47 protein-coding genes (2 of these 47 cut by a window edge) are annotated in these 57,671 nt (G+C 52.4%); 24 read left to right on the top strand and 23 right to left on the bottom strand.

Annotated features, from left to right (window positions below; genetic code table 11):
- Both kefC and kefF read right to left on the bottom strand, forming a co-directional pair.
- Positions 1-1,348 carry the 5' portion of a glutathione-regulated potassium-efflux system protein KefC gene (gene kefC, locus HA49_RS11600; protein ID WP_038017513.1) on the bottom strand. The gene continues 503 nt to the left of window position 1, outside the view, so the window shows 1,348 of its 1,851 coding nt (coding positions 1-1,348); it begins with the start codon at positions 1,346-1,348; its stop codon lies beyond the left edge, outside the window.
- Positions 1,341-1,871 carry a glutathione-regulated potassium-efflux system oxidoreductase KefF gene (gene kefF / locus HA49_RS11605; protein ID WP_038019237.1) on the bottom strand — a complete coding sequence of 177 codons (531 nt, stop codon included), beginning with the start codon at positions 1,869-1,871 and terminating at the stop codon, positions 1,341-1,343. Before kefF ends, kefC begins: the two co-directional genes overlap by 8 nt.
- A 600-nt stretch (positions 1,872-2,471) precedes the next feature.
- Between kefF and HA49_RS11610 the strand changes: the two genes are divergently transcribed.
- A complete protein-coding gene (locus HA49_RS11610) occupies positions 2,472-3,017 on the top strand; it encodes a C40 family peptidase (RefSeq protein ID WP_038017515.1) in 546 nt (181 codons plus the stop codon).
- A gap of 49 nt (positions 3,018-3,066) precedes the next feature.
- On the opposite strand, the gene HA49_RS11615 is transcribed toward HA49_RS11610, so the two are convergent.
- The gene (locus HA49_RS11615) at positions 3,067-4,428 is read right to left on the bottom strand and encodes a formimidoylglutamate deiminase (protein ID WP_038017518.1); all 1,362 of its coding nucleotides are present in this window, start codon (positions 4,426-4,428) and stop codon (positions 3,067-3,069) included.
- 100 nt (positions 4,429-4,528) lie between these two features.
- Here HA49_RS11615 and hutC point away from each other — a divergent pair, with 100 nt between their 5' ends.
- Both hutC and HA49_RS11625 read left to right on the top strand, forming a co-directional pair.
- Positions 4,529-5,290: a histidine utilization transcriptional repressor HutC gene (hutC, locus tag HA49_RS11620; protein WP_038017521.1), complete on the top strand. Its 762-nt coding sequence runs from the start codon at positions 4,529-4,531 to the stop codon at positions 5,288-5,290.
- The gene (locus tag HA49_RS11625) at positions 5,287-5,859 is read left to right on the top strand and encodes a HutD/Ves family protein (RefSeq protein ID WP_038017525.1); all 573 of its coding nucleotides are present in this window, start codon (positions 5,287-5,289) and stop codon (positions 5,857-5,859) included. Before hutC ends, HA49_RS11625 begins: the two co-directional genes overlap by 4 nt.
- 7 nt (positions 5,860-5,866) lie before the next feature.
- Here HA49_RS11625 and HA49_RS11630 read toward each other — a convergent pair whose 3' ends face one another.
- From HA49_RS11630 to HA49_RS11650, 5 genes are read right to left on the bottom strand one after another with little or no spacing between them, the layout of a single operon-like run.
- Complete coding sequence (locus HA49_RS11630) at positions 5,867-7,396, bottom strand: HAL/PAL/TAL family ammonia-lyase (protein ID WP_038017528.1); 1,530 nt, start codon at positions 7,394-7,396, stop codon at positions 5,867-5,869.
- 12 nt (positions 7,397-7,408) lie between these two features.
- The gene (locus HA49_RS11635) at positions 7,409-8,284 is read right to left on the bottom strand and encodes an ABC transporter substrate-binding protein (RefSeq protein ID WP_038017532.1); all 876 of its coding nucleotides are present in this window, start codon (positions 8,282-8,284) and stop codon (positions 7,409-7,411) included.
- A gap of 28 nt (positions 8,285-8,312) precedes the next feature.
- Complete coding sequence (locus HA49_RS11640) at positions 8,313-8,993, bottom strand: ABC transporter permease (RefSeq protein WP_038017535.1); 681 nt, start codon at positions 8,991-8,993, stop codon at positions 8,313-8,315.
- A 2-nt stretch (positions 8,994-8,995) separates the two neighbouring features.
- Positions 8,996-9,640, bottom strand: coding sequence for an ABC transporter permease (locus tag HA49_RS11645; RefSeq protein ID WP_038017538.1), 645 nt, complete (start codon positions 9,638-9,640; stop codon positions 8,996-8,998).
- On the bottom strand, positions 9,637-10,734 hold the full coding sequence (locus HA49_RS11650) for an ABC transporter ATP-binding protein (protein WP_038017542.1): 1,098 nt from the start codon (positions 10,732-10,734) through the stop codon (positions 9,637-9,639). Before HA49_RS11650 ends, HA49_RS11645 begins: the two co-directional genes overlap by 4 nt.
- Positions 10,735-11,231: 497 nt before the next feature.
- Between HA49_RS11650 and hutU the strand changes: the two genes are divergently transcribed.
- The 6 genes from hutU (at position 11,232) to HA49_RS11680 (ending at position 19,256) form a co-directional block, all read left to right on the top strand.
- Entirely contained in the window at positions 11,232-12,908 is a 1,677-nt protein-coding gene (gene hutU / locus HA49_RS11655) for a urocanate hydratase (RefSeq protein WP_038017545.1), read from the top strand.
- 84 nt (positions 12,909-12,992) lie between these two features.
- Positions 12,993-14,360 carry a purine-cytosine permease family protein gene (locus tag HA49_RS11660; RefSeq protein WP_038017548.1) on the top strand — a complete coding sequence of 456 codons (1,368 nt, stop codon included), beginning with the start codon at positions 12,993-12,995 and terminating at the stop codon, positions 14,358-14,360.
- Positions 14,361-14,371: 11 nt separating this feature from the next.
- Entirely contained in the window at positions 14,372-15,580 is a 1,209-nt protein-coding gene (hutI, locus tag HA49_RS11665) for an imidazolonepropionase (RefSeq protein WP_038017550.1), read from the top strand.
- Complete coding sequence (hutG, locus tag HA49_RS11670) at positions 15,573-16,385, top strand: N-formylglutamate deformylase (protein WP_038017552.1); 813 nt, start codon at positions 15,573-15,575, stop codon at positions 16,383-16,385. The genes hutI and hutG overlap by 8 nt, the downstream gene beginning before the upstream one ends.
- A 379-nt stretch (positions 16,386-16,764) precedes the next feature.
- Positions 16,765-17,796, top strand: coding sequence for an L-idonate 5-dehydrogenase (gene idnD / locus HA49_RS11675; protein ID WP_038017555.1), 1,032 nt, complete (start codon positions 16,765-16,767; stop codon positions 17,794-17,796).
- A gap of 140 nt (positions 17,797-17,936) precedes the next feature.
- Entirely contained in the window at positions 17,937-19,256 is a 1,320-nt protein-coding gene (locus tag HA49_RS11680; protein ID WP_038019239.1) for a gluconate:H+ symporter, read from the top strand.
- Between the two features lie 97 nt (positions 19,257-19,353).
- Here HA49_RS11680 and HA49_RS11685 read toward each other — a convergent pair whose 3' ends face one another.
- Entirely contained in the window at positions 19,354-20,448 is a 1,095-nt protein-coding gene (locus HA49_RS11685) for a lactonase family protein (protein WP_038017558.1), read from the bottom strand.
- A gap of 537 nt (positions 20,449-20,985) precedes the next feature.
- On the opposite strand from HA49_RS11685, the gene HA49_RS11690 reads away from it, so the two are divergent.
- Together HA49_RS11690 and HA49_RS11695 are read left to right on the top strand one after the other, a co-directional pair.
- Positions 20,986-22,113 (top strand): lipase family protein, encoded by a 1,128-nt coding sequence (locus HA49_RS11690; protein ID WP_038017561.1) that lies wholly within the window; start codon positions 20,986-20,988, stop codon positions 22,111-22,113.
- A gap of 54 nt (positions 22,114-22,167) precedes the next feature.
- A complete protein-coding gene (locus HA49_RS11695; protein WP_038017563.1) occupies positions 22,168-22,458 on the top strand; it encodes a chorismate mutase in 291 nt (96 codons plus the stop codon).
- Between the two features lie 118 nt (positions 22,459-22,576).
- Here HA49_RS11695 and HA49_RS11700 read toward each other — a convergent pair whose 3' ends face one another.
- On the bottom strand, positions 22,577-22,978 hold the full coding sequence (locus tag HA49_RS11700) for a (R)-mandelonitrile lyase (RefSeq protein WP_211259073.1): 402 nt from the start codon (positions 22,976-22,978) through the stop codon (positions 22,577-22,579).
- Positions 22,979-23,293: 315 nt separating this feature from the next.
- On the bottom strand, positions 23,294-24,205 hold the full coding sequence (locus HA49_RS11705) for a LysR family transcriptional regulator (protein WP_038017565.1): 912 nt from the start codon (positions 24,203-24,205) through the stop codon (positions 23,294-23,296).
- A gap of 99 nt (positions 24,206-24,304) precedes the next feature.
- Between HA49_RS11705 and ilvD the strand changes: the two genes are divergently transcribed.
- Positions 24,305-26,137 (top strand): dihydroxy-acid dehydratase, encoded by a 1,833-nt coding sequence (gene ilvD, locus HA49_RS11710; RefSeq protein ID WP_038017567.1) that lies wholly within the window; start codon positions 24,305-24,307, stop codon positions 26,135-26,137.
- Positions 26,138-26,185: 48 nt separating this feature from the next.
- Here ilvD and HA49_RS11715 read toward each other — a convergent pair whose 3' ends face one another.
- From HA49_RS11715 to HA49_RS11745, 7 genes are all read right to left on the bottom strand, one after another.
- Positions 26,186-27,196, bottom strand: a complete 1,011-nt coding sequence (locus HA49_RS11715) for an Ldh family oxidoreductase (RefSeq protein WP_038017568.1) — start codon at positions 27,194-27,196, stop codon at positions 26,186-26,188.
- Positions 27,197-27,210: 14 nt separating this feature from the next.
- Positions 27,211-28,785 (bottom strand): aldehyde dehydrogenase (NADP(+)), encoded by a 1,575-nt coding sequence (locus HA49_RS11720; protein ID WP_038017570.1) that lies wholly within the window; start codon positions 28,783-28,785, stop codon positions 27,211-27,213.
- Between the two features lie 17 nt (positions 28,786-28,802).
- Complete coding sequence (locus tag HA49_RS11725) at positions 28,803-30,071, bottom strand: NAD(P)/FAD-dependent oxidoreductase (RefSeq protein WP_038017572.1); 1,269 nt, start codon at positions 30,069-30,071, stop codon at positions 28,803-28,805.
- On the bottom strand, positions 30,064-30,300 hold the full coding sequence (locus HA49_RS11730) for a 2Fe-2S iron-sulfur cluster-binding protein (protein ID WP_038017574.1): 237 nt from the start codon (positions 30,298-30,300) through the stop codon (positions 30,064-30,066). Before HA49_RS11730 ends, HA49_RS11725 begins: the two co-directional genes overlap by 8 nt.
- Complete coding sequence (locus tag HA49_RS11735; protein WP_038017576.1) at positions 30,281-31,405, bottom strand: NAD(P)/FAD-dependent oxidoreductase; 1,125 nt, start codon at positions 31,403-31,405, stop codon at positions 30,281-30,283. Before HA49_RS11735 ends, HA49_RS11730 begins: the two co-directional genes overlap by 20 nt.
- Entirely contained in the window at positions 31,405-32,334 is a 930-nt protein-coding gene (locus HA49_RS11740) for a 4-hydroxyproline epimerase (RefSeq protein WP_038017578.1), read from the bottom strand. Before HA49_RS11740 ends, HA49_RS11735 begins: the two co-directional genes overlap by 1 nt.
- Positions 32,335-32,411: 77 nt before the next feature.
- A complete protein-coding gene (locus HA49_RS11745) occupies positions 32,412-34,043 on the bottom strand; it encodes an APC family permease (protein ID WP_038017579.1) in 1,632 nt (543 codons plus the stop codon).
- Positions 34,044-34,716: 673 nt separating this feature from the next.
- Here HA49_RS11745 and HA49_RS11750 point away from each other — a divergent pair.
- The 5 genes from HA49_RS11750 (at position 34,717) to HA49_RS11770 (ending at position 40,371) form a co-directional block, all read left to right on the top strand.
- Positions 34,717-34,989, top strand: a complete 273-nt coding sequence (locus tag HA49_RS11750; protein ID WP_038019243.1) for a YtcA family lipoprotein — start codon at positions 34,717-34,719, stop codon at positions 34,987-34,989.
- 4 nt (positions 34,990-34,993) lie between these two features.
- Entirely contained in the window at positions 34,994-36,040 is a 1,047-nt protein-coding gene (gene mdtN, locus HA49_RS11755) for a multidrug transporter subunit MdtN (protein ID WP_038017581.1), read from the top strand.
- A gap of 10 nt (positions 36,041-36,050) precedes the next feature.
- The gene (locus tag HA49_RS11760; protein WP_038017582.1) at positions 36,051-38,021 is read left to right on the top strand and encodes an FUSC family protein; all 1,971 of its coding nucleotides are present in this window, start codon (positions 36,051-36,053) and stop codon (positions 38,019-38,021) included.
- Complete coding sequence (locus HA49_RS11765) at positions 38,018-39,493, top strand: MdtP family multidrug efflux transporter outer membrane subunit (protein WP_038017583.1); 1,476 nt, start codon at positions 38,018-38,020, stop codon at positions 39,491-39,493. The genes HA49_RS11760 and HA49_RS11765 overlap by 4 nt, the downstream gene beginning before the upstream one ends.
- A gap of 206 nt (positions 39,494-39,699) precedes the next feature.
- Positions 39,700-40,371, top strand: coding sequence for a YecA/YgfB family protein (locus HA49_RS11770; protein WP_038017584.1), 672 nt, complete (start codon positions 39,700-39,702; stop codon positions 40,369-40,371).
- A 37-nt stretch (positions 40,372-40,408) separates the two neighbouring features.
- On the opposite strand, the gene malM is transcribed toward HA49_RS11770, so the two are convergent.
- From malM to malK, 3 genes are all read right to left on the bottom strand, one after another.
- Positions 40,409-41,308: a maltose operon protein MalM gene (gene malM / locus HA49_RS11775; protein ID WP_038017585.1), complete on the bottom strand. Its 900-nt coding sequence runs from the start codon at positions 41,306-41,308 to the stop codon at positions 40,409-40,411.
- Between the two features lie 121 nt (positions 41,309-41,429).
- Positions 41,430-42,725, bottom strand: a complete 1,296-nt coding sequence (locus HA49_RS11780; RefSeq protein WP_038017587.1) for a maltoporin — start codon at positions 42,723-42,725, stop codon at positions 41,430-41,432.
- 29 nt (positions 42,726-42,754) lie between these two features.
- Complete coding sequence (gene malK, locus HA49_RS11785) at positions 42,755-43,864, bottom strand: maltose/maltodextrin ABC transporter ATP-binding protein MalK (RefSeq protein WP_038017589.1); 1,110 nt, start codon at positions 43,862-43,864, stop codon at positions 42,755-42,757.
- Between the two features lie 387 nt (positions 43,865-44,251).
- On the opposite strand from malK, the gene malE reads away from it, so the two are divergent.
- The 5 genes from malE to HA49_RS21455 all read left to right on the top strand — a co-directional run bounded on the left by malE (position 44,252) and on the right by HA49_RS21455 (position 49,029).
- Positions 44,252-45,448, top strand: coding sequence for a maltose/maltodextrin ABC transporter substrate-binding protein MalE (malE, locus tag HA49_RS11795; protein WP_038017594.1), 1,197 nt, complete (start codon positions 44,252-44,254; stop codon positions 45,446-45,448).
- An 85-nt stretch (positions 45,449-45,533) separates the two neighbouring features.
- Complete coding sequence (malF, locus tag HA49_RS11800) at positions 45,534-47,078, top strand: maltose ABC transporter permease MalF (RefSeq protein WP_038017597.1); 1,545 nt, start codon at positions 45,534-45,536, stop codon at positions 47,076-47,078.
- Positions 47,079-47,091: 13 nt separating this feature from the next.
- On the top strand, positions 47,092-47,982 hold the full coding sequence (malG, locus tag HA49_RS11805; protein ID WP_046791802.1) for a maltose ABC transporter permease MalG: 891 nt from the start codon (positions 47,092-47,094) through the stop codon (positions 47,980-47,982).
- Positions 47,983-48,401: 419 nt separating this feature from the next.
- Positions 48,402-48,899, top strand: coding sequence for a hypothetical protein (locus HA49_RS11810; RefSeq protein ID WP_038017600.1), 498 nt, complete (start codon positions 48,402-48,404; stop codon positions 48,897-48,899).
- On the top strand, positions 48,883-49,029 hold the full coding sequence (locus tag HA49_RS21455; RefSeq protein WP_156994635.1) for a hypothetical protein: 147 nt from the start codon (positions 48,883-48,885) through the stop codon (positions 49,027-49,029). Before HA49_RS11810 ends, HA49_RS21455 begins: the two co-directional genes overlap by 17 nt.
- Before the next feature lie 327 nt (positions 49,030-49,356).
- Here HA49_RS21455 and malQ read toward each other — a convergent pair whose 3' ends face one another.
- The gene (malQ, locus tag HA49_RS11820) at positions 49,357-51,444 is read right to left on the bottom strand and encodes a 4-alpha-glucanotransferase (protein WP_038017606.1); all 2,088 of its coding nucleotides are present in this window, start codon (positions 51,442-51,444) and stop codon (positions 49,357-49,359) included.
- Between the two features lie 9 nt (positions 51,445-51,453).
- Positions 51,454-53,871: a maltodextrin phosphorylase gene (gene malP, locus HA49_RS11825; protein ID WP_046791803.1), complete on the bottom strand. Its 2,418-nt coding sequence runs from the start codon at positions 53,869-53,871 to the stop codon at positions 51,454-51,456.
- A 295-nt stretch (positions 53,872-54,166) separates the two neighbouring features.
- Here malP and malT point away from each other — a divergent pair, with 295 nt between their 5' ends.
- Positions 54,167-56,893 carry an HTH-type transcriptional regulator MalT gene (malT, locus tag HA49_RS11830; protein WP_038017609.1) on the top strand — a complete coding sequence of 909 codons (2,727 nt, stop codon included), beginning with the start codon at positions 54,167-54,169 and terminating at the stop codon, positions 56,891-56,893.
- Positions 56,894-57,270: 377 nt separating this feature from the next.
- A protein-coding gene (locus HA49_RS11835) for a hypothetical protein (RefSeq protein WP_052752485.1) crosses the window boundary here: on the top strand, positions 57,271-57,671 show its 5' portion. It continues 40 nt past the right edge of the window; only the first 401 of its 441 coding nucleotides appear in the window; its start codon is at positions 57,271-57,273; the stop codon falls past the right edge of the window.

Here is a 57,671-nt window from a genome sequence, read left to right on the forward strand (position 1 = left end):
CATCACCGTAGTAAACCCGCATCCCCAGTTTGCGTAGTGTTTCGATATGGTCCGGGTCATGATCCAGAACCACGACATTGATTTTGGCTGCCAGCAGCATACGTCCCGCAATCTGACCGAAACGACCGAAGCCTGCAATAATTACCGCCGGATTTTCGTCTTCTATAGTATCAGCCGGCAGGTCATTACCCTGACCCCCTTTCTCTGTACGGGATACCAGCACCAGCAGCAATGGAGTCACCGCCATCGATAAGGCGGCCGCAAGGATCAGCGCCTTAGACCAGTTATCGTCCAGCACCTGTGCGCTGTGAGCGGCACCGAATACTACAAAGGCAAACTCACTGCCTTGTCCCAGCAGTACCACATACCAGCGCCGTTGTAACCGTGAAATGCGGGTGATTTTTGCCACAATCCATAGGGAAACCATCTTAAATACCAGAAAACCGACCAGCAGGATGATAATCCGCAGGGGATCGTGGATCAGGGTACCAAAGTCGATCGACATTCCAACGCCAATAAAGAACAGGCCCAGTAATAAGCCTTTGAACGGCTGAATATCGCTTTCCAGCGCATGGCGGTATTCGGAACTGGCCAGCAAAACCCCGGCGAGAAACGCGCCCATCGCCATCGACAGCCCGGCGTGTTCCAGCAGGATGCCAAATCCGAAGACTAAAAACAGAGCGATGGCACTGAACACTTCCCGCAATCCGGAACGGGCGACAAAGCGCAGTAACGGACGGGTGACATAACGGCCCAACAGCACGACGATCACCAGCGTGATAATCACTTTGACGGTGGAGATCAGCACGGAGTGCAGATCCATTGCACCGCCACCTCCGGCCAGTAACGGGATCATGGCGACTAACGGAATAGCGGCAATGTCCTGGAACAGTAATACCGAAAATGCAGAGCGGCCCACCGGGGAGATAGTCAGGTTACGTTCTGCCATGGCGGCCATAGCAATGGCGGTGGAGGAGAGCGCCAGCGTCAGCCCGACCAGAATGGCCACCGGCCAGCCCAGCCCTAACAGATGACACAACACCGCCAGGAACCCCCCGCAGATCACCATCTGCAGGCTGCCACTACCGAACACCTGGCGGCGGATACTCCATAGCCGTTTCGGGTCCATCTCCAGACCGATAATAAACAGCATCAGAACCACACCGATTTCAGCGAAGTTAAGGATGCTTTCCACATCAGAGACCAGCCGCAGCCCCCAGGGGCCGATAATACAGCCGGCAATCAGATAACCCAGTACCGAACCCAGCCCGAGCCGTACGGCTATTGGCACAATTAATGCCGCGGATCCCAGATAAATCAGGACCTCCAGCATATTCTGACTATCCATGATTCTGCTCCTTCCACGCTTCCAGACGATTCCGGTACTGTACTGCCTGCTGTTTCAAATCGTTATCATCACTGATAAACGCATTGTGCATGGTAAAGGGTGGGAGCCATTTCATACCGCAGTACAGAGCGGTGGCTTGTATTGGTTGTGCCAGTACCCCGAAACCCGGGTGATCCCCGAGACTAAAATGGTTGAGATTTCCTCCGGTGGTCACTGCCCACATCAGCGATTTTCCCTGTAACTGACGGCCGTTATGACCATAAGCCCAGCCATGAGTCAGCACTTTATCCAGCCATAATTTCAGCAGTGGTGGCATGCTGTACCACTGCATCGGATGTTGCAGAATCACCAGGCTGGCTTCAGATAACAGCTGTTGTTCGCGGGTAATATCAATCGCGAAATCCGGGTAGTTATCGTACAACGAATGAATCTTTACGTAGGGCAGATCTTTGACCTGTTCCAGCATAAAGCGGTTCGCGTGCGAGTAGCCCGGATAAGGATGTGCATAGATAATCAGAATCACAAAAATCCCCATTGGAAAAAAGATATCAAAAAGAAAACCAGTAACTTTTACTACAATATAGCCAGATTTAACTTCAGCGGTGACTAAAATTCAGGGTGACGGAAAATATTGCCGTTACTGCGTCACAGCCCGTTGCAAGGACAGGAAAGCGGACACCATCAGGACAGGGACTGAAGCCCTGCACGGACAGCCACAGAAGATGATGTCCGTGTTCAATGACAGACGAAATTGCCAGGATAATTAATTATTCTCAGCCAGATGATTCATTTCAGAGGTGATAATAACTCATGAGATTTCCGGGCAGCTCCGGGCGGGATCGGATAATCAGATAAAGGTTATTTTCTGACAGTCACATCCCTCTGCCATCACTGTAACATTCACTGGCAGTGATATACACCCGAATAACAGAACAGGTATATTTCATCCTGGGCAATGATTTTCGTGCGAAATAGTTTGCATACCGGCCGGAAAAAGTCGCTTCTACTGTAAATTAATGTAAATTACGCGGAGATATTAAGAATTCGTTAATTTGCTATTCATTTTTCTTAGGTATTTACGCTATAAATTTCTTATCCCCGTTGACTCCCGAGAAATCTGCCGATGATCAATTCTGCGCCCGTTAAAATTATCGCCTGTCTGTTGTTTTGTGCTCTGGCAGGTTGTTCATCGAAACCCCGGCAAACCGTCACTGTGGCGGCCAACACTCAAAACGGTCAGCAGCCGGATCTTATCCCCGTGATAGCCGCGTTACATGACCAGATGCATTCGTGGGAGGGCACCAAATATCAGTGGGGCGGAACACAACTGACTGGCGTGGATTGTTCCGGCTTTGTCTGGCGTACCCTGAAAGACCGTTTTAATATCCCGATGGAACGTGTCACTACCAAAGAATTAATCAATATGGGTAAACCTGTCGCCCAGGCCAATTTATTACCCGGGGATCTGGTCTTTTTCCGGATTAAAAATGAATTACATGTGGGCTTCTATGATACCGACAGACATTTCCTTCATGCCTCCGTCAGCCGGGGCGTTGTTCGTTCCTCACTGAATAATCCTTACTGGAAATCAGTCTATCTTGAAGCTCGCCGTCTGCCTCGCGAATACAATTCTCAAATCAGTTTTAATTACGGGAATAAAATGGGCTGATATTGCCACCGGCAGAAAATAACTGCCGGCAGCGAGATATTGTTACGAATCAACCGGCCAGTTGCTGCATAATCCGGATAAATTCCTGTTTCAGGAATTCGTCATCCTGATGACGGCCTTCCTGAATCACCCAGCGTCCTCCGGTCATCACATGCCGGACCGGATTGGTCGCACAGGCAAAAATCCAACGGTTCAGCAGCATGTTGTCTTCCGCTGTGGCAATAAAAGGATCTTCGTGGTTTAGTACCAGTAAGTCAGCACGATAACCGACTTCAATCCGGCCAGTTTGTTGACCAAGAGCCTGTGATCCGCCCTGCAATGCCCCTTGGTAAAGCACATTGCCGATGAAGGGCTGTTGTGGAGTGGCCAGTCGGTTGCGCCGCTGGTGCTGTAATCGTTGTCCATATTCAAACCAGCGTAAATCTTCGCTGACACTAACACTGATATGGCTGTCCGAACCAATGCCCCACACACCGTCCCGTGCAATGTATCTCTGGCCCGGGAAAATGCCATCTCCCAGATTGGCTTCTGTTGTCAGGCACAGTCCGGCCACCGCTCGTGAATCTGCGATGGTATCGGTTTCACGGTCCGTCAGATGGGTTGCGTGGATCAGGCACCAGTGCTTATCAACCTGAAAATGGTTATACAGCCATTCCACCGGGCGCTGGCCACTCCAGCTCAGGCAGTCATCAACCTCTTTTTGTTGCTCAGCAATATGAATATGAATCGGTTGAGGGTGAGAAGTGGCGGCCAGTACTTCCGTAATTTGTTCCGGGGTTACTGCCCGAAGTGAATGGAAGCAGATGCCGGTACGCTGCATCGGAATCGCGGCTAATTTTTGACTCAGCTTGTCATGAAGTGACAGGTAGCTTTCGGTATCATGAATAAAACGTTTCTGGCCCGGTGATGCTGTCTGGCCGCCGAATCCGGCATAACTGTAAAGAACCGGCAGCAGTGTCAGGCCAATTCCTGCCTGACGAGCGGCTTCAGAAATACGCAGAGCCATCTCTTCATGACGTGGATACCGGTTACCCAGAAGATCGTGATGCAGATAATGGAACTCGGCCACGGACGTATAACCCGCTTTGAGCATTTCGGTATACAAATAACGGGCAATAATTTCGGTTTGTTGAGGAGTAATCTTTGCCACCAGACGGTACATGAGATCACGCCAACTCCAGAAACTATCGGCAGGGTCTGCGGCGACTTCGGTCAGTCCCGCCATTGCACGCTGGAAAGCATGAGAATGCAGGTTAGGCATGCCTGGCACCACTACCTCACCCAACGGATTTCCTTCCGGCTGCGCATCCGGGGTGACAGAGGCGATATCACCATTATCATAAACCGTAATCCGGACGTTTTTTGCCCAGCCCTCGGGAAGTAATGCTTTTTTTGCAAACCAGACAGCCATCTTCTGTCCCTTCGGATTAATTTGTATATACATGTACTTATATATACATCTAATTAGGCATGGAGTAAACTGCGTTTGTTACTACATTGAGGATTGATAAATGGAACAGTCAGATCAGGAAAAAATTCTCCTTATGGGCGAACCGCCGGGCATTCCTGCTCCGTTTTATGAGCGGGTTAAGGCGATGATCAAGACTAAAATTCATAGCGGTACATGGCCGGTCAATTTTCGGGTTCCTTCTGAGAGTGAACTGGTCAATTTATTTGGCTACAGCCGGATGACCATCAACCGGGCACTGCGTGAACTCACTTCTGAAGGGCTGCTGGTCCGGATGCAGGGAGTAGGGACATTTGTAGCCGAAATCCGTGGCCAGTCGGCTCTGCTGGAAATTAATAATATTGCCGATGAGATTACCAGCAGAGGTCATCGTCATCATTCCAGAGTCTTCCGTCTGACAGAAATCGCGGCTGATGCCCAGCAGGCGTTGAGTTTTGAAATGCAAAAAGGAAGCCGCCTGTACCATTCTCTGATCTGTCACTATGAAAATGGCGTTCCGGTGATGTTGGAAGACCGGTTGGTCAACAGCCAGGTGGTTCCTGACTATTTACAGCAGGACTTTACCCGAATTACCCCGAATGCCTATCTTTCCTCAATTGCCCCTATTGTTGAGGGTGAACATGTTATCGAAGCGATTAATGTCAGTCGTACCGAGAGCACTTATCTTGAGATAGACGAAATTACTCCTTGTCTGCTGGTGAACCGTCGTACCTGGACCGGGCATCAGGAGAAAAAAATCGTGACCAGCGTCAGGTTGGTATATCCGGGGCCACGTTACCGACTGGAAGGGAGCATGCGTAAATGATCCGCGTACTGCGCTTTCAGGATGTGACTGTGATGCCATGGAAAAATGGCCAGGGAGAAACCCGGGAAATCTGTAAGTCCGGAGAACCGCAAGGAGAATATGATTGGCGAATTTCTGTGGCTACGATCAGCCAGTCCGGACCGTTTTCCCGCTTCGACGGCTATCTGCGTAATATCAGTGTGCTGGAAGGCGGAGGAATGCATCTGGACATTGACGGTCAGCCCGGGGCGCTTATCCGGCCATTTTGTGCCACCGATTTTTCAGGAACATCGCAGGTTTATTGCCGGGTGATTGACGGGCCTTTGCTGGATTTTAATGTGATTTACCGCGCAGACAGATTTCGGGCAACCGTTAACTGGAGCGATCTGGCTGAATGGCACTATGAAGGCGGAACCCGGTTATTGCTGAATGCCGGTGCCAGCCTGAAGGTACACTGCGGCGGAGAGCAGTTTTTACTGCAGCGCTATGACTGTCTGTTGAGCGACGATGAAGAGGTATTGACGGTCAGCGATTTCCCCGGCACATCCTTTGCCAGGGTTACGCTGTCTGAAATCAGCCACAGTCAGTAAAAATCAGTTACTGGCTGCTCAGATCCGTGAGTAGCCGGGCCAGTGTTCCTTCACGAATAAGACCACGGACAGCCCGCATGTCCGGATAAACCGCGGTGTCCTGTTGCCGGAAAGGAACCTGTTTCCGGACCAGTGCCAGAGTGGCCTCACTGCCAACCGATGCTTTAAGTGGGCGGTGGAACTCCAGAGCCTGACAACCACAAAGTAACTCGATTCCAATAATATCCTCCGCATTCTCAACCGCTTTTAATGCTTTCCTCGCGGCAGATACTCCCATGCTGATATGGTCTTCCTGACCGGCACAGGTAGAAACGGTATGAATGCTGGCAGGACCTGCGAGACTGCGATTATCCCCGGCCAGCGCCGCTGCGACATAGGGTGGGATCATCATGCCTGAAATCCCACTGCCCGGAGGCACCAGAAAGGCAGGTAATCCACTGAGCTGCGTATTAGTTATCCTGTCTGAACGTGCCTGAGAGGCGGTGCTGAGCTGGGCGATAGCAATAGCCAGAGCATCGAGAGCCAAAGCGACAGGTGCTCCGTGCCCGTTACCGCCAGGCAGGGTAATCAACTGCTGATCTTCAATCACAAATAACGGATTATCTGTCACACTGTTCAGTTCCCGGGTCAGTACCTGCGCACAGTTTTCCAGCTGATCGCGAACTGCACCGTGAATCTGCGGTATGCAGCGCAGGCTAAGAGCGTCCTGCACACGATGATTTTTCCAGGTTTCAAGAATCTCACTGTCGCGCAGTAAAGACCGCATAATTCGGGCGGTTTCCTGCTGACCCGGGTGCGGGCGTAACTGATGAAGCCTGGCATCATAGCCCCGGGTGTTACCACACAGGGCTTCCAGACAGATCCCGCCCGCCATATCGGCTACCGGCAATAATCGCCGGAAATCGGCTATCACCAGACAACCGAGCGCGGTGATTTCGTAGGTACCGCCAATCAGCGCATGTCCTTCACGGGGACCTGGCTTAACGACAGACATCCCTGCCTGCTGTAATGCTTGCGCAGAGGGCAGTAACTGCCCCTGATACCAGCATTTTCCTTCTCCAAAAACCGACAGCCCAATGTGGGCGGTGGCAATCAGATAGCCAACAGATCCCCCTGAAGGTGACCAGGGGATAACCTGACGGTTAAGCATTTCGGCCAGCCTGATTGCCAGTGAAGAGCTGACCCCGCTGTACCCTTGCAGTAACGATTTCAGCGTGACCGCCATCATAGCCCGGGTTTCACGAATCGAAAGGTCCGCTCCGGTACCGCAAGCATGGCTGCGTAGCATATTGATCTGCGACCCGGCGATTTGATCGGCCGTGAGACGGGTACTTACCAGAGAACCGACTCCGGTCGTCAGCCCGTAAATCACTTGTCCCTGATCGATAGCGTTACGAACATAGTGATGAACCCTGTCCATGTTTTGCAGGGCATCGGCAGCCAGGCTGACAGAAGCCCCGTCAGCGATTTGTACAATTTCATCAATCGATGACTGCCGGGTTCCCAGAGTGATCGTCGTTGCAGAAGAGATACTCATGAGGATTCGCCTTTATTTGCTCATGCCATGTTTTACCAGCCACTGGTGGGCGACATCATCAATACTGGTGAACTCTGCCAGCTGTTCATTCATATCAATCAGGTCGTCGGTGGTCAGTTTGGCGGAAACTTCATTCAGAGTGGCTTCAGTCGTACTGTCAACGGCAGAGGTTGCCACAATTGGCACCACGTTCTGGGCCGCAAACAGATGATTAGGATCTTCAAGCACCACTAAATGGTTCTTTTTAATATCCGGTGAGGTGGAGAGAATATCAGCCGCCTGAATCTGATTATTTTTCAGGGCGGTCAGGGTCAGAGGACCACCGACATCCAGCACTTTAAAATCTTTGAATTTAAGCTGATAAACTTGCTGCAGGCCAGGAAGCCCTTCATGACGGGTTTTCCATTCTGCCGGTCCGCCGAGAATCAGCTGTCCGGCAATCGGTTTTAAGTCACTGATAGATTTCAGATGATATTTCTCAGCGGTTTTCTGAGTGACCGCCAATACATCCCGGTCTTCTGCCGGTGAAATATTGAGCATTTTTAAGCCGGCAGGCAGTTTTGCGGCCAGGGCTTTTGCCACTTCATCACTGCTGTGGGCATTATTTTTCGCATCCAGATAGCTCAGCAGTGCACCGCTGTATTCCGGAATAACATTAATCGAGCCATCCCGCAGCGCAGGAATGTAGACTTCGCGACTGCCGATATTCAGTTTAGTGTCGACCGGAATATTTTTGGCTTTTAAGGCCCCGGCGTAAATGGTTCCGAGTAACTGACTTTCCGGAAAGTCAGCAGAACCAATGATCACTTTAGAAGCCGCCCATGCCCCGCTGGTGGCCGATAGCAGCAGAGCAGAAAGGAGCGTCAGGGCACTGTTTTTCATCTTCATCTTGATATCCTTGGCGCACTATGCGCGGTTATTGGGTTTTCAAACGGCGGGTAATACCGGGAGACACCACATACTTTTCTCCCAGAGCAAATAACACATCGATAATCAAAGCCAGCAGGGCTATTAATATCGCCCCGGCTACCATCTGGTTAAAATCATTGGCGGCGCGACCATCAATAATTAGACGGCCCAATCCCCCTAACGAGACATAGGCTGCAATCGTGGCAGTAGAGATAATTTGCAGAGTAGCGCTGCGAATACCAGACAGGATCAGTGGCAGTGCACAGGGTAGTTCAACCTGCAGCAGTATCTGGCGTGGGGTGAGACCAATACCAATGGCTGCATCTCTGACACTGGGTTCGACAGCACGGATTCCGGCATGAACACCCAGCGCCACCGGAGGCAGGGCCAGTACCACAAGAACCAGAATACAAGGCACGACAAATGCCATGTCTGATTCAAAAGATCCTGACAGTAATATCACCAGCAGAATAATCAGCCCGAAAGAAGGCAGCGAACGCAGTGCATTGGTTGAGCCGATCAGTAAGGCTTCACCTTTACCGGTATGGCCGGTATAGCATCCCACCGGAAAGGCGATGAGCACCGCTATCAGCAGCGAGACGGCACTGTAGCCAATATGCTGAGCCAGCAGTGGCAGAATACCGTCGTCCCCGATCCAGTGGGCAGGATTAAAAAACCAGTCAATCATGATTATCCTCTCAGGGGTTGCCAGTGGCTGAGCCGGCGGGTGGTCAGCACCACCAGTCGATCCAAAATCAATGCCAGTAATATGCTCAGTACAATGCCGGCAATAATGGGGGTGAGGAACTGCAACTGGAATCCCTGGGTAAACAGTGAGCCCAGTTGCGGGGTACCGATTAATGCAGCGACAGAAACGATGCTGACGTTAGAAACAATAGCGACCCGCATACCGGCACCGATGACCGGTACTGCCAGTGGCAGGTTGACATGGAAAAACTGCTGTACCGGTGTGAAACCGATCGCCGAGGCGGCCTGTCGGGTATCCGGCGATACCGAATCCAGCCCGTCACTGACAATTCTGACCAGTAACGCAAAGCTATAAATGGTCAGAGCGACCAGTACGTTGACAGGATCAAGAATCCTGGTGCCAAGCAGCGGTGGTAATAAGACAAACAGGGCCAGCGACGGGATGGTGTAAAGTAACCCGAATATATTGATAATAAATGATTTTAATGTCGATAACCGGTTGATACCCCAGCCAACAGGAATCGCCAGTATCAGACCCACTATCACCGGGACAATGGATAAATAACTATGCCACAGCAGCAGTTGCAGGATGGTGTCGTGTTGATTCCACAGCCAGTCGAATCTCATACCACCTCCGCCGGGATGCTTTTGCACCTGTTCAGGACTTCATCCAGCGCAATACTGCCGAGGGGCTGGTGCTGGTCATTCACCATCACGGCACGGTGGCAGGGGGAACTGAGCGCGGCATCCAGCAGATGCCGAAGTGAACCCGAAACGTGGCAGAAGGTTGCCCCCAGATTGATATATTGCGCGTCTGCGGCGGTGACCTGCTGACGGGTATCAAACCAGCCCAGCGCTTTTCCTTCATGAGTCACTAAAACCCAGGGGTCAATAGCGACCTGACGAGCCTGTGCCAGGAGACTTCCCAGTTCAACTGAAGGTTCATCACGCAACGGCAGGTTGCTGCCAGCATCACGGAAACTGAGTTTACGGTAGCCCCGGTCCCGGCCAATAAAGTCGGCGACAAACGGGTTTTGTGGCGTATTCAGCAACTCTCCCGGGGTCGCTATCTGGGCCAGACGACCTCCGGGACGCAATACCGCCACCTGATCCCCGAGTTTCATCGCCTCATCGATATCGTGGGTCACCATAATTATGGTTTTACTGACTGCCCGCTGAATCCTTAGAAACTCATCCTGCAATTGCTCACGGACTACAGGGTCCACGGCGCTGAAGGGTTCATCCATCAGCATAAATTCCGGGTCTGCAGCCAGAGCTCTGGCAACACCCACTCGCTGCTGTTGACCGCCGGACAATTGCCAGGGATAGCGTTTGGACATTGAATTATCCAGACCGACCACTTCCAGCAATTCTGCGGCTCGTTGCCGGGCTTTGGTTTTGGCTACGCCGCACAGGATGGCGGTGGTCGCTATATTGTCGAGGATGTTTTTATGCGGAAACAGCCCTGCGTTCTGAATGACATAGCCGATACGGCGGCGTAACTGGACAACATCCATTTGTTCGGTAGCCTCACCATTCAGCAGAATCTGTCCGGTAGAGGGTTCAACCAGGCGGTTGATCATACGTAATGAGGTGGTTTTACCGCAGCCACTCGGGCCAACCAGTACCGTAATTTTTCCGCCCTGAGCTTCAAGATTTAGCCCGTCGACGACAACTGCCCCGTTACCATAGTGTTTGGTTACATTCCGGAAGGTAATCATCTTGATGTTCCATGGTGTTGGTGAATGACTCGCTGTAACAGGACAGCGGATAGATGCTGTTGATGTATATCCTTGTATGTACAACTAGCAATCTTTATGCCATCTGACGTTTTTGCTCTGAGGTGTTTGGTATTATTCTGTTGTTTTTAAAGGTTTAATTTTATTTCATTTGAAATGAACTAAGAATCAAAAGGAAAAGTTATCCGGTTCTGTTTTAAATTTTAGCCTGAAAGATCGCGAATTTTTGCCCGGGAATGCACTTTACTGGTGCGTTCAGAGCGGTATTTTGCACCACAACTGATCTTTTTATGATTTACTTTCTGTTTATTATCCGGTCTTAATTAAAGTGGATGTAATTATCCTAATGAAAAATAAAAAGGTTTTCCTCTTTTCGTCAACCTGGCATCAAATATGCTTATCATGTATATACAAGTAAAGTTCGGTATACACCCCCTCCCTGCCAGTGATCGCAGGTACTATTTAAGAAGGTAAGGCGCATGACTAAGCAAACAACCCGTTTTCGTGATGTTGAAATTCGTTCTCCGCGTGGTAATACGCTGAATGCTAAAAGCTGGCTGACAGAAGCTCCGCTACGGATGTTAATGAATAATCTGGATCCTGAAGTGGCAGAAAACCCGAAAGAGCTGGTGGTTTACGGTGGTATAGGGCGTGCAGCCAGAAACTGGGAGTGCTATGACAAAATCGTCTCGACACTTAAACAGCTTGAAGATGATGAAACCTTGTTGGTGCAGTCAGGTAAACCGGTGGGGGTATTTAAAACTCACAGCAATGCCCCGCGTGTGTTAATTGCTAACTCTAACCTGGTCCCACACTGGGCCACCTGGGAGCACTTTAATGAACTGGATGCCAAAGGACTGGCGATGTACGGACAGATGACTGCTGGTTCATGGATCTACATCGGCAGTCAGGGGATTGTACAGGGGACTTACGAGACTTTTGTTGAAACGGGCCGTCAGCATTATGAGGGATCTTTACGCGGTCGCTGGGTGTTAACGGCAGGGCTGGGCGGTATGGGGGGAGCTCAGCCATTAGCTGCTACCTTAGCCGGAGCCTGCTCACTGAATATTGAGTGCCAGCAGTCCCGTATCGATTTTCGTCTGCGTACCGGGTATGTGGATGAGCAGGCCAGCTCGCTGGATGATGCGCTGGAACGCCTGAAAAATTACACCGCCAAAGGTGAGGCGATTTCTATTGCTTTACATGGCAATGCGGCAGAGATACTCCCGGAACTGGTACGTCGTGGAGTACGTCCGGATATGGTAACGGACCAGACCAGTGCCCATGATCCGTTAAACGGCTATCTGCCGGTAGGCTGGGACTGGGAAACCTATCGCGCGAAAGCAGAAACAGAACCGGCCGCCGTCATTCTCGCTGCCAAAAACTCCATGGCTCAGCATGTGCGTGCGATGCTGGATTTTCAGAAACAGGGTATTCCGGTCTTTGACTACGGCAATAATATCCGCCAGATGGCGATGGAAATGGGCGTGGAAAATGCCTTCGATTTCCCGGGCTTTGTTCCCGCGTACATTCGTCCGTTGTTCTGTCGTGGGATTGGACCTTTCCGCTGGGCAGCACTGTCAGGGTCTCCGGAAGATATTTACCGTACCGATGCCAAAGTGAAAGAGCTGATTGCTGATGATGAGCATCTGCACCGCTGGCTGGATATGGCCCGCGAACGTATCAGCTTCCAGGGGTTACCTGCCCGTATCTGCTGGGTTGGTCTGGGTCAGCGTGCCCGTCTCGGCCTGGCATTTAATGAAATGGTTCGCAGTGGTGAACTCTCAGCACCTATAGTGATCGGCCGCGATCATCTGGACTCAGGATCCGTTGCCAGCCCGAACCGCGAAACAGAATCGATGAAAGATGGTTCCGATGCGGTATCGGACTGGCCGTTGCTCAATGCCCTGCTTAACACTGCCAGCGGCGCAACCTGGGTCTCTTTGCACCATGGTGGTGGGGTAGGTATGGGCTTCTCCCAGCACTCCGGAATGGTCATTGTTTGTGATGGCACTGATGAAGCCGCAGAACGTATTGTCCGGGTTCTGAGTAATGACCCGGCAACCGGTGTAATGCGTCATGCAGATGCCGGTTACGACATCGCGATTGAATGTGCCCGTGAACAGGGGCTGAACCTGCCGATGATTAATGGCTGATCGGACTATGAGACGCGGAACTCACTGTTTCCGTTATTTATCGTGCGGCTCAGGCCGCACATTTACTGGTTGCGGGAGATAACGATGAGCCAAAATAGTTTTACCGAAACCCGTTCTATTGAACCGATTCCTGACAATGAACGCCACGGCAGTATCTTCAGTCAGTTTACCTTGTGGATGGGGGCGAATCTGCAAATCACGGCGGTGATTACCGGTGCGCTGGCCATCGTGTTTGGTGGTGATGTGTTCTGGTCTTTGATTGGCTTAGCTATCGGCCAGGTTGCCGGCGGCATTGTCATGGCACTGCATGCAGCCCAGGGACCGAAACTCGGAATCCCTCAGATGATTAGCAGCCGCGTGCAGTTTGGGGTTTATGGTGCCTGCCTGCCTATTCTGTTGGTATGCCTGATGTATCTTGGTTTTATTGCCACCGGCGCGGTACTTTCAGGGCAGGCGATCTCTGCTATTTTTGGCATTTCTGAAACCAGCGGAATTGTAATCTTTGCTGTTGCCACATTAATCATCGCTTATACCGGATACCGGTTAATTCACCTGATGGGCAAACTGGCGAGTCTGATTGGGATTATAGCCTTTGTCTGGCTGTTCTGGAAAATGGGAACCCTCCACCCGTTAAGTGAACTGTTAATCGTTCAGCCATTTCACTGGGCTACGCTGCTGACGGCGGTCGGACTGTCCGCCTCCTGGCAGATTACGTTCGGGCCTTACGTGGCAGACTATTCCCGATATCTTCCTGTCAGTACCTCGTCACGCAAGGTGTTTTTTGCCGTAGGCGGCGGATCGGTGATTGGTGCTCAGGTAGCGATGACCATGGGAATGTTTGCTGCTGCATTATCACAGGGAAAACTGATGGGTCATGAAGTTGAATACATCGTCAGTCTGGGAGGCACCGGTGGGGTGGCTATCCTGCTCTATCTGAGCATTGCCTTTGGCAAGCTAACCATCAACACTCTGAATGCCTATGGTAGCATGATGTGCCTGGCGACCGTCTACAATTGCCGTGGCCGCGTGGCGCATATTAGTCAACTGGCGCGACTGTCCATTCTGGCGGCGGTAATCATTGTGGCCACCGGGCTTGCCATGATTGGTCAGCATTCCTTCCTGAGTACCTTCAAATCTTTTCTGTTGTTCCTGCTGACCTTTTTTACTCCCTGGAGCGCCGTTAACCTGGTGGATTATTACTTTTTTAACCACCAGTCGATCGACATCGCTGCGCTGAATAATCCTTCGGGCAAATACCGGGCATGGAATGCCGTGGGGCTGGGGACCTATCTGCTGGGGGTGGTAGTACAAACGCCATTTATCGACAGTGGATTTTACAGTGGGCCCATGGTCAAAGTGTTAGGGGGTGTTGATATCTCCTGGATGATTGGACTGCTGTTGCCGGCGATTGTTTATTACTGGCTGCGCAAACGTGAGTCAGTACACGACTAAAGAGGTTTGATATGTACACACTTTGGCATCACTGCCGTGCAGTGACCATGTCCGGCGGAAAATATAATCTGATCTCTGATGCAGCACTGCTGACTCACGGAAAGACGATTTTTTGGATCGGAGAGTCCGGCGATCTCCCGCAGGTTCCGGTAACCAACCGGGTCGACCTGAACGGGCGGCTGGTCACTCCCGGACTGGTGGATTGTCATACGCATTCGGTATTTGGCGGTAACCGTGCAGCAGAATTTGAACAACGGCTGCAGGGCGTCAGTTATGCTGAGATCGCCGCTGCCGGCGGCGGAATAGCCAGTACCGTGCGCGAGACGCGCGCCGCCAGCGAACAGCTATTGTTCAGGCAGGCTGGCCAACGGATTCAGGCTTTAAGGCAGGATGGAGTCACCGCGCTGGAGATAAAATCCGGATACGGTCTGGATCTGCAAAGTGAACGAAAAATGTTGCGTGTGATCAGACAGCTTGGTCAGAAGCTGCCTCTGACTATCCGCAGTACCTGCCTCGCCGCGCATGCGGTTCCGCCGGAATATCAGGGGCGTGCCGATGACTGGATCGATTACATCTGCGGGCAGCTGCTACCCGAACTGCACCAGGAAGGGCTGGTCGATGCGGTAGATGCGTTTTGTGAGCACCTGGCATTTACGTCAGCTCAGGTGGAGCGGGTCTTTCAGGTGGCCACCTCACTGGGTTTACCGGTAAAACTGCATGCGGAACAACTTTCTCTGCAACATGGTGCGGCTTTGGCCGCACGCTATCATGCATTGTCAGCCGACCATCTGGAATATCTGTGTGAGCCGGATATCGCAGAGATGGCACAGCAGGGCACCGTCGCGGTGTTACTGCCGGGTGCCTATTACTTTTTACGGGAAACCCGGCTACCGCCGGTCAGTTTACTGCGTCAGTATGGGGTTGCGATGGCAATTTCCAGTGATATGAACCCCGGAACCTCGCCGATGTTATCGCTGAGATTAGTGATGAATATGGCCTGTACCTTGTTCCGGATGACACCGGAAGAGGCGCTGGCGGGAGTGACGGTTTATGCAGCCCGGGCACTGGGTATTGAAAATGATTGTGGTTCACTCGAAGCGGGTAAAGAGGCCAGCTTTGTTGCCTGGGATGTAGAACATCCCGCTGAACTTAGTTACTGGCTGGGTGGGGCATTATCGAAACAGGTTATTTTTCAGGGGGAGGAAGTCTATCGTGACTAAGGCATTTGAATTAACCCGCGGAACTCTACCATTGCTGGTTAGTATGCCCCATCCGGGCACAGCACTCACCAAAGGCGTTGCGGCCGAACTGACCACCAGAGGGCGCCGGCTGGAAGATACCGACTGGCACATTCCGGATCTTTATCAGGGGATTGCTGAATTGGGTGCCAGCACTCTCGTGGCCGGCTATTCACGTTATGTGGTGGATTTAAATCGCCCGGCCGATGATAAACCATTGTACAGCAGTGCGACCACCGGACTGTTCACCGACATTTTCTTTGACGGAGAGCCCCTGTTTACCCCGGGAGGCCAGCCGGATCAGGCAGAAAAGGCGCAGATTCTCTCTTCTGTCTGGCAACCTTATCATGATGCTTTGGCCACTGAACTGACAAGGTTACGGGATAAGTTTGGCTACGTGTTGCTCTGGGATGCACACTCAATACGCTCAGTTGTTCCCCGGCTATTTGAGGGCCGTTTGCCAGATCTTAATTTTGGTACCGCTGATGGCCATAGCTGTGACCCGGCACTTAGCCAGGCTTTACTTAATTGTTGTGAAAATCCACCGGCAGATGCGCCCCGGTACAGCCACGTACTGAACGGCCGGTTCAAAGGCGGCTACATTACCCGGCACTATGGCAATCCACAGCAACATATTCATGCTGTTCAGCTGGAAATGGCGCAGTGTATTTACATGGATGAGGAAAGCTTTGCCTGGCAACCGGCTATCGCCGCTGGGGTTCAGCGTCTGCTTCAGGCTTTGATAATGACCGCGCTGGACTGGGGGAAACAAACATATCATCAATAATGACCTTTGACATTCCTCCGGGGCAGGTAACAGGTTATCTGACAACATTTCCACCTGATATAATTTCAATCCCCGGGTTCACTGCCATGCGGTGACCCGGTATTCATCTCCGGTAAGGTGACTTATCAGGGGCTCTTTGCCAGGGAGTCCCGTCTCTGCTGGCTATGACTAAAAGCCATCAGTCACCCGTTATTGTTGCTTTTTCCGACGGAATGTTCAGCCATCACCCCTTCAGCCAACCATTACGCTTATCACGCTATTGTTAACAGAGTTTCTTAACATAAAGTAATCTGCTGCTCATCACAGTTTTCTCCAATAAATCACGCTCTGATACGCGCCTGAACTACTGTATTTACAAAGGGCGACCATGAGTACCACTATGAAGACGACAACCTATTCCTGCATGATTACCGGCAAACATCAGGTGGAAGTGACAAGCCAGCAGGTCGATTATCAGGGCACCGGCACTCTGGTTCGGATTACCCGTGGCGGGATCTGTGGCTCTGATTTGCATTATTATCAGCACGGCAAGGTGGGCAGTTTTGCCGTGAAAATGCCCATGATCCTCGGGCATGAGGTGATTGGTTATGTGGTGAAAAGTGATAACCCGGAGTTACAGGAAAACCAGAAGGTTGCGGTCAATCCCTCCAAACCTTGTGGCCACTGTAAATACTGCGAAGCCGGGCAGGAAAATCAGTGCACCACTATGCGTTTTTTTGGCAGTGCGATGTATTTTCCGCATGTAGATGGTGGTTTTAGTCAGTATAAAATTGTCGACACTGCTCAGTGCATTCCCTTCAATCATCAGGCCGATGACCGGGTGATGGTGTTTGCCGAACCGCTGGCGGTGTGTATTCATGCGACACATCAGGCAGGTGATCTGCAGGATAAAAAAGTATTTATTTCTGGCGTGGGACCCATCGGTTGCCTGATCGCGGCAGCCGCTAAAGCCCGCGGTGCCGCAGAAGTGGTGTGTGCCGATATCAGCCCGCGTTCGCTGAGCATGGCGGAGGCGATGGGGGCCACACAGACCATTGATGCTGCAAACGGGGATTTCACCCCTTTTCTCGCCGATAAAGGTTACTTCGATGTCTCCTTCGAAGCCTCGGGCCATCCCGCTTCTCTGACCCGTTGTCTGGAGGTCACCCGTGCGAAAGGTACGCTGGTACAGGTTGGCATGGGCGGGGATGTGCCTGGCTTTCCGATTATGATGTTGATTGCTAAAGAGATAAACCTGGTCGGATCGTTCCGCTTTACCCATGAATTTGCGACCGCCGTTGAATGGCTGGAAAAAGGGACGATCAATCCATTGCCGTTATATAGCGGTGAATTTGATTATCATGAAATTGATGCGGCGCTAAATTTTGCCGGAGATAAACAGAAAGCCGCAAAAGTTCAGCTGTGTTTTTAGGCGAGCCTGTCATGAGTTTCGCTACTGTTTATCCGCTGTCCGGAACGTGGCGTTAACTCTCTGATGTGCTGAATCAGGGGTGTTTTTACTTTTTATTCCTCGGTTATTGTCTGTTTTTACCTTTTTATGGGAGCTGTACCATGCCAATTACAATAATAGCGCTCGGGGTAATACTGCTGCTGGTCCTGATGATTGTGTTCAAGGCCAATGGCTTCTTGTCGCTGATCTTTGTCTCCATCGTCGTCGGTATTGCTGAAGGGATGACTCCGTTGCAGGCCCTGGCTTCCGTCCAGAAGGGGGTCGGCGGCACACTGGGCAGTCTGGCGATGATTCTGGGGTTTGGTGCCATGCTGGGTAAGCTGGTGTCGGATACCGGGGCTGCCCAACGGGTGGCGACGACGCTGATTGCGGCCTTTGGTAAACAGCGGGTGCAGTGGGCACTGATGGTGACAGGGCTGATTGTCGGGCTGGCGATGTTCTATGAAATTGGCTTCGTCCTGCTGTTACCGCTGGTGTTTACCGTGGTGGCTGCCGCGGGTATGCCATTACTGTATGTGGGACTGCCGATGGTGGCCGCATTGTCGGTAACCCATTGTTTTCTGCCTCCGCACCCCGGTCCAACGGCGATTGCCGCTATCTTTGGGGCGAACCTGGGCACCACATTGTTGTATGGCATCATTATCACTCTCCCCACAGTGATAGTGGCGGGTCCTGTATTTTCTAAGTTTCTGAAGAATTTCGAAAAAGAGCCCCCTGAAGGACTGTATAACCCCAAAATTTTTGCCGAACATGAATTACCGGGATTCGGCATCAGTATCTTTGCGGCAGTTATCCCGGTGATCCTGATGGCGATTGCCGCCGTTTTTGAACTGACTACCCCGAAAGAGAATCTGTTCCGTCAGTTTTTCGAATTTATTGGCAACCCCGCGATCGCTTTGTTTATTGCCGTAGTGATAGCGGTATTTACCCTCGGATTGCGTAATGGCCGTAAAATGGGTGAAGTCATGGAGATGTGTAGCTCATCCATTTCAGCCATTGCCATGATTGTGTTTATCATTGCCGGTGGCGGAGCCTTTAAACAGGTGCTGGTCGACAGCGGAGTAGGCGATTTTATCGCAGGAATGATGAAAGGTTCATCATTGTCGCCGCTGCTGATGTGCTGGACCGTGGCGGCAATGCTGCGGATAGCGTTGGGATCAGCGACGGTGGCAGCGATTACCACTGCCGGCATTGTGACTCCGATTATTGCGGTGACTCATGCCGATCCTGCACTGATGGTGCTGGCGGTAGGGTCTGGCAGTGTGATCGCTTCGCACGTCAATGACCCGGGTTTCTGGTTGTTTAAAGGCTACTTTAACCTGAGTGTCACGGAAACACTGAAAACCTGGACCGTGATGGAAACTCTGATTTCGGTGATGGGTCTGGCCGGGGTGCTTATCCTTAACGCTATCCTGCACTGATCTCTCAGTGTAACAGGTAATTGTCTGCCGGAGGTTTGTGCCGGCAGGCAGTTCGTCAGAGGGCCTCCGTGCGGTACGGGATAACCTGCCGGTTATCTTAGCGCAGAAATTTAATATCGGTCGGGGTGCCAATATCCAGGCTGTTGCCGGTTGGGCGTAGTCCGCCGTTATGCGGATCGCGGGCTAATACCGTCACCCTGTTCGACCAGACATTGGCGACCAGCAGGAAGTGTCCAGTGTTATCAAAGGCAAAGGCCCTGGGTTCAATACCTCCGGACGAAAACTGCTGCCTGTCACTCAGTCGCCCGCTGTGCGGATCTACGCTGAATACTACTATTTCATTGCGTTGTTGGCGGTTACCGACGTAGAGAAAACGTCCGTCAGGGCTGTACAGCACGCCGGCACCGGCTTTATCTTCCGCAGAGTCACTGTCTGCCAGTTCGAGCGTCTGAATAGCGTTCAGTTGGCCTTCATTCATCTGAAACAGATGAACCTGTGCCGACATTTCGCTGACCACACAGACAAATCTGCCGTCATCAGAAAACGCGATGTGCCGTGGACCCGCGCCGCCAGGCAAACGGATATCATCCTGAGGTTGATGCAGGAAAGGCGTGTCGTTTTGCGGTTGATAATGGTAAATCCTGACAATATCTGCACCGAGATCGGCTACATATAATATTTTGCCGTCGGGACTGATATTGACCGAATGAGCATGCCCGCTCTGCTGACGTTCCGCGACCACCGCCGATCCTTCTGCGAACCGGACATGCTGCACGGCCTCACCAATTTCTCCTGAATCCACTAACGGAAACACAATAAATCCGGCATTGTTCATGCCGTCAGAATAGTTGGCCGCCAGCAGGTAGCGTCCATCCGGAGTCAGACAGGCATGGGTCGGGTGCGCCCCCCGGGTTTGCTGGCTGTTGAGCAGACGCAACGGGCCTTGCGGGGTAATTTCTATCGCACTGACACGACCGGTTTCACTTTCATTGGTGGTGTACAGAAAACGCTGATCCTGGCTGAGTACAATCCATGACGGGTTGTCGGTTTTCAGTCGGTCCACGACCTGCAGACTGCCATCCGCTAACAGCTGTAAGCGGTAAATTCCTTCACTGGGATGTGCTGTTTTTTCTGCCCGCGGATGACCGGACATGCCGGTCCAGCTTCCCAGCAGTAGAGTTTGAGGTTGCATAGTGTTCGTTTCCTGAGCCAGAGGCGCTTTCTTGTGAGCATACGTGATATTGCACGACAAAAATACCAGACGCCCGGCGGGACAATATACGACGGAAGGGGCACTGGCGGGTATTCACCTTGCCCCGGATTCAGTAAAGTGAGGCTGAGTGACTTATTTATCTCTGATATTAATGTTTTTCGGTGAGCCAGAGACCAGGATTTTGAGGGCTATTTTTACCTCCGGGAATATGTTTCATTAATATTATGTCTATAAAAATAAGCAGGTTAATTTTACCCGGGGGTGAATATTCCTGTTCAGGCTGGCAGGACTGTGAAATAGTGAACCCGCATCTTTAGTGTAAAATTTATCTTATCAGTGACGAGGGTGGCTGCCTGAAGGTTGCCTTTCCGGGGGCGGGGTGATGTATACCACAACCGTTACACCCCGGCGGGTTCCGGTCTGGCGGAGCGCTTATCTCCTCCGTCTTAGCTTTCCGCAGTCCGGAGGGCAGGCTTTGGTAAATTTGCAGACGTACTTCATATTCAGGAGAAACGGATGAGTAAAGTCGCAGCTGTTTTACTGGCGACAGTCGTCGCGGTGAGTTGTGCGGTGCAGGCCGCTCCGGCGACACCGAACGGTGTACTGCTGGAAAAATCTCCCCTGCCGGCGGATCACGGGTTGTCCGAAGCTTCATCACAATATCTGATTCGTTACTCTTCGCTGGACGGAGTGGATGGTAAAACACCCCGTCAGGACAGCGGCGCGGTATTCCTGCCGAAAGGCCCGACCCCGCAGGGAGGCTGGCCGGTAGTGGTCTGGACTCACGGGACCGTGGGTGTGGCAAATGCCTGTGCACCGTCACTTAATCCACGTTCAGCGCGTGATCAGCAGTATCTGAACAGCTGGTTATCTTTAGGGTTTGCGGTGGTGGCGCCGGATTATGCCGGACTGGGATCATCCGGGTTACACCATTATCTTAATGCCCGGGCTGAGGCCTGGAGTGTGCTGGACAGTGCGACAGCCGTGCTGAAAAGCTTTCCTTTGAGCAATAAACTGATCATTGTCGGTCAGTCTCAGGGGGCACATGCCGCGTTTGCCGCCTCGGGTTATCAGTCCTCTTATGCGCCCGGCTTGCATGTACTGGGAACCGTGTTAACCGGCACACCCTATATTAATGCGCATACCACCGTTAGTGATATTTTTAAAACCACCTCCGTAACATCCGGAGGCGACCCAAAAATGCCTTACGCTTACTACATTTTCCTCTCGGCCGCTGACGAGAATAAGAAACTGAAAGTGGCTGACTATTTTCAGAAGCGGGCAATTCCCGATGTGAAACTGGCAGAACAGTTATGTATTACGCCGCTGACCAGACACGTAATGGAACAGCGACTGAACGATAAAAACAGTTTCCTGCCCGATTTTCAGGGATTACTGGATTCTCAGTTGCCGTCACTGCGCTACAACACGCTGAAAATTAATCATCCGGTATTTATCGGCATTGGTCTGCAGGACATAAATGTACCGACGGCTATGCAGCAGCAGTTTGCCAAAGATGTTCAGGCGGCTGGCACCCCGGTGGAAGTGAAACAGTATGCAGGGATGGATCACGGAGGAACCGTGAATGTTTCGCTGCGTGACTCGGTGCCTTTTGTGTACCGCGTTATGGCTGCCGATAAATAAGCACCCGGGTGAGGGAGCACGTAAACATCTCTTTAACAACCTGACAGGTAACATATGAAATATCAGTCAATTGCAGATGTCAGACAGGATATCGATCGGCTCGACAGCCAGCTGGTGCGTTTGCTGGCCGAACGCCAGATTTGCGTACAGGCAGCCGCCGGTTTTAAAACCGACCCCGGGCTTATCCCCGCACCGGAGAGGGTGGCAGCGGTGATTGACAGGATTAAAGTGCTGGCGGAACAACAGGGGCTATCAGTGACCGTGGCTGAACGGGTCTGGCGGGAGATGATCAGTAGTTTTATTGCACTGGAAACAGAGTTTCACCAGCAGACTGACCGATCGTAACAGGCAATGATTAGCGACAGCCGAAGCTGTCGCTAATGTCAGAGTAACCATCAATCCGTCAGCGATTACGGATTTGTACTGTCCCCAAAGGTTAGCGGTAACGGCAGGCTATTCGGTATTATCGTTGTAACTTATACTGCTCATCAGTCACTTTTTCCATCCAGTCGACCGGGCTGCCATTCAGAGATTCAGCAATAGCGATATGAGTCATGGCGGTTTCAGGGGTAGCACCGTGCCAGTGTTTGATATCCTGGGGGATCCAGACGATATCACCGCAGTTGATCACCTGAATAGCTTCGCCTTCACACTGAATCCATCCCTGACCGTGGGTCACTATCAGCGTCTGACCGAGCGGGTGAGTGTGCCAGGCTGTCCGGGCTCCTGGCTCAAAGGTCACCGTCGCGCCACCGACTTTGGCATCGCCGCTGCCACTGAAATGAGCGTCAATGCGCACATTACCGGTAAAATAACTGTCCGGGCCTTTGGCTGAAGGGACCGAGCCATTGGGGATAATTTTCAGTATCGTCATTTTCCTGTGGTCTCTGTGAAACGGTATGTGGTGAACATTGTGCCAAAAAAAAAGCGGCAGATAACTGCCGCCGGGGTGAAAGCGTTTATGAATATGGCTCATAAACCCTCAGGCGCCGTAAAACTGCATCTGCATTACGCCCCGAAGTACAGGCGGTTAGTTAGGGTCACTGGTTGCCGCTGGCAGGGCGCTGTTTACCGCGTTTTATGCCTTTACTGCCCCACTGTAACAGTATAAAAAACAGCACCACAATCAGCAGAACGACGGTGTTACCGGGCATGTTCACCGGAGAAAGTTGCTTTGAGATCAGGCGGAGACAATGATATTTGCAGCCAGTGTGATCAGGTTGCGCAGTACCGGAGAGCTATTGTCCTGGCGCCAGATAAAACCAATTTCCAGTTGTGGCGGGCTGGCAGGTAAATCCAGATAGACGACTCCCTGGCGAGTCAGCTGTCGCAATGATGCCGGAACCAGCGCGATCCCGATCCCTGCAGCCACCAGACTGATGATGGTTTGCATCTGAATAGCCTGCTGGGCAATCACCGGAACTGCATCATGGGCAGCGTAGTAGCGCATAACCAGTGAATGAAATGGTGGAGCTGCCGACTGAGGAAACATAACCAACGGCAGACTAATAAGCTGCTGTGGACAGAGGCTGCTCTGTAGTGATGGCAGTTTTCCCGCTTCTATCCATAATTCAGGCACTGCGGCTATTAAAGGTTCTGAGAGGATTTTCTGATATATCAGACCTGAAGGCAGGTTGTCTGTTTGGTACGGAATAACGATGCCGATATCAGTTTTTCCCTGTTTTAGCATCTCCATCTGAACATCGCTGGTCGCTTCGGTGAGCGTCAGCCCGGCATTCGGATAATGTTGTCTGAAGTCTTTGACCAGCGTTGGCAGAATGTTATAGCCGGCGTAACTGATAAAGGTCAGTGATAAATTCCCGTATTCACCGTGACGTAATTTTTCGGCGATCGCCGGTAGCTCCTGCAGATTCTGCAGGGCCTTTTTTACATATTCCAGCCACTGTTCACCGAATCCGGTCAGTTGGACTTTGCGGTTACTGCGGATAAACAGCGGCTGCCCCAGCTCTTTTTCCAGCGCGATAATCGACTGGCTGAGGGGCGGTTGGGTCATATGCAACCGTGCAGCAGCTTTACTGAAGTGCAGGGTTTCGGCGACTGCCACGAACTGTTCTAACTGACGAACATTCATTATCAGATCCACAGCGACTTAATCAGGCTTTGAGAATATATTTCACGGCAGATGATGTCCATACTACTCTCAGGCCTTACTTAATGTGAGGACTCTGCTATGTACCGTTCCCGTACTTCCACCCATGGCCGCAATATGGCCGGTGCCCGCAGCTTATGGCGGGCTACCGGAATGACTGATGCTGATTTCGGCAAACCCATCATTGCGGTGGTGAATTCGTTCACTCAGTTTGTTCCCGGTCATGTGCATCTGAAAGATCTCGGTCAGATGGTCGTACGTGAGATTGAACAGGCCGGTGGAGTAGCCAAAGAATTCAACACCATTGCCATCGATGATGGGATTGCGATGGGCCATGAAGGTATGCTCTACAGCCTGCCTTCGCGGGAACTGATTGCTGACAGTGTGGAATATATGGTGAACGCTCACTGTGCTGACGCCATGGTCTGTATTTCCAACTGCGATAAAATTACTCCGGGGATGTTGATGGCAGCATTACGGCTGAATATTCCGGTGATTTTTGTTTCTGGTGGCCCGATGGAGTCCGGGAAAATGACCCTGAGAGGTGAAAAACGGGCATTTGATTTGATTGATGCGATGGTCGTCGCTGCTGACGATCGGATGAGTGATCAGGAGGTTGCCGCAGTAGAAAATGCGGCTTGTCCGACCTGTGGATCCTGTTCCGGGATGTTCACCGCCAATTCGATGAATTGTCTGACCGAAGCTCTGGGGTTAGCATTACCCGGGAACGGTTCATTGCTGGCCACCCATGCACTACGTGGAGAATTGTTTCTGGAAGCAGGACGGCAGATAGTGGCCTTATGCCGCCGGTTTTATGAGCAGGGAGATGGCAGCGTACTACCACGAGCGATAGCCACCAGAGAGGCCTTTGAAAATGCCATGGCAATGGATATTGCGATGGGAGGCTCCACCAATACGGTTCTGCATCTGCTGGCTGCGGCATATGAAGGTGATGTCAGTTTTACTATGGCAGACATTGATCGCTTATCCCGTAAAGTGCCTGTGTTATGTAAGGTTGCGCCGGCTGTGGAAAATATTCATATGGAGGATGTACACCGTGCAGGTGGCGTAATGGCAGTATTGGGTGAGCTGGCACGGGCAGGACTGATTCACCAGGATTGTGGCACGGTACATGCCGCGACCCTCGGCGAAGCACTGGCGGAGTGGGATGTAAAACAGCAACCTTCAGAGCAAGTAAGACGTTTTTACCGTGCAGCACCGGGCGGAGTGCGTACCACCCGGGCCTTCAGTCAGAACAACTATTATCCGGCACTGGATACACAAAGACAGACAGGTTGCCTGCGTAACGTAACCCATGCTTTCTCACAGGATGGCGGGCTGGCCGTGCTGTACGGCAATATTGCGCGGGACGGATGCATTGTAAAAACGGCCAGTGTTGACCCGTCAATGCTCAGTTTTACCGGCAGAGCCCGGGTGTTTGAAGGACAGGACGAAGCGGTCGCAGGAATTTTGTCCGGTATTGTACAACCGGGAGAGGTAGTGGTTGTCCGTTACGAAGGGCCGCGTGGTGGACCGGGAATGCAGGAAATGCTTTACCCGACCAGTTACCTGAAATCAAAAGGATTGAATAAAAGTTGTGCATTGCTGACCGATGGTCGTTTTTCCGGGGGCTCCTCAGGATTATCAATAGGCCATGTTTCACCGGAAGCGGCAGAAGGCGGTAATATTGCACTGATTGAAGACGGAGATATCATTGAGATAGATATTCCCCATCGTACCATCACCCTGTTAGTGGATCAGCAACAGCTGGCACTACGCCGCCAACAGATGGAGGCGCTGGGAAAAGCCGCCTGGCATCCATTGACGCGGCAACGCCGGGTGTCATCGGCACTTAAAGCTTATGCGGCCATGACCTCCAGCGCGGCACAGGGAGCGGTACGATTGATCGATTGACGGTCGGTGATGTCGTCAGCCTGGAACCACACAAGCAACCGTTGCTAATCAGCCCGAGGGCAGTAACTGGCATAATTCCTGATACAGGCTATCCGGAATCTCCAGTCCGTGCTGCAGACTGTGCTGACGGTTGCGGTAGCGTCGCTGGGAAGGCAGCCGTGCTCCCTGCCCGACGATGGCATCGAACATCTGTTCTGCCCGTTGCTGATTTTCCGGGCCGTCTCCGCCCGGGAAGATGGCCGGGTTAATCGCAATCAGTAGTTCACCATGGTAAGGCAGCGCTTTACTGCCGTTATCCCAGGCCAGCGAACCGGTGCTGGTCAGATCGCCAATCAGCGGGCCAGCCAGCAGCTCAATCATCGCAGCCAGTGCGGAGCCTTTATGGCCCCCGAAAGTCAGCATAGCCCCGTGGTCCAGTACTTCGGCCGCATCGCTGCTGCTGTTACCCTGCCGGTCAACCCCCCAGCCTTCCGGCAACGGGGTTCCGCTGCGACGGTGTAACTCAATCTCGCCCCGCGCTACCGCACTGGTAGCAAAGTCAAAAATAAACGGCGGATGGCCCAGGCGTGGCCAGCCAAACGCCATCGGGTTAGTGCCAAACACCGGTTCCCGTCCGCCGGTCGGGGCCACCCAGGCATGTGAAGGTGTATAGGCCATGCCCACCAGCCCGGCGTCGGTCAGTTTTTCAATTTCGACCCACAGGGCCGAAAAATGAACACAATGCCGGACGGCCAGAGCGGCTATCCCCTGACGGCGGGTTTTGCTGATAAATTCCGGCAAAGCCTGCTGATACGCCAGCGGAGAAAACCCGCCTGCCGCATCAACACTCAGTACCGCCGGGCTCAGATCGCTGATTACCGGTTGGGCGTCTGGCACCACCTTGCCTTCAGTCAGAGTCCTGACAATCCCCAGGGTACGCCAGACACCGTGTGAACGGCAGCCATCAATTTCTCCGGCCATAATGGTGGCGGTAATGGCCTCTGTATGTGCCGGATTAAATCCGGCCGTACTGAGGATATCGCTGATCAGAGTGGTGGTCTGATCGATGCTCAGATTCATCGTTTGCGTCCTCCTTACAGGGCTTCGCGGGTCATTTTACCGTTAACCAGCCTGTCGATGTTCAGCGGATTACTGTCCTGTAATGCTGCCGGCAGCAGATGTTGCGGATAGTTCTGGTAACAGACAGGGCGCAGATAACGTTCGATGGCCAGAGTTCCGACCGACGTGCCACGTGAATCGGAAGTGGCAGGATAAGGACCACCATGAATCATCGCATCACAAACTTCAACCCCGGTCGGATAACCATTGACCAGCAGACGACCGGCTTTTTGTTCAATGATCGGTACCAAATCGGCGAAGTTCACCAGGTCGTTATCCTCTGCCAGCAAAGTGATGGTCAGCTGGCCACGCACTGCGCGTAACGCTGCTTTTAGCTGCTGGTGGCTTTCCACCTCAATGACCACACTGACCGGACCGAAAACTTCTTCCTGTAATAACGGGTCGCCGTTTAACAGTAACTCTGCTTCTGCCCTGAACAACTGCGGAAATGCCTGAGTCCCTTGTTGTGGCTGACCGGCGAGATGAGTCACCCCGGAATGTTGTGAAAGTTCCTGCAATCCGTGCTGATAGCTGGATAACACGCCGCGGTTCAGCATGGTCTGGGCCGGGCTGTTAGCGATATTTTCACTCATTTGCTGTAAAAATTCGCTGAACTGAGGTGAACGGATACCGATAATCATGCCCGGATTAGTACAGAACTGGCCGCACCCGGCAACGACCGAATCGGTCAACTGACGTGCGATTTCTGTGCCCCGGTTCTGCAGTGCTTCCGGTAACAGCAGCATCGGGTTGATACTGCTCATTTCAGCAAATACCGGGATTGGCTGAGGACGTGCAGCGGCCATATCGCAGATAGCCCGGCCACCACGCAGTGATCCGGTAAAGCCGACCGCCTGAATTTCCGGGTGACGAACCACCACACCACCAATATTACTGCCATACAGCATATTAAATACGCCATCCGGCAGACCACATTTTTCCAGTGCCGCCGTGATTGCGCCAGCCACATATTCTGCGGTGATCATATGTCCGGTATGGGCTTTCATCACGATGCTGCAACCGGCCGCCAGGGCTGAAGCAGTATCGCCGCCTGCCGTGGAGAAGGCCAGGGGAAAGTTGCTGGCACCGAATACTGCCACAGGACCAACACCTAGTTTCGCCTGGCGTAAATCGGGGCGTGGCAGCGGGGTACGATCCGGTAATGCGGTATCAATACGCGCGCCCAGGAAATCACCGCGGGCTAACACGCTGGCAAACAGGCGCATCTGGCCGCTGGTTCTGGCACGTTCGCCACGAATACGTCCTTCCGGCAGCGCAGTCTCCTGCATCACTTTGTGAATAAATCCGTCGTCCAGGGCATCCAGTTCATCGGCAATGGTATTCAGTAACTGAGCCCGTTGCTCAATGGTGGTTTGCCGGAAGACCTGAAAGGCCTCAGCCGCAGCCACACAGGCTGCATTAGCTTCCTGTTCGGTGGCAGCATAGAAGGTTGCCAGGGTTTCCCCCGTCGTGGCATCCACGCTGTACAGCTCATCCTGACCTTGCTGGCTACGCTGACCCTGAATAAATTGTTTTCCCTGAATTTGCATAATCGTTTTCCTGTTTATTAAGTAGGTGAGTAGGGGGATTGCTCATCCGGCAGACACAAAGTGTCAATCCGAGCGTTCATCACGGGCGGGCGGGCCTGGCTGCCGGTCATAGGTTTAATAAAGCGCAGGCTGCTGTGACAGATTTTTCCCTGACAGGGACCCATGCCGCAACGGGTGAGCATTTTGATGTGTTTAAGATTTTCCAGTGAACTGACCTCTGACCAACGCACGTCCTCACAACGGCAGATCACGGTAGTATCACTGACCAGATTTTTTAACTCGCTTTTCAGGCTAAAGCCTTGTTTCAGGAGCAGGGCAAATGCCTGCCAGTGTTCGCGGCGGGCGACCCACGGGGTAGCGTGTTGCGGATGGCCGGCGGCGCAGTAGCCGGCAATGGTGCCTTCCGCTATCGACAATTCACTGCCGCCAATACCTGTGCACTCGCCGGCAGCATAGATTCCGGGCAGTTGGGTCCGTTGGTGTTCATCAACAAAGATACCGTCGCTGTCATGTTCGGCTCCCAGCAGTTCTGCCAGTTGCAGATTGGGGACCAGACCATAGCCACAGGCCAGCCGGTCACACGGAATGGTTTTTTCCCGTCCGCCCTGACGGATTTTTACCGCCTCCAGACAGTTGTTACCCAGCGCTTCAGTGACATAACTATCCGCCCGATAGTGGCGGTTAAATAAAGTGATAGCCTGACCCAGTTTTGATGGCCAGCGCCAGAGCTGCGCCATCATAGCGACAACCGCCGGCCAGGACTGTTGCTCCAGCAAGCCGACAATCCGGGCACCCTGTTTTCTTGCGGTATGAGCACTGGCCAGCAATAGCGGGCCACTTCCGGCGATAGCGATGCGCTGTGAAGTCACCGGCACACCACCCTTAACTAATGCCTGTAACCCGCCAGCACCGGTCACTCCGGGCAGGGTCCAGCCGGGAAACGGCAGCAATAATTCACGGGCCCCGGTGCAGATAATAACTTTTTCGGCACGTAGCTGGCTGGCTTGCTGATTTTCTTCCAGCAGATAGGCACCTTCACGGATGCGCATTACCAGCCGTGTGGCCGGCATCAGCCGGATGTGCGGATGTTGGCGAAGCTTTTCCAGCGCCTGCAAGGCTTTGTCCGGCAAATGGCTGCCGGGGCCACCGCGCCAGATTTGCCCGCCGGGCCGCGGGTTATCATCAATAACTATCACCTGACAGCCACAGTCCGCTGCTGCCAGGGCGGCAGCAATGCCTGCGGGGCCAGCTCCGGCCACCAGAATATCTGCCTGTAGTTCACTCATAGGTCACCACTTCCATCGCTTCCAGACACAAGGTCTGGCAGGCCAGTCGTCGTTGTCCGTTAATCATTACCCGGCACTCCTGGCAGATACCCATGCCGCATACCGGGGCGCGCCGGTGACCACTGACTGAGGTACGGCTGCAGTGATCCCCTGCCATACTCAGTGCGGCAGCGACCGTCGCACCGTCTGCCAGGCTGACCGGCTGACCGTCAATGAATAGCTGTGGCATAAGCTTCTCCGTGAACTAAAAACCGGTCAGGCAGAAAATCGTCTCCTGACAGTGGCGGCGGGGTATTCAGTATCGCCGCGGTGAGTAAATCTGCGGTGGCTGTGGCGGTGGTGACTCCCAGACCTTCATGGCCGACGGCCAGCCAGAGTCCCGGACGACGGGGGTGTCGGCCAATCAGCGGCAGACCATCCGGGGAAGCCGCACGGAAACCCGTCCATGCACGGACGGCATTGAGCTGTCTGAGTGCTGGTGCATATTCACAGGCACGGCGTAGCATTTTGCTCAGCATCCAGCTTTCCACCTGTGGGTCGGTGGTATCAAACTGCCGTGTTGAACCGATCAGTAACTGGCCGGTAGGGCGCGGCTGAATATTGCAGGCGGTGGAAGGGCCGATAGCATTGTGCGCGCTGGTGACATACCCGAGCTCGACCAGAGTACGGCGGGCAATACCGGGATAACGGTCGGTAATCAGCAGATGGCCTTTTTTGGGGACCACCGGGATTTCCGGCAGCAGATCCGGGGCCTGCACTCCATTGGCCAGCAAAATATGCGTGGCACTGAAACGACGGCCATCACGGCAGACGACCCGGGGTTCTTCGATAGCGGTGACTTCGGCGGTCACCCGGCGGATTCCCTGATGATTTAACATCCAGTCAGCCACGACCGGCGCATAAAGAATGCCGTCACTGCTTATTTCCAGTCCGCCGGTCAGTCCTTCACGAATCAGGGGTTCGGCCTCAGTCATCTGCTGACCACTCAGCAGACGGCAGGGAATCCCCTGCTGTTGCAGGATGGCTGCTTTCTTTTCGGCAACCGCCATCTCTTCATCACTGGCTGCCATCCAGAGTGTGCCATTCTGTTTCCAGGCCGCACCCGCCGGAAGCTGATGGCTTAACTCCCGCCAGCGTTGCAGTGAGTAACCGGTAATCGACAGTTCTGCCGGGTTGTCATCAAGGATCAGCAGATGTCCCATGCCGGAGGCGGTGGCAGCCGGGAACCCGGCATCCAGCACCACCACCGATAAACCCTGTGATGCCAGTTGCCAGGCGCAACATGCGCCGACAATCCCGCCGCCAATGACAATCACATCGGCAGTGTCTGACATCAGACGATCCCCCAGGCAAACGGGTCGTTATCATCAATCAACAGGGTGGTGTCGCCACAGATATGGGCAGTACCACGCAGTGTCGGGATAATTTTATCTCCCTCAGGTTGGTAACTGGCAATAAAACGGCTGCCGATCACGCTGGCCTGGCACCACTCTTCACCGGCAGCCAGTTTGCCATCGGCCGCCAGGCAGGCCAGTTTGGCGCTGGTACCGGTACCGCAGGGAGAACGGTCCCATTGTCCGCCAGGACATAACACAAAGCTGCGGCTGTCGGCTTCAGGGTCGGCGGCGAACAGTTCGATATGGTCGATAATGCCCTGCTGATCGCCAAAGATCCCCTGCTGCTGTAACTCCTGTTGCACCTGCAATGAATAGCGGGTCAGTGCCGGAATATTTTGCGGAGTCACTTCTAATCCGTGATCATTGATCAGGAAAAACCAGTTTCCTCCCCAGGAGATATCGCCGGTAACTTCGCCCAGAGTCTCGCTGTGCAACGTGACCGCTTTACGATATCGCCACGAGGGGACATTACGCACGCTGACGCTGAGGTCATCGTGCAGAGTCGCAGTGACATTACCGACCGGAGTTTCAATGATATGTTCTCCCGGGGTGATGCGTCCCATATAGGCCAGCGAGCGCACCAGCCCGATAGTGCCATGACCACACATCCCGAGGTATCCGGTATTATTGAAGAAAATGACGCCGGCAGCGGCGGCCGGATCGACCGGTTCGCACAGCAGTGCCCCCACCAGTACATCGTTACCACGAGGCTCCAGCATGCAGGTCCGGCGGTAGTGGTCAAATTCGCCGGACAGACGGTCGCGTCTTTCGGCCATTGTGCCTTGTCCCAGGTCCGGAAAACCGGCCGTGACTAAGCGGGTGGGTTCGCCCCCGGTATGTGAATCAATAATCGCTATCTTCTGCATATCTTCCCCGAAATTCTGATTAACGAGCAAACATTGTTCGCGAAGGCGGAGCTGTCAGTGGCCACCCTCGTTGTGGCTTAATGTGTCTGACGGTAGGCGGGCTGCACCTGACGTGGTGAGTGACGTGATGCTGCGGGGATATCTTCTTCGGTATCTTCGTCACTAAAATCAACCAGTGCCGCAGGTAAGGCCACCGCTGCACCCCAGTAGTAGATCACCAGTGCCACCACGGCGACCACCAGAGTATCCAGCGGATGAGAGATATAACCGTGACCGCCAAAGCCACCAGCCCAGGAAACCAGCATCATCAGGGCGTAAAAAGCGATCAGCCATGATGAGGAGATGACCTGTTGTTTCATGGGGATTTTACGGGTTGGAGCAAAGCGTGCGCAGGCGACATAAATAACGAACATCACAATCTGTAAGCCAAGCAGCCAGGATATAGTGCTCCAGCCAGACCAGTAGACAATCAGGGAGGCGATAATAAATGACAGAGGACCCATCACGGCAAAACCACGGACCCGGAAAGGACGGTCAAGGTCAGGGCTGCTTTTGCGTAATGCCGCTACAGTAATCGGTGCCAGTGCGTAGCTCAGGACCAGTGCGGCAGAGACCACATTTATCAGTGCTTCCCAGGAAGGGAAGGGCAGAGTCCAGAACACTGACAAGGCAAAAGTTAACCACAGTGCTGGGCGTGGAATACCCGACTTTTTATCTACACGGGAGAAGATACCAAACAGGGTACCGGATTTGGCCCAGGCGTAGACGACGCGTGGGGTGGCATTCATATAGATATTACCGCAACCGGTCGGGGAGATAATGGCATCCGCCACCACGAAGTAGCCCAGCCAGGCAATCCCCAGAGCCAGGGTGATATCGCGGTAAGGCAGGGTGAATTCTTTACTGATCGCCGCCCAGCCGTGCGCCAGCATTTCGGTCGGAATGCTGCCAACAAAGGCCAGTTGCAGTAACACATAAATGACAGCCGACATTAATACGGAAGCAATCATGGCAATCGGGATGGTGCGTTGTGGGTTTTGTACCTCACTGGCCACTGAGATAATCGGGGTCAGACCCAGGTAAGCAAAGATAACGCCACCCGCCGACACGGCCATTTCCACACCACTCATGCCGAAGGGGGCAAACTGAGCAACATGCAGGTTGGCAGGTTTGAAGAACATAAACAGGCAGCCCAGCACCAGCAGCGGCACAATAAATTTGAATACACTGATGATGTTATTGGTACGGGCGAAGGTTTTGACGCTGTTGTAGTTAATATAGAAGAAACCGCACAGCACCACGAACTGGAAAATCCAGCCAGCAATGGTCGGTGCGCCGGAACTGCTGATGGTCAGCCCCGGAAACCAGGCTCCGGCATACTGGCGTGCAGCCACCACTTCGATGGCGACCAGACTGGTAAAAGCGATGACGGTGATGGATCCCATCAGATAGCCGAGTAGCGGTCCATGCGAATAGACCGGGTAACTTATAACTCCGCCGGCGCGCGGGATTGCCGCGCCCAGTTCGCAGAACACGATCCCCAGCAGCAGTACGGCAAAGCCACCAATCAGCCAGGAAAAAATACCTGCCGGACCGGCGATAGCCGAAACGTGGCTGGCGGCGAACAGCCAGCCAGATCCAAAAATAGCGCCTAAGCCAATAAAAGTCAGGTCGGTCAGCGACAGCTGTTTCTTAAAATTTCCAGACATAAACACCCCACAATGAGTTGCTGCAAGTACGTCTATTTTTAACAACGCATTAACAGTATACTATATTCGATATCTGATCAATCCAGAGCATTTTGCATGCCAGTTTTTAAGTTATTGATTTATATAAGTGCGTGGTGGTGGGGTGATCACCGGTAGTGCACATTTGAGATGCAGGACACAGATTTGGTGCAAAAAATAACGGAGAGGTAGCATCAAAACGATTCCTGCGGTCATTGGAGAAACGGGCCAGGGTACATGTGTTCACAGGACGGACTTAAGATTTCTGGCTGACTGAGGTCGGATTGTTGTCAGAAGCCTGAAGTCGCGGATTATCCTGGTGAGGTTGTCAGCGGGTTTCAGGCAATTGAGATACTGGGTTTTCGCAAGACAGGATGCTTTGTCATACAGGTAGGTAGTTTCCCGTAGAATCCTTATTCAGATTTGCCCCCGCGACCTCAGACAGCCGGACAAGAAAAATCAGGTAATACATCGTAACGTTATGAAATAGTGCACTATACTGCTCTTTGCTTAGCTGTTTTTAGTCATGGCTCCGGAGAGTGGAATGACCTTTGACGAGGAAAAATGACTGAATCAGAGTTTTAACTATTTATCTTATTGATAAATATTGGATTATTATCTATCAGGAACAGCGGAAATGATCAGGCAAGTGAAGATGATATGTAAGTTATGGACAAGACCGCTACTGATACCGGTTATCGCTTCTGTACTTTCTGGCTGTGCATTATCGCCGTCGGTCCCTGTATTAGGCGCGGCATTTCCTGGCTGGCTGTTTTGTCTTATCGGTGCGGCTTTGTTGCTAGGGTTGTTTCATTGGCTGGTGGCCCGCAAGCAGTGGCAGGAGTCACTGTCGCCACTGATCATTAGTTATCCGGGGCTGCTGTTCTTATTTGCAGTCATACTATGGTTTATTTTGTTTGCGAACTAAAACGATGACGACAGATTCCCCGGTTGCGGTAGTACGAAAAAAATGGCCATTACTGGTGATAATTCTGGCAGTCATCATCGGCCTTATTGTTGTTATATGGCAGATGCAAACCTCGCCGGAAACCAATGATGCGACTGTTTATGCTGATACCATCGATGTTGTCCCTCAGGTGAATGGCACCATTATTGATATGCCGGTGCATGATAACCAGCGGGTAAAAAAAGGAGATTTACTCTTCCGGATTGACCCACGGATGTATCAGGACTCTCTCAATGGCGCGCGAAGCCGGCTGGCGGCCCTGGATGCTCAGATAATGCTGACCCGGCGGACAGTGCAGGCTCAGGAATACAATGCCCGATCGGTGTCTGCTGCTGTCGCCAGGGCTCAGGCTTTAGTCAGACAAACCACCTCAACCCGTGAGCGACTGGCTCCGCTGGTACCTAAAGGTTTTGCTTCACAACAGGATTTAGATGAGGCGGTTACCGCTGAGAAGGCGGCTCGTTCGGAACTGGCGGCGACACAGTTGCAGGCGTTGCAGGCGGCATCTGCAGTCAGTGGGGTTGATGCTCTGGTCGCTCAGCGTGGTGATATTCTTGCACAAATTGCCATCGCAAAACTTCAGTTGGAACATACCCGTGTCACGGCACCTTTTGACGGTATTGTCGTATCACTGACCACCACTGCCGGGCAGTATGTTTCGGCACTCAAACCGGTGTTCACATTAATTAACGATCAGAACTGGTATGTGGTGGCTAATTTCAGGGAAACAGATTTGGATACTGTTCGTCCCGGCAGGGCTGCCCGGTTAAGAGTAATGACCAATCACCAACGGGTGTTTACCGGGGTGGTGGATTCTGTCGGGGCCGGGGTGATGTCCGGGGACGGGACCAGCCTGCCAGGTGGATTACCCTTTATTCAGAAATCAATTAACTGGGTGCATGTTTCACAACGTTTTCCGGTGAAAATCCGTGTCGAACATCCTGATCCGGCACTGTTTCGTATTGGTGCGTCAGCGACGGCGGAATTACTGCCGGATTCCGGGCACCAGTAAGGCACCGGCAATGAGAGAATCCTTAGGCAAATTCCTGCAACGGGAGCTTAAGCCCACAACCGGCCGCGGGAGTTATGCGCTACGACTGACCCTGACCTGTGGCGTATTGATCCTGTTGTTTATGTCGTTACACATCCCGTTATTGGCAGTCGCTATTATCGTGGCGTTTTATCTCAGTCAGTCAAATGTAGTAACTATCAGCATGCTGAGTATCGCGTTTTTCCTGTTGCTGAGTGTGGTTATTGGCATCATAGTGCTGATGCTGAAGTTCACCTACGAATACCCGCTGGTGAGGTTGGTCTGTTCTTCATTATTATTTTTCGCTGCAATGTTTTGCATGCGTATTTTTGGTAAGGCGGGGCTGGCTTTTTTTATTATTGCACTGTCGGTGATCTTTGCTCAGACCTTTCCCTCGATGACGGGTAACGCCGAACTGCTTATCCGTATGGTTCTCTGGCTGTGGGTGGCGGCGAATACTGCGGTTTTAGTGACTCTGTTGGTTAATGCCTGCTTTCGTCAGTCTTATCCCGACTATCAGTTCAGGCAACAGCTGGCTAAAGATTTCAGTGACTGTGCCTGGCAGCTCAATCGTTACCAGCAGACCACTCAGGCGACGAATCCTGTCGGGGCAACTGATGTGGCAAAACAGTTTTCCAGATTACAGCAACTTTTTAATCTCGCCTGTCGCTCTTCCGCCGCTTTTCGTCGGCACCAGGAGCGCTGGCATATGACAATGGCTGCCGCGGCTCAGTGTTATTATCTGACGATGTTGATATCTCCCCGGGACCCGGACCAGAACCGGCAAGCTCTGGCAGCGGAACTGAGTGGCTATCTGCGGCAAATCGCCGCGCTGTGCAGTCGCCCTGACTACCCCGACAGTGAACTACCGACAGCCCCCGGGATCCGTGGAGATGATGTGGTTTTACATCAGTTGGCCATGACCTGTACCCGCCTGTCGGCAGGAGAGTCGGTGGAGTTGCCGACATATCCCGTCGAAAAACCACCGTTAATGGCATCGGATGCCTGGACTAATCCGGTGTATCCACAATTCGCACTGAAAACCCTGCTGGCGACCCTGCTGTGCTATCTGTTTTATACGGCCACCGACTGGGAGGGAATTCACACCATTATGCTGAGTTGTGTGATTGTGGCACAGCCAGGACTGGGAGCCACGATGCAAAAAACCTGGTTAAGAATTGCAGGGGCATTACTGGCGACCCTTCTGGCTCTGGGGCTGATGATTATTGTTCAGCCGAATCTTGCTTCAGTCACTGGATTGCTGGTCATGGTGTTGCCCGTGATGGCGTTATCCGGATGGATTGCCGGTGGGTCGGAAAGAATTGCTTATGCCGGCATACAAATTGCCTTCACCTTTGCTTTAGCCTTTCTCGACTGGTTTGGGCCGTTGTATAACCTGACTGAACTGCGGGACCGGGTGATTGGTATTTTGTTAGGGGTACTGGTGTCTTCAGTCATCCATGTATATCTTTGGCCGGAAAGCGAAGCCATGAAACTAAAACAACAACTCAGTCAGTTATTTCGTCGGCTTGCTGAAGAGATGGCGGAGGATAAAGCATTTCATCAGCGTCAGTGGGGGCCGTTTTATCAGTCTCTGCTGGCGACAGAAAATTTATTGAATCGTGTTTCTGCTGAGCCGGTTTCGGCACGGGCCTATCCGTACCCCGAACTCAGGGAGTGGCCGGTGGAAAAAAGTTTTGCCGGGGCGCAGGAAATTATGCGGCTCTGTGAAGGCTATCGGTTGTACAGCCATGATTCGCCAGATTTTTTACGCCAGTGTGCGCCAGTATTAAAAAAATATGCTGCGCAGATTGAGCAGGCGACAGATAAGAGTTACCCGAAGTTACCTGCGGCAGACGGTAACCCCTATAGTCAGCCATTAGCCCTGGCCATTCGTGCATTACCGGTATGGGGAGGGAACAGTCACCATCGCGTCCCGATGGGTGGGACAATCAAACCATGACACTGATTCTTCGGTTATCACGCATTGTCCGGTTAGCAGCCCTGAGCTGCGCCGGGCTGTTGTTACTGAATGGCTGTTCATTCTTTCGCCATGACCCGGGGGAAGTAGCCATCATTAATCCACAGCAGGCAGAATTATCGTCAGTTATCCATCTGGCTGACAGCGGCTGGCCGCAGAGCAGTTGGTGGGAAAAATACCATGACCCACAACTGAATATGTTGATCCGCGAAGCGTTGCAAAATTCTCCCACAGTGCAGGCGGCCCGGTTGCAGGTTGCTCAGTCACAGGCGAATATCGATCTGGCACATTCTGTCTCTGGATTGCAGGCCACGGCGGTGGCCGCTCAGAACCGGCTACGTACCAGCCAGCGCTCATTTACCTGGCCTTATTCATTCTCATTACCGGAAAACAAGTCTGGTCCGTGGTATACACTGAATACGGTTGGGGTCGGCGCATCGATGAACGTTGACTTATGGGGGGAAGATAAAGCCCGGGTCGCGGCGGCGATTGGCGAAAAGAATGCCCGGCTTGCGGAAACTGCAGCGACGGAGCAGGCTGTCGCTGCCAATATTGCTCAGCTCTATTTTTCGATGCAGACCAGCTGGCAACGTATTGCCCTGCTAAAACAGCAGGAAGCGATTAGTCGTTTTTCGGTTGAGGCGCATCAGGAACGGGTCGCGCGCGGGCTTGAGGATGATGTGGCATTAGCCAGCGCTCACAGTGAATTGCTGTCTGCACAACAGCAATTGTTGAGTGCTGAAACGGATTTAGCCTCAGCACGGGAGACATTGCGGGCATTAATGGGAGCCGGTTCGGGGTCGGCAAGTTTAGCGTCTCTTCATCCCCGCCCCTGGCCTCTGCATCAACAGGGATTGCCGCGGGAATTATCGTATCAGCTATTGTCCAGACGTCCCGATCTGCAGGCATTACGAGGATATGTCCTGGCCTCACTCAGCAGAGTGGATGCGGCAAAAATGGCTTTCTATCCACATTTCGATATTAAGGCGTTCTGGGGTTACAACGCCCTGAGTGTCGGAGACCTGTTTAAATACTCTTTCCAGCAAATTAATATTTTGCCGGGATTGTATCTGCCGTTATTCAATGGCGGGGCGCTCAATGCTCATCTGCAGTCGGCCCGCACCGCCAGCAATGTCCTGATAAAACAGTATAACCAGGCAGTATTAGATGCCGTCCGTGATGTGGCTGTCAGTTCACAACAGCTCGATTCGTTGAATCAACAACTGTCGATGCAGCAACAAAAAGTGGCGGCAGCTCAGGTGGGGGCTGATAGTGCACAAGCCCATTACCGGCGAGGTCTGCTCAGCCTGTATGCCAGCCGGGAAGCACAGCGTACGGCTCTGAGCCAACAGTTGCTATTCACCGATATGCGCATGCAGCAAATGACTACCGATATTAGTCTGATCCAGGCGTTAGGTGGCGGCTATCAGAGCCCGCTACAGCCGCTGCATTAAGGCTATGGTGACCGGAGATTCCAGGTATCGGGATTGGATGAACAGACGCAGACATCTATGCCCCGTAAGGTTGCACGAACCAGACTATTGTCCGCAGGCAGTTGTTACCCACGACAGGGTAGTCCCCTCAGTTCTGGTGTCTGCTGTTATACTTACCCCTTTAAGACGCCGGTATACTGCCGGCAGCAGAAATGAGGTAGCAGGTAATGACACAAGGTCCCCTGACAGAGAAAGAGCTGGAATGGCTGGATGATATCTTCATGAAGTATGGTGATGAAGATTCCGTGCTGGATGTGTCGGGGCTGGATGGATTGCTGACGGCAATTCTTTCCGGACCGGTCATGGTCGAGCCGGAACGCTGGCTGGTTGAGGTGTGGGGCGGAGCGTTAAAGGTGCCGCACTGGAGTTCTGAGCGGGAAATGGAGCGTTTTATGACGCTGACCTTCCAGCATATGGATGATATCGATCAGCGTCTGACGGATTATCCGGATCAGTTCGAGCCGTTGTTTGGGACCCGTGAAGTCGAAGGCCAGGAGTTTACCATTGTTGAAGAATGGTGCTTTGGTTATCTGCGCGGTGTGGCGCTGGGCCAGTGGCCGGCATTGCCGGAAAACCTGCAGCTGTCGCTCGACGCGATTGCCTTGCATGGCCGGGAAGAGAATTTTGATAAGCTTGACCAACTGAGTCCGGATGAATTCGACACCAGCATCGATGCGATTCGCCCCACAGCATTAGCCTTGCATCACTACTGGTTTGATTTACGTACCGACGAGGTTGCGGTGGTGAATCAGCCGTTTATTGCTGAAATCAAGGCCGGGCGTAATGATCCATGCCCTTGTGGCAGTGGTAAGAAATTTAAACAGTGCTGTCTGCACTAATGCCAGAGGGGCGGCCGGTTTCCCGGCCGACCTCTTATCAGTGTTTCACACTGTCGATAAAGGTTTTGCGTGCTGTTTTCGACCCCAGCCGTTCCGCTTCATCCAACAGTTTTAAAGCTTTATCTACATCACCTGCCGCCACTGCCTTTTTAATGGCCGTATTATAGTAGCTTTCTGAATCAGTCAGCATTGGCTCATCAGGTTTTACGGGGGTCGCCGGGGCTGCGGTTGGCCGTGAGTTACCCACGACGACAGGTGCAGCAGCAGATGCCGGAGCAGAAGGTGGGAAGAACTGGCCAATAGTGACATTACCGGTACTTTGCTCGGCACTGACTTTCAGGCTCAGTGTTCCGGTGGTGGTATGGCGGGCCACCGGGTCCGGAATATCAGGTACCGCATTGCCGACACCAGCGGCAAAGGCTTTTGCCGGATTCAGCAGGGTGGTGGTAGCAGACAGATCCCGGGTGGTGGTATACACCAGCAGGTAAATTTGTTTTTGCCCCAACGCCGGGGTCAGTTTAAGCACACCTTCCAGCCGGTCCCCTGAAGCAATACCGGGTTTCTGGTAGGTAAAGTATTCAGACGGATAAAATGCGGCAGGGCGCATCTGTTCGTCGAGGATTAATACATTCGGCGCATAAACCGATTTAGCAGTCGCAATGCTGGAAAGCGTAATCTCCAGCGATCCTCTGTCGGCCGGTAAGGCGAATGCGGCGACCGCGCCACGAATATCACCCTGATTAATTTCCGGTGATGATGTTCCGAGGGTAATTTCCTGGGTGACCGGCGGGACCAGCGGCGTCCAGGCTAAATTATGCAGTGTCTGGCCGGAAATTTCCGGCGCAGTATTTGCCGTATTTTCTGCAGCAGAGACCAGTGACGGTGTGGCCCCACCCAGGACCAATGACAGACACAGGAACAGCAAACTTTTTTTCATGATGGCTTCCTTAGAGAGACGAATACGACCGGCAGTGACCCCAACGACAGCCTGCCGGCCCGTCTCCTGGTTGATTAGCTATATACTGAGATGTCATCCGCAACTGACAGCAGAATGCGGGTTACCACCAAACTTCCATCTGGGCGCCGAAGGCAAATTCGTTGTTTTTACCGCGGCTATAGGTGGTAGTACTGGTGTCGCTCATGGCTAAACCGTTGTTAACTCCGGAATCGGTGTTGTAACCCCATTTTTCGTTCCAGTTAGCATAAGTACCAAAGATACGAATGGCCGGACGGGACCAGATACTGCTGCCTGCCTGCCATTGTTGTGCCAGGGTGATTTTGTACTGGTCATTGCGTTCGCCGGTACGCTGTGATTTCACATTGTCATAGCCGACTTCCAGCAACGTACTCATGATAGGCGTCCATTTATACATCGGGCGTACACCGACGGTATACCAGGTGGTTCCGTTATTGTTATCGCGATCGGTATTCTGATACATCGCCACGTACATCATGCTCCAGGTATCATTAAAGTCGATGGCGCCGTGATCGATCAGACGGATCATATGACCGTCGTTATTAATACTTGAACCCTGAGACTTACCGATGGAGTTACCGGTAGCTGAATCGGTCATTGCGTCAGTGGCGTACTGCACGACAAATTTGTTATAACCGTTGAAGATGCTCTGGGTATGTTCTGCGGTGAACATGACACCGTCTTTGGTGGCACCATCTGCCAGGTGATAGCCTTTACGGGCATCGGCACGACCGTAATCGACCCCCAGCTCCAGAACGCCGCCCGGGTTAGTTTCCAGGCCGGCCAGACGTACGTCAAAGGTGTTATTGGTGGTGGCGACCTCGTTACGCTGATTGGCAATATAGCCATAAGAACCACCGCTTTCGGTACTACGGGTGACCGCCAAAGACAGTTTACCAAAGCCCAGATCGACATCTTCCAGACCGGCTCCAGGACCTGAAATATCCCAGTAGTAGAAGTCTATCATATGAACATCATGACGCTGGTAGAAACGCTTACCGGCCCACAAAGTGGAGCCCGGTAACCAGTCGATCAGGTTTTTACCTTTAATATTGGCTTCACGGAATGCAGGGTCAGTGGATTCCCAGTCATTGTCCTGTGACACGGAATAGGCGACATTGGTATCAAAATAGAAGCTTTTATCGCCCTGTTTCCACATCTCCTGGCCCAGCTTTAATTCAGCATAGGTTTCACATTCGTTACCCAGACGATATTTACTGCCGGCCCCGGTGGTCTGGAAACATTGTTGATCGCCTCCTTTACTGCTAAAACCAATTCCGGAACGGGCATAACCACTAAAATCCACGGCCATTGCCTGTGTAGAAAGGATACCGGCGGCCACTGCCAGAGCCAGGGAAGAACTACGCATTGTTATCATCATTAATCTCCTGTAGGGATCGCGTGCTTTCATACACCGGGTTCCGGGTGTAACCGCCGACAGGCTGTTCCGTCTTCACGAAACAAATGGCAGCGGTGTGGCGGTAGACCGATAGTGAATGTTGCACCTTCTTCTGCCAGCACCACGTCATTCTGGCGATAGACCAGGTTTTGACGAATTGCCGGAATTTGGATGTGGATTTGTGTTTCGTTACCGAGCCGTTCTGCGACCTGGACTTCGCCGGAGAGGGTGACCTCCGCCGCATCGCCGGGTAGCAGATGTTCAGGGCGAATACCCAGCGAAAGATTACTGCCCGGGGTAATGTCATGGCCTTCCACCATCAGCCAGATCCGTTGCCGGTTTGGCAGCTCGACCTCGACCCGCCGGGCCTCGGCGGCGGTCGCTTTCACGGGCAGGAAATTCATTTTTGGTGAGCCAATAAACCCGGCGACAAAGCGGTTGGCCGGATAGTGATACAGGGCCAGAGGTTTACCAATCTGCGCTATCTGCCCGGCATCCAGTACCACGATTTTGTCGGCCAGTGTCATGGCTTCTACCTGATCATGGGTGACGTAAATCATGGTGCGTTTCAGACGCTTATGCAGACGCGAAATCTCGATACGCATTTGCACCCGCAGTGCGGCATCGAGGTTCGACAGAGGTTCATCCAGCAGAAATACCGAAGGTTCAGCAACCAGGGTACGGCCTATGGCGACCCGCTGACGTTGCCCGCCAGACAGCGCTTTCGGACGTCTGTCCAGCAGATGAGCCAGCTGTAACACTTCTGCCACCTGATTCACCCGTTGTGCTATTTCTGATTTTTTGGTACCAGCCAGCTTCAGACCAAATGACATATTCTCTGCCACCGTCAGGTGCGGGTAGAGTGCATAAGACTGAAACACCATGCCTATCCCCCGGTCGGCTGGAGGGGTTTCATTCATCCGCTGGCCGGCAATTTTCAGCTCGCCGGCAGTAATATCTTCCAGGCCGGCAATCATCCGCAGGATGGTCGATTTTCCACAGCCTGAAGGTCCTACCAGAACGACAAATTCCCCCTCTTCAATCTCCAGAGTGATATCTCTGGAGATGACGGTTTCTCCGTAGGATTTGTACACGCCGTCTAAGGAAACACTCGCCATCCTAATCTCCTGATTTCGCTGGCAGCAATTCGCAGACAGCCTGGAACGTTATGTAATGAACAGTGCAGCATTCAAGACCAGGCGTAATCATCCGTAACAAAATTTTTCAGGGGGGAGGAGAAGGGAGGATGAGGGAATCGCGCAGCTGTCTGAAAGTTCCTTGTGCTAAGCAAATTCGTGATCAGACCTGCAAAAAGGACGGTGTGTTTTTGTGTGTCACAGCACAGAACCTCAGAGAATGCAGCCCGGATCACATTCTGAGTGATGGGGGCGTAGGTCGGGGGATGATGAACCGCCGATGGGATAAATTCACACTTGATTCAGAACCTGTCATACCCGGGTATGACGCAACCTCTGAGTTCACTCAGGTAACAGAAGGATTGGATTATGGCCCTCAGCATCAGGACAATTAAACACTCTCTGGCTCTTTCAGCGCTGGCTACACTGGTGCTGTCATCTTCGGCTTTCGCCAAAATAGAAGAAGGAAAGCTGGTTATCTGGATTAACGGCGATAAAGCGTATAACGGCCTGGCAGAAGTCGGGAAAAAGTTCGAGAAAGACACCGGCATCAGTGTCACTGTGGAACATCCGGACCAGCTGGAAGAGAAATATCCACAGGTCGCGGCGACCGGTAATGGTCCGGACATTATTTTCTGGGCACATGACCGGTTCGGTGGCTATGCCCAGTCCGGTTTGCTGGCAGAGATCACCCCGGATCAGAAGTTCAAAGACAAACTGTTTCCGTTCACCTGGGATGCAGTGACCTATAACGGCAAGCTGATTGGCTATCCGATCGCTGTGGAAGCGCTGTCGCTGATTTATAACAAAGACATTATTAAACAGGCCCCAAAAACCTGGGAAGAAATTCCGGCACTGGATACTCAGTTAAGGGCGAAGGGTAAAAGCGCCATTATGTGGAACCTGCAGGAACCGTTCTTCACCTGGCCAATTATTGCGGCTGATGGTGGCTATGCCTTTAAATTCGAGAACGGCAAATATAATGTCAAAGATACCGGGGTCGATAACGCGGGATCTAAAGCGGGCCTGCAATTTATTCTCGATATGGTGAAAAACAAACATATCAATGCGGATACCGACTATTCGATTGCCGAAGCCGCCTTTAATAAGGGCCAGACAGCCATGACCATTGATGGTCCCTGGTCATGGGCGAACCTGGATAAGAGCAAAATTAATTACGCGGTCACCCTGCTGCCTACTTTTGGGGGGAAACCTTCAAAACCTTTCGTCGGTGTCCTGACGGCGGGTATCAATGCTGCCAGCCCGAACAAAGAACTGGCTAAAGAGTTTATTGAAAACTATCTGATCACCGATGACGGTCTGGCGACGATGAATAAAGATAAGCCGCTGGGCGCTGTCGCACTGAAATCTTATCAGCAGCAACTGGAAAAAGATCCGCGGATTTCTGCCACCATGGCGAATGCGAAAAATGGTGAAATTATGCCCAACATCCCGCAGATGAGTAACTTCTGGTATGCAGAGCGCAGCGCGATCCTCAATGCGATCAATGGTCGTCAGACGGTCGATCAGGCGCTGAAAGATGCACAGACACGTATCGTTAAATAATACACCGCGCTGAACGGTGAGTTTCAGATAAAGAAATACACTGCACAGCCTCAGGGGTGTGCAGTGCTTCCACAAGGATGCTCTTATGCCAGTAGCCAAAAAAAGCCCGTCAGGTGTTGTGCTGAAATGGCTGATTCTTGCCATTCTCGCCTGCATCACCGGCTATCTGATCGTGCTGATGTATGCGCAGGGTGAGTATCTGTTTGCCATAGTGACACTGATTATCTCCGGTGCCGGGCTGTATATTTATGCGAACCGCCATGCCTATTCGTGGCGCTATCTCTATCCGGGGCTGGCAGGGATGTCTCTGTTTGTCCTGTTCCCGTTGGTCTGTACTATCGCGATAGCTTTCACTAATTACAGCAGCACAAACCAGTTAACCTTTGAACGTGCTCAGTCGGTATTACTGAGCCGCGAATTTCAGGGCGGGAAGACATTTACTTTTGGTTTATATCCGGCGGGAGAGAAGTGGCAAATCGCACTGACTTCTGACGACAACCCGCAGGTGCTGCTATCGGCGCCATTCAGCCTGAAGAACTCTGAGGCACAGAATGTTACCGTCACGGCGCAGGCATTGCCGGCCAGCGAGAAAGCCGGGTTACGGGTGATCACCCAAAACCGGCTGGCGCTGGGTAAACTGGTCGTTCAATTGCCGGACGGTGAAACTCTGCGTATGAGCTCGCTACGCCAGTTCTCCGGTACTCGGCCGTTGTACCGGTTGAACAACGAAAACCAGCAACTGACCAACGTCCAGACGGGTACACTCTACCGGCCTAATCCGAACACCGGTTTTTATCAGGCCGTGGATAGTCAGGGGCAATGGCAGGCGGAAAAACTCAGCCCCGGATATACCGTGGGCATTGGTTGGGGTAACTTCCTGCGGGTGTTTGAAGATGAAGGGATTCGTCAGCCTTTTGTCTCCATTTTTATCTGGACGGTTGTATTTTCATTGCTGACGGTGGTATTTACCGTGGCTGTGGGTATGGTGCTGGCCTGCGTGGTGCAATGGGAAGAGCTGAAGGGGAAAGCACTGTATCGCATGTTGCTGATCCTGCCTTATGCGGTACCGGCGTTTATTTCCATACTGATTTTCAAGGGGTTGTTTAACCAGAGCTTTGGTGAGATTAACCTGATGCTCAATGCACTGTTCGGCATTAAACCTTCATGGTTCAGCGATCCGCTGACAGCAAAAACCATGATAGTCATCGTTAATACCTGGCTGGGTTACCCTTATATGATGATCCTGTGTATGGGGCTGCTGAAAGCGATCCCGGATGATCTGTATGAGGCCTCAGCGATGGACGGGGCTACACCGTTACAAAATTTCCTGCGGATCACTTTTCCCCTGCTGATCAAACCTTTGACGCCACTGATGATCGCCAGTTTTGCGTTTAACTTTAATAACTTTGTCCTGATCCAACTGCTGACCAATGGGGGACCGGATATGCTGGGTACCACCACACCGGCAGGGCATACCGATCTGCTGGTCAGCTACACCTACCGTATTGCTTTTGAAGGGGGCGGTGGTCAGGACTTCGGGCTGGCTGCGGCGGTGGCTACGCTGATTTTCCTGCTGGTGGGTGTGCTGGCACTGGTGAATCTGAAAGCCACACGTATGAAATTTGATTAAGGAGGGGCCGGTTATGCCTATGGTTAAACCCAAATCACAGAAAGTCAGGCTGTTGGTGACTCATCTGCTGTTATTGTGCTTTCTGGCGCTGATCCTGTTTCCTTTGCTGATGGTGTTTGCTATCTCACTGCGGCCCGGCAATTTCGCCACCGGCAGCCTGATCCCGGAGCATATCTCCTGGGATCACTGGAAGCTGGCTCTGGGGATCGCCGTGACGAACAGTGATGGTTCGGTGACGCCACCACCGTTCCCGGTACTGCTCTGGCTGTGGAATTCGGTCAAGATCGCGGGGATTACCGCAGTTGGGATAGTGGCACTTTCCACCACGGCGGCTTATGCATTTGCCCGGATGAAATTTCGTGGCAAAAGCCCGGTGCTGAAAGCGATGCTGATTTTTCAGATGTTCCCTGCTGTCCTGTCACTGGTTGCTCTGTACGCGTTGTTTGACCGGCTGGGGAATTATATTCCGTTCCTTGGGCTGAATACCCATGGTGGCGTGATCTTCGCCTATATGGGGGGCATTGCTCTGCATGTCTGGACTATTAAGGGGTATTTCGAAACCATTGACGGTTCGCTGGAAGAGGCGGCGGCACTGGATGGTGCCACCCCGTGGCAGGCTTTCCGGCTGGTATTGTTACCCTTATCCGTGCCGATTCTGGCGGTGGTATTTATTCTGTCGTTTATCGGGGCGATTACCGAGGTGCCGGTCGCATCGTTGCTGCTACGAGATGTCAACAGCTATACGCTGGCGGTGGGCATGCAGCAATACCTGAATCCGCAGAACTATCTGTGGGGTGATTTTGCCGCAGCGGCCATATTATCGGCCATTCCGATTACGGCGGTGTTCCTGATAGCTCAGCGCTGGCTGGTGGGCGGTCTGACGGCCGGAGGTGTTAAAGGCTGACCGGTAAAATGAATTGCGCTTAATCTCAGCAATGGGTGTATGACTTGTGAATTTCCTCCACTTCGGCGACCGGTAACGGTCGCTTTTTTTATCAATACTTGCCTGGTTCAGAGAACAACTCACTGGCTACCGGAGGGCAACCTATGCGTTTACCCCAGGTCGGGGGATGACACTATTTCGTCCCTCCAGACGCAGCAGTGGCAGGGCAGTGGTTCCGGCAGGCAACCCGACAGCGGTGAGCTAATAATGTTGTGAACCAAAACGCAAAAATGCCGCTGTTTCGCCTTCCGGCGGTTGTGAAGAATATAATCAACCCCGGTATTCGTCGATTTTGTCGGAGCATGGTGTGACGTTATGGAAAGCGTGGTACCAGCCTACTTAGATAACCAATTCTGACAATCAGGATGATAGTTTCGAACATGGACGATCTTAATTCTATGACTATTTTCGATAAAGTTCAGGCAGGTATGCCGGAGGGTCGGCACAGGATGATATATTTGGTGGAGGTGTATCCGTATGAGTACGAAATTCATTTTAATGAAGTTGTAGAATACTTCGATTCGTTTATAGACATTCCCGAAGGCATTTTGACCGGCATTCGTCCTACATTTGTCAATCGCATTGGTGGATGTTACGAAATTGCGTTTGATCTGGTGAGCAACATAGAGAGTGGTCGTAGTTTTGCACCTCCGGACTCGAACAATGCTCATAAGCTGAGTACAATAATTGACCAGGCTATTGTGCGGCATTACACTAAACACAAGCCATACTGTTATATGTTTCTTGCATACTCGCCTGAATTATCCAGACTTTACACTATAGCGATGATGCGACTCAGGCAAAGATTCAAATACAAAATTAAACAGATTCACAGTAATCTGGAACCAGAGGGAAGAGGTTATGTTATTGAATTATAAACCTAAGAAGACCCGTAAACAGCCACTGTCACTGGAAGAAGCTATCCGGCTCAAGGCTGAAAGGATGCGTGAAACTCACGAATTCTTCAGGAACAGAAGCAAAGAGAAGGTGACTTCTGAGGCACAGTGATCGGGTTGTTATGATTAAAAGGGGCCAACAGGTCCCTTTGTCGTTATATCACTTATGCCAGTCATACTCACCAACCCGAAAATCATACCTGCCAACAGTTTTACCGGCGATCATGAATTAAAACACTTACCTACCTTCGGTGCGGTGGATCAGTTTATTAGCAGTAACCAGATTCTGGCGGTGCCAGATTACTGTCAGGCGTTGTCGGTGATTTACAAAACTCCGATATATTAATACAGGCCATTATCCGGCAGGTTAAAACAGATGTGGGAAGCCGTCGGAAGAACCCGCCTCTGCACAGCGCGAGAGCGGGTTCTTCCGGAGTGATTAGCCAACCGATACTTTTTTCCTGCGTTTATCCAGGTCTTTAATCAGCTTATTGATATGTTCATCGGCGAATATTTCTTCAAGCGTGTGGCTCAGTTTACGTCGCCAGTTTGGATACTCGGTATTGGTGCCGGGAATATTGACCGGGGTTGCCATATCCAGCCAGTCTTCCGGTTGCAGACCCAGTAAGGCGCAGGCACTGTCGGCGACATAACGCTGTAGCCCACGGTTCAGTACCGGAGTCATTTCCATTAATGCTGCACGGTGGCCGGTTTTCTTTGGAATACAGTCATAGTGATGCAGCGCATCGAGCAGGCCCTGTCGGGCGCGGGCGCGGTCCGCGTAGAGTTCCTCCAATACTTCCTGATCACGGTACAGGCCCAGGGTTTTCCCCAGGGTTAGGTCATCGGCCTGCCAGTAGCCACGCAGTGTTGGCAGATCGTGGGTGGTGAGGGTCGCCATCGCCTGCTGAGGATAGGACTGCGGTGCACGAAAATGGTTTTCTTCATCCTGTTCAAAATACAGCACTTTGTAGGAGTACACCCCGGATTCTCGTAGCTTGCTGACAATCTCCACCGGGACTGTCCCAAGATCTTCACCGATCACCATGCACTGGAGGCGGTGGCTCTCTAAAGCGAGGATCGCCAGCAGATCATCTACCGGATAGCGGACATAAGCCCCTTTATCGGCGGTTTCTCCGGCGGGTATCCACCATAAACGCAGCAGGTTCATCACATGATCGATACGTAATGCCCCGCAGTGGGTCATATTCGCCCGCAGCATATCGATAAACGGCTGATAGCCTCGCCGGGCCATGACCCAGGGATCCATCGGGCGCAGATCCCAGTTCTGGCCCTGCGGTCCGAGAATGTCTGGCGGGGCCCCGACCGACGCATCCAGGCAAAACAGTTCACCATCATCCCAGGTTTCTGATCCGCCGCGAACGATCCCGACCGCCAGATCACGGTACAGACCGATCGGCATTTCATGCTGCTGGCTGACCTCATAACAACCGACCAGTTGAGTCTCCGCCAGCCATTGCAGCCAGCAGTAAAATCCGACCTCACGCGTATGTTGTTCGCAGAACTGCTGTACTGCCTTTCCACGGGCATCATGATACTCTTGCGGCCAGTCGTTCCAACCCAGAGCTTCACCTCGGGTTTCTGCCAGGTGCTGGTAGAGTGCATCGAATACCGCCTGCAATCTCAGACTTTCCCCACCGCGTTCACTGAATGCGGCCAGATCCTTCACCTGCGGGTCCCGGGCAGGGCGTTTTACAAACTGCTGATACGCCAGCCGCAGACCGGCCAGTTTCAGTGACATCACTTCACTGTAATCGACAAACTCAGCAGCGCGTGCGGCTTTCAGCCTGTTTTGGGTTTGAGGTAACGCCCACCACTGTTGTGCTTCGTCACTGAGCCTGAAATCTTCGATGGCATTCACATCGATATAAATGATATTCAGCCAGCGCCGGGTAGAGGGGCTGTAAGGGCTGGCCGCGGTCGGATTTGCCGGATACAGCGCGTGAATGGGGTTGAGGCCCACAAATGCGCCGCCGCGTTCGGCAATCTGTGGCAGAAACTGCCTGAGGTCTCCGAAATCACCAATTCCCCAGTTATTCTCAGACCGTAGCGTATAGAGTTGAATACAGGCTCCCCACAGCTTTTTTCCTGAAAGCAGGGCTTCCGGCTCAAAGCAACGTTTCGGGGCGACAATCACCCGGCAGTGCCATTGTTGTTCGTCGCGGGAGAGTGTTAACTGGTGATATCCGGCGGGAATTTTTCCCGGCAGCACCAGCGTCATCTCGCCACTGATCCGGCCCTGCTGGCGGGTCACGTTCTCCTGCTGCAACAGCCACTGATATTCGCCGTTGCCACTGACCGGCAGGGCCAGACGACCGCCGGCGGTAAATACCCGTACCCCGGGCACCGGGCTAAATTCCGGCACCGGGCGGTGGCTAAAATTCATGGCATCTAACAGTTTTTGCCGGGTTTCCGGGGCAGTCTCCTGTTGCTTACCATGTGCATTGATAAAGCCGGAGGAGATACCTGCTTCTCTGGCTGCCTGTTCCAGTGCTTTGTTGTCCATGCAGTCTCCTTAGCGTTTTGCCTGCCAGATCCGTTGCTGATAGTCACGGATAGAGCGATCGGAGCTGAAGATCCCGACACGGGCAGTATTAAGAATCGTTTTACGGGTCCAGAGGGAGCGGTCACGATACTGATCGGCCGCGAGTTGCTGGGCTTTGCAGTAAGCCGCAAAGTCAGCCAGCACCAGGTAGGGATCGCCGCCACTGAGCAGGCTGTCCAGCATCAGCCGGAAGGCATCGGTATCTCCGTCGCTGAAAAAGCCATTTTCGAGTTCGCTGAGGATAGCATCGAGGTGCTTATCTTTTTTGCGGATTTTGAGCGGATCATAGCCCGCAGACTGCAATGCTTTTACCTGATCGACCGTATGACCAAAAATAAAGATATTCTCTTCACCTACCTGGTCGGCGATTTCAACATTGGCACCATCGAGGGTCCCGATAGTCAGAGCACCATTCAACGCCAGCTTCATATTGCCGGTACCGGATGCCTCTTTACCTGCCGTGGAAATTTGCTCAGAGAGATCGGCGGCCGGAATCATCAGTTCGGCGACGGATACCCGATAATCCGGGATAAACACCACTTTAAGACGCCCGGCAACCTGCGGGTCATGGTTAACTTTTTCAGCGACCTTGTTAATGGCATAAATAATATTTTTCGCCAGGTAGTAACCCGGGGCAGCTTTAGCGCCGAACAGGAACACCCGGGGCACAATATCGGCCTTTGGATTATCCCGTAGTTGACGGTATAACGACAGAATATGCAGCAGATTCAGATGCTGGCGTTTGTATTCGTGCAGGCGTTTAATCTGCACATCAAACATCGCTTCCGGGTTCAGTTCCAGACCGGTCACATTTTTGACGTACTGCACCAGCTTATCTTTATTCTCACGCTTAATTTGCTGATAACGCTGGCAGAACGCAGGGTCATCTACTGCGCTTTCCAGTCCTTTCAGTGCATCGAGATTATCTACCCATTGAGTGCCCAGTCGCTCATCAATCAGGTCTGATAATGCCGGATTACATAATTTTAGCCAGCGGCGCGGTGTGATGCCGTTGGTCACATTGTGAAATTTATTCGGCCATAGCTGGTGATATTCCGGAAACAGATCTTTCACTACCAGCTCTGAGTGCAGGGCCGCCACACCATTAACCGCAAAACCACTGACCACGCACAAGTTGGCCATGCGTATCTGCCGGTCCTGATGAACAGAAAGCTTTTCCCAGATTTCCGGCTGATCGGGCCACTGTTTTTCGACCAGTTTTTTAAACCGCGCATTCAGGGTTTTGATGATCGAGAAGTGGCGAGGCAGCAGGCTTTTGACCAGTTTTTCGTCCCAGCGCTCAAGTGCTTCAGGCATCAGAGTGTGGTTGGTATAGGCAAAAGTACGGCTGCTGATCTCCCAGGCGGCATCCCATTCCAGCTGATGCTCATCCAGCAGAATGCGCAACAGTTCAGGGATGGCAATGGTCGGGTGGGTATCATTCAACTGAATGACTTCATACTTAGGCAAATCAGCAATCTTTCGTCCTGCTTTATGATGGCGGCGCAAAATATCGGCAACGGAACAGGCACACTGGAAATATTGCTGCATCAGACGCAGGCGCTTGCCAGCTTCATGGTTATCGTTGGGGTAGAGCACTTTAGTCAGTTTTTCGGCATCGATACCCTGCTGCTCCGCCTGCAGAAATTTGCCGTCATTGAACAGGCTAAGGTCAAACGGATGAACACGGGTAGCCTGCCATAACCGCAGTGGTTGGCTGATTCCGTTACGGTAGCCTACCACCGGCAGATCATGGGCTTCACCGCGCAGAGTAAAGGCGGGTTGCCACTGTTCTTTTCCCTGGCTGTCACGGATTAATTTGCCACCAAAAGCCACATCCACCGCCAGGGCGCTGTTATGGCTGAACCACGGGTAATGTTCACGTTGCCAGTTATCCGGCGCTTCATGTTGCTGGCCCTGGTCAAACGACTGGCGAAACAGGCCGTACTGATAATTTAAGCCGTAGCCGGTGGCAGACTGACCCACGGTGGCCATCGAATCCAGGAAGCAAGCGGCCAGCCGGCCTAAACCACCATTGCCCAGCGCCGGATCCGTCTCCTGTTCCAGTACATCAGCCAGTTCCACACCATATTGTTTCAGGGTCTCAGCCACGGTCTGATACCAGCCGAGATTGATCAGATTGTTGGAGGTCAGACGACCTATCAGGAACTCCATTGAGATATAATTGACGTGGCGTTGTGTCTGGTCAGCGATTGCTTCAGAAGGTTGCGCCTTAAGAAGTTCACTGAGAGCGGCACTGGTTGCCTCCCACCACTGATGCGGGGTCATTTCTTCTGCCCGCTGCAAACCATAGCCCTGCCACTGGCGTTTTAGTGCGTCTGAAAATTGCGTCTTATCTAAAGTCACCTGATCACCTGCCTCATTCATCGGTCATGATTGGAATAGATTATCGCTATGCTGTATCCAGTGAAGGGCGGCAGCATCCTCCTGATGACGATTAGACAGGGAGGAGGAACAGGGCGTAGCCGAAGGACACTGGCCTGAGAAGATAAAGACTCTAAAAAGCCTTGCTCAAAATGTGACGGAGAGCAACTAAACGATATGTAAAAACGTAACAATATTGCAATTGATATTTCAAAGGTAGAATTTATAAAAAAATGATTAATTCAGTTAATGAAATAAAGATGATGCAAGCCGGAGACGGCGATAAGAGCCGGATATTATGCTGATACCTTCTAAACTCAGCCGTCCAGTGCGGCAGCAGAATACTGTGGTCAGGGAACGACTGCTCAAGCGCCTTTCGATGGCCACGGCGTATCGTTTGACTCTGGTTTCCGGCCCTGCCGGTTACGGAAAAACAACGTTAGTTTCTCACTGGGCCGCAGGTAATAATGATCTGGGCTGGTACTCTCTGGATGAAAGTGATAACCAGCCGGAGCGTTTTGCCGGGTATCTGATGGCTGCCATTCAGCAAGCCTGTGGGGGACATTGTGTTAAAAGTGAAGCCATGAGCCAGAAGCTCCAGTATGCCAGCCTGTCGGCCCTGTTTTCTCAGTTGTTTGTCGAGCTTTCTGACTGGCACCGGCCATTATTGTTGGTTATTGATGACTATCATCTGATCTCTAATGAAGAAATTCATGAGGCGATGCGTTTCTTTTTGCGTCATCAGCCGGAGAATGTTTCTCTGGTGATCCTCTCCCGGACCGTGCCTCCGCTGGGCATTGCTAACCTGCGGGTACGCGAGCAGTTATTGGAACTGACCACCCTGCAACTGGCATTTAACCACCAGGAAACCCAGCAATTTTTTGATTACCGTCTGAAAGATCCGATTGACCAAAGCGACAGCCGGCAGTTATGTGATGAAGTTGCAGGCTGGGTCACAGCGTTACAATTAATCGCGTTTTCTGCCCGACAGTCTGCCGGTTCCCCGCAACAAACTGTCCGTCAGTCAGCCAGCAAACTTGCAGGATTGAATGCCGGCCATTTGTGTGAATATCTGTCTGATGAAGTGATGGATCGTGAAGATTGCGCCACCCGTGACTTCCTGCTCCGCAGCTCAGTGTTACGTTCTATGAATGATGCTCTGATTATGCGTCTGACTAACGGTGAGTTTGGACAGCAGCGGCTGGAAGAGCTGGAGCGACAGGGGCTGTTTATCCACCGGATGGATGACAATGGTGAATGGTTCAGTTTTCATCCTTTGTTTGCCGCTTTTTTGCGTCAACGCTGTCAGAGAGAGCTGGCCACTGAACTACCGGCTATACACCGGGCCGCAGCCGAAGGATGGCTGGCACAAGGCTTTCCTGCGGAGGCTATTTATCATGCGCTGAGAGCCAGTGATACACTTTTATTACGTGAAATTCTTCTACAGCACGCCTGGGCGCTGTTCAACCAGAGTGAGTTGCGGTTACTGGAACAGTGCCTGAACGCATTACCGAATGAACTATTAATTGAAGAACCTACACTGGTATTGCTGCAGGCCTGGCTGGCCCAAAGTCAGCATCGCTACACTGAGGTGGATGCACTGTTGACGGGTGCTGAAGCGGAAATGCAGCGACGTAATATTGATATGCCGGCGGAGGTCATTGGCGGGTTTAATGCATTACGTGCCCAGGTGGCGATTAACGATGGTCGTCAGGAAGAAGCAGAAGCGCTGGCGGCTAATGCGCTGGCGCACCTTCCACATGAAAGTTATTACAGCCGGATCGTTGCCACCTCGGTCACCGGGGAAATCCAGCATTGTAAAGGCGATTTAGTGCGTGCGCTGCCACTGATGCAGCAGACTGAGCAGATAGCCAGGCGGTATCAGGCCTATCACTATGCTCTGTGGGCATTGCTGCAACAGAGTGAGATTCTGATTGCTCAGGGCTATCTGCAGGCAGCTTATGAAATGCAGGACCGGGCATTTGAGCTGGTCAGGGAGCAGCATTTAGAGCAGTTGCCAATGCATGAGTTTTTACTGCGTTTACGTGCTCAGGTTCTGTGGTCCTGGTCGAGGCTGGATGATGCGGAACAGGTCGCCCGCGAAGGGCTGACGGTGCTGGAAAACTACCAGCCGCAACAGCAGTTACAGTGCCTTGCGCTGTTGGCAAAATGCGCGCTGGCCAGGGGGCAGATTGATAATGCCAGCTACCATTTACAGCGTTGTGAGAGGCTACTGAAAACTGGTCAGTATCATACCGACTGGATCACCAATACCGATAAGCCGCTGGTGATTTACTGGCAAATGACCGGTGATAAAGCAGCCGCCCGCCAGTGGTTATTGCAGGCACGTAAACCTGAGGTAGCGGGTAACCATTTTCAGCAGGGACAGTGGCGAAATATCTCCAGGGTTATAATTCTACTGGAAAAATATAATGAAGCCGAAGTGGTGCTGGATGAGCTGAATCAGAATGCCCGACAGTTGCGGTTGATAAGTGATCTGAACCGCAACCTGTTGCTGAGTAATTTGCTTTACTGGCAGACTGGCCGGAAAACTGAGGCTCAGCGGGTTCTCATGGAAGCCCTGACTCTGGCGAACCGTACCGGATTTATCAGTCACTTTGTGATTGAAGGCGAAATGATGGCACAGCAACTGCGTCAGCTGATGCAGCTAAATCTGTTACCTGAACTGGAACTGCGGCGGGCTGAACAGATATTACGGGAAATTAACCAGCATCACCGGCATAAGTTTGCCCATTTTGATGAGGGATTTGTCAGTAAACTGCTGACTAATCCCCGGGTCCCGGAGCTTATTCGTACCAGCCCGTTGACACAACGCGAATGGCAGGTGTTGGGACTGATTTATTCGGGATACAGCAATGATCAGATTGCCGGTGAACTGGATGTGGCTTCCACCACCATTAAAACCCATATTCGCAATTTGTATCAGAAACTGGGGGTTGCTCATCGCCAGGAAGCTGTGCAACAGGCGCAGCAGTTATTGAAAGTCATGGGATACACTGCCTGAAGATGTTCCGGCACTGACAGGCAGTGCCGGAAAGTGGAGATCATGACCGCGCGACTTCCAGTAGCGCGTTTTCTGTCACCTGATAGTTTTGGACCTCTCCATGCATTTGCCTGATTGCCAATGATGACGTTGGCAAACACCTGCAATTTCAGCGGATTATCATCATCACCACCATCACCACAGTGACTAACACCCTGTCGCGATAAAATACCGGAGACCATCGGACTGAGGAGTCGTCAGCCGGTTTATTGCTCTGTGGGCAGATAAACGGCTTACAGTCCGGCTGTTGGGCTTGTATATTGCCGGAAGCGTAAAATCATCGATAAAACAGTGTTGCTAAGCCGCAAAGGACGTGGCCGGAAGCCGGAGATATCACCATGTCAGGTTACATTTTTTCTGTATCAGCAGATTCAGTGACATTCTATCTGTCACCCTCGCAGTTACTGTCTGAGCTGCAAGGCGGTTATCAGCAGGCCGCTGCCGGATTATTTAACGACGGCCAGGTGGATGCCTGGGGGGTAGAAATGCTTATCTATCGTGTAGAAGAGATTCTCGAATCGCAGGGCGGGAAACTGCCGGAGCCAGGGGAAGCCAGCAGCCATGATGCGCTGCTTCAACAGGTCAGTCAGCGCTGGCTGGAGGGGAGTAGTGACATCACCCCGCAGGCACTGGAAAGCGCCTTTAATCAACTAACGGACCGGCTTTCTTACGGTCCGCTGCAGCTTAGCGCCGGGGATATTACCGCATTTTGTTACCTGGTTTTTTTGCGGGAAATGAC

The organism is Tatumella morbirosei, from assembly GCF_000757425.2.
Lineage (GTDB): Bacteria > Pseudomonadota > Gammaproteobacteria > Enterobacterales > Enterobacteriaceae > Tatumella > Tatumella morbirosei.

What these genes read in the sequence shown, in the direction of transcription:
- malQ (WP_038017606.1), bottom strand. Translation starts at nt 51,444, where the DNA reads ATGGACAACAAAGCACTGGAACAGGCAGCCAGAGAAGCAGGTATCTCC.
- hutC (WP_038017521.1), top strand. Translation starts at nt 4,529, where the DNA reads ATGGAACAGTCAGATCAGGAAAAAATTCTCCTTATGGGCGAACCGCCG.
- HA49_RS11740 (WP_038017578.1), bottom strand. Translation starts at nt 32,334, where the DNA reads ATGCAGAAGATAGCGATTATTGATTCACATACCGGGGGCGAACCCACC.
- HA49_RS11730 (WP_038017574.1), bottom strand. Translation starts at nt 30,300, where the DNA reads ATGCCACAGCTATTCATTGACGGTCAGCCGGTCAGCCTGGCAGACGGT.
- HA49_RS11685 (WP_038017558.1), bottom strand. Translation starts at nt 20,448, where the DNA reads ATGCAACCTCAAACTCTACTGCTGGGAAGCTGGACCGGCATGTCCGGT.
- HA49_RS11725 (WP_038017572.1), bottom strand. Translation starts at nt 30,071, where the DNA reads ATGAGTGAACTACAGGCAGATATTCTGGTGGCCGGAGCTGGCCCCGCA.
- malP (WP_046791803.1), bottom strand. Translation starts at nt 53,871, where the DNA reads ATGAATGAGGCAGGTGATCAGGTGACTTTAGATAAGACGCAATTTTCA.
- malT (WP_038017609.1), top strand. Translation starts at nt 54,167, where the DNA reads ATGCTGATACCTTCTAAACTCAGCCGTCCAGTGCGGCAGCAGAATACT.
- HA49_RS11680 (WP_038019239.1), top strand. Translation starts at nt 17,937, where the DNA reads ATGCCAATTACAATAATAGCGCTCGGGGTAATACTGCTGCTGGTCCTG.
- malM (WP_038017585.1), bottom strand. Translation starts at nt 41,308, where the DNA reads ATGAAAAAAAGTTTGCTGTTCCTGTGTCTGTCATTGGTCCTGGGTGGG.
- HA49_RS11720 (WP_038017570.1), bottom strand. Translation starts at nt 28,785, where the DNA reads ATGCAAATTCAGGGAAAACAATTTATTCAGGGTCAGCGTAGCCAGCAA.
- HA49_RS11760 (WP_038017582.1), top strand. Translation starts at nt 36,051, where the DNA reads ATGAGAGAATCCTTAGGCAAATTCCTGCAACGGGAGCTTAAGCCCACA.
- HA49_RS11810 (WP_038017600.1), top strand. Translation starts at nt 48,402, where the DNA reads ATGGACGATCTTAATTCTATGACTATTTTCGATAAAGTTCAGGCAGGT.
- hutU (WP_038017545.1), top strand. Translation starts at nt 11,232, where the DNA reads ATGACTAAGCAAACAACCCGTTTTCGTGATGTTGAAATTCGTTCTCCG.
- HA49_RS11715 (WP_038017568.1), bottom strand. Translation starts at nt 27,196, where the DNA reads ATGAATCTGAGCATCGATCAGACCACCACTCTGATCAGCGATATCCTC.
- HA49_RS11765 (WP_038017583.1), top strand. Translation starts at nt 38,018, where the DNA reads ATGACACTGATTCTTCGGTTATCACGCATTGTCCGGTTAGCAGCCCTG.
- HA49_RS11635 (WP_038017532.1), bottom strand. Translation starts at nt 8,284, where the DNA reads ATGAAGATGAAAAACAGTGCCCTGACGCTCCTTTCTGCTCTGCTGCTA.
- HA49_RS11735 (WP_038017576.1), bottom strand. Translation starts at nt 31,405, where the DNA reads ATGTCAGACACTGCCGATGTGATTGTCATTGGCGGCGGGATTGTCGGC.
- HA49_RS11640 (WP_038017535.1), bottom strand. Translation starts at nt 8,993, where the DNA reads ATGATTGACTGGTTTTTTAATCCTGCCCACTGGATCGGGGACGACGGT.
- HA49_RS11770 (WP_038017584.1), top strand. Translation starts at nt 39,700, where the DNA reads ATGACACAAGGTCCCCTGACAGAGAAAGAGCTGGAATGGCTGGATGAT.
- HA49_RS11650 (WP_038017542.1), bottom strand. Translation starts at nt 10,734, where the DNA reads ATGATTACCTTCCGGAATGTAACCAAACACTATGGTAACGGGGCAGTT.
- mdtN (WP_038017581.1), top strand. Translation starts at nt 34,994, where the DNA reads ATGACGACAGATTCCCCGGTTGCGGTAGTACGAAAAAAATGGCCATTA.
- malE (WP_038017594.1), top strand. Translation starts at nt 44,252, where the DNA reads ATGGCCCTCAGCATCAGGACAATTAAACACTCTCTGGCTCTTTCAGCG.
- HA49_RS11695 (WP_038017563.1), top strand. Translation starts at nt 22,168, where the DNA reads ATGAAATATCAGTCAATTGCAGATGTCAGACAGGATATCGATCGGCTC.
- HA49_RS11780 (WP_038017587.1), bottom strand. Translation starts at nt 42,725, where the DNA reads ATGATAACAATGCGTAGTTCTTCCCTGGCTCTGGCAGTGGCCGCCGGT.
- HA49_RS11625 (WP_038017525.1), top strand. Translation starts at nt 5,287, where the DNA reads ATGATCCGCGTACTGCGCTTTCAGGATGTGACTGTGATGCCATGGAAA.
- idnD (WP_038017555.1), top strand. Translation starts at nt 16,765, where the DNA reads ATGAAGACGACAACCTATTCCTGCATGATTACCGGCAAACATCAGGTG.
- hutI (WP_038017550.1), top strand. Translation starts at nt 14,372, where the DNA reads ATGTACACACTTTGGCATCACTGCCGTGCAGTGACCATGTCCGGCGGA.
- HA49_RS11705 (WP_038017565.1), bottom strand. Translation starts at nt 24,205, where the DNA reads ATGAATGTTCGTCAGTTAGAACAGTTCGTGGCAGTCGCCGAAACCCTG.
- HA49_RS11660 (WP_038017548.1), top strand. Translation starts at nt 12,993, where the DNA reads ATGAGCCAAAATAGTTTTACCGAAACCCGTTCTATTGAACCGATTCCT.
- malG (WP_046791802.1), top strand. Translation starts at nt 47,092, where the DNA reads ATGCCTATGGTTAAACCCAAATCACAGAAAGTCAGGCTGTTGGTGACT.
- ilvD (WP_038017567.1), top strand. Translation starts at nt 24,305, where the DNA reads ATGTACCGTTCCCGTACTTCCACCCATGGCCGCAATATGGCCGGTGCC.
- malK (WP_038017589.1), bottom strand. Translation starts at nt 43,864, where the DNA reads ATGGCGAGTGTTTCCTTAGACGGCGTGTACAAATCCTACGGAGAAACC.
- HA49_RS11750 (WP_038019243.1), top strand. Translation starts at nt 34,717, where the DNA reads ATGATATGTAAGTTATGGACAAGACCGCTACTGATACCGGTTATCGCT.
- HA49_RS11645 (WP_038017538.1), bottom strand. Translation starts at nt 9,640, where the DNA reads ATGAGATTCGACTGGCTGTGGAATCAACACGACACCATCCTGCAACTG.
- HA49_RS11630 (WP_038017528.1), bottom strand. Translation starts at nt 7,396, where the DNA reads ATGAGTATCTCTTCTGCAACGACGATCACTCTGGGAACCCGGCAGTCA.
- HA49_RS21455 (WP_156994635.1), top strand. Translation starts at nt 48,883, where the DNA reads ATGTTATTGAATTATAAACCTAAGAAGACCCGTAAACAGCCACTGTCA.
- malF (WP_038017597.1), top strand. Translation starts at nt 45,534, where the DNA reads ATGCCAGTAGCCAAAAAAAGCCCGTCAGGTGTTGTGCTGAAATGGCTG.
- HA49_RS11615 (WP_038017518.1), bottom strand. Translation starts at nt 4,428, where the DNA reads ATGGCTGTCTGGTTTGCAAAAAAAGCATTACTTCCCGAGGGCTGGGCA.
- HA49_RS11745 (WP_038017579.1), bottom strand. Translation starts at nt 34,043, where the DNA reads ATGTCTGGAAATTTTAAGAAACAGCTGTCGCTGACCGACCTGACTTTT.
- HA49_RS11610 (WP_038017515.1), top strand. Translation starts at nt 2,472, where the DNA reads ATGATCAATTCTGCGCCCGTTAAAATTATCGCCTGTCTGTTGTTTTGT.
- HA49_RS11690 (WP_038017561.1), top strand. Translation starts at nt 20,986, where the DNA reads ATGAGTAAAGTCGCAGCTGTTTTACTGGCGACAGTCGTCGCGGTGAGT.